Origin of the sequence: Streptomyces sp. NPDC005811, from assembly GCF_040630405.1 — a bacterium.
GTDB lineage: Bacteria > Actinomycetota > Actinomycetes > Streptomycetales > Streptomycetaceae > Streptomyces.
Window position 1 is genome coordinate 1 of sequence record NZ_JBEXXK010000061.1, and the last position, 57,386, is coordinate 57,386.

General features: G+C 72.8%; 50 protein-coding genes and 1 rRNA gene (1 of these 51 running past the window's edge). 34 read left to right on the forward strand and 17 right to left on the reverse strand.

Annotation, left to right across the window (positions count from 1 at the left end; genetic code table 11):
• Both rrf and ABZ490_RS43015 read left to right on the forward strand, forming a co-directional pair.
• Positions 1 to 91: ribosomal RNA gene (gene rrf, locus ABZ490_RS43010) — 5S ribosomal RNA — on the forward strand; the annotation flags it as partial.
• Between the two features lie 1,283 nt (positions 92 to 1,374).
• The gene (locus ABZ490_RS43015; protein WP_359003357.1) at positions 1,375 to 2,211 is read left to right on the forward strand and encodes a hypothetical protein; all 837 of its coding nucleotides are present in this window, start codon (positions 1,375 to 1,377) and stop codon (positions 2,209 to 2,211) included.
• A gap of 69 nt (positions 2,212 to 2,280) precedes the next feature.
• Here the strand turns inward: ABZ490_RS43015 and ABZ490_RS43020 are convergent, their stop codons facing one another.
• The 3 genes from ABZ490_RS43020 to ABZ490_RS43030 form a co-directional block, all read right to left on the reverse strand.
• Entirely contained in the window at positions 2,281 to 3,426 is a 1,146-nt protein-coding gene (locus ABZ490_RS43020; protein ID WP_359003244.1) for a DUF6596 domain-containing protein, read from the reverse strand.
• On the reverse strand, positions 3,426 to 3,839 hold the full coding sequence (locus ABZ490_RS43025; protein WP_359003246.1) for a YciI family protein: 414 nt from the start codon (positions 3,837 to 3,839) through the stop codon (positions 3,426 to 3,428). The genes ABZ490_RS43020 and ABZ490_RS43025 overlap by 1 nt, the downstream gene beginning before the upstream one ends.
• A 127-nt stretch (positions 3,840 to 3,966) precedes the next feature.
• Positions 3,967 to 5,250: a DUF1015 domain-containing protein gene (locus ABZ490_RS43030; protein ID WP_359003248.1), complete on the reverse strand. Its 1,284-nt coding sequence runs from the start codon at positions 5,248 to 5,250 to the stop codon at positions 3,967 to 3,969.
• A 73-nt stretch (positions 5,251 to 5,323) separates the two neighbouring features.
• Here ABZ490_RS43030 and ABZ490_RS43035 point away from each other — a divergent pair, with 73 nt between their 5' ends.
• The 4 genes from ABZ490_RS43035 to ABZ490_RS43050 are packed head-to-tail and all read left to right on the forward strand — an operon-like array spanning position 5,324 to position 9,364.
• Positions 5,324 to 6,352 (forward strand): HAD hydrolase-like protein, encoded by a 1,029-nt coding sequence (locus ABZ490_RS43035; protein WP_359003250.1) that lies wholly within the window; start codon positions 5,324 to 5,326, stop codon positions 6,350 to 6,352.
• Between the two features lie 56 nt (positions 6,353 to 6,408).
• The gene (locus ABZ490_RS43040) at positions 6,409 to 7,452 is read left to right on the forward strand and encodes an iron chelate uptake ABC transporter family permease subunit (protein WP_359003252.1); all 1,044 of its coding nucleotides are present in this window, start codon (positions 6,409 to 6,411) and stop codon (positions 7,450 to 7,452) included.
• Positions 7,453 to 7,463: 11 nt separating this feature from the next.
• A complete protein-coding gene (locus ABZ490_RS43045) occupies positions 7,464 to 8,525 on the forward strand; it encodes an iron chelate uptake ABC transporter family permease subunit (RefSeq protein WP_359003253.1) in 1,062 nt (353 codons plus the stop codon).
• A complete protein-coding gene (locus ABZ490_RS43050) occupies positions 8,522 to 9,364 on the forward strand; it encodes an ABC transporter ATP-binding protein (protein ID WP_359003256.1) in 843 nt (280 codons plus the stop codon). Before ABZ490_RS43045 ends, ABZ490_RS43050 begins: the two co-directional genes overlap by 4 nt.
• Here ABZ490_RS43050 and ABZ490_RS43055 read toward each other — a convergent pair.
• Entirely contained in the window at positions 9,348 to 9,695 is a 348-nt protein-coding gene (locus tag ABZ490_RS43055) for an SCP2 sterol-binding domain-containing protein (protein ID WP_359003258.1), read from the reverse strand. The genes ABZ490_RS43050 and ABZ490_RS43055 overlap by 17 nt on opposite strands.
• Before the next feature lie 42 nt (positions 9,696 to 9,737).
• On the opposite strand from ABZ490_RS43055, the gene ABZ490_RS43060 reads away from it, so the two are divergent.
• From ABZ490_RS43060 to ABZ490_RS43080, 5 genes are all read left to right on the forward strand, one after another.
• Complete coding sequence (locus ABZ490_RS43060) at positions 9,738 to 10,022, forward strand: hypothetical protein (protein WP_359003260.1); 285 nt, start codon at positions 9,738 to 9,740, stop codon at positions 10,020 to 10,022.
• 7 nt (positions 10,023 to 10,029) lie between these two features.
• A complete protein-coding gene (locus ABZ490_RS43065) occupies positions 10,030 to 10,845 on the forward strand; it encodes a TlyA family RNA methyltransferase (protein WP_359003262.1) in 816 nt (271 codons plus the stop codon).
• Positions 10,842 to 11,747 (forward strand): NAD kinase, encoded by a 906-nt coding sequence (locus ABZ490_RS43070; protein WP_359003264.1) that lies wholly within the window; start codon positions 10,842 to 10,844, stop codon positions 11,745 to 11,747. The genes ABZ490_RS43065 and ABZ490_RS43070 overlap by 4 nt, the downstream gene beginning before the upstream one ends.
• Positions 11,748 to 11,901: 154 nt before the next feature.
• Positions 11,902 to 13,632, forward strand: coding sequence for a DNA repair protein RecN (recN, locus tag ABZ490_RS43075; protein WP_359003266.1), 1,731 nt, complete (start codon positions 11,902 to 11,904; stop codon positions 13,630 to 13,632).
• A gap of 206 nt (positions 13,633 to 13,838) precedes the next feature.
• On the forward strand, positions 13,839 to 14,966 hold the full coding sequence (locus ABZ490_RS43080) for a glycosyltransferase family 4 protein (protein WP_359003268.1): 1,128 nt from the start codon (positions 13,839 to 13,841) through the stop codon (positions 14,964 to 14,966).
• 168 nt (positions 14,967 to 15,134) lie between these two features.
• On the opposite strand, the gene ABZ490_RS43085 is transcribed toward ABZ490_RS43080, so the two are convergent.
• The 3 genes from ABZ490_RS43085 to ABZ490_RS43095 all read right to left on the reverse strand — a co-directional run bounded on the left by ABZ490_RS43085 (position 15,135) and on the right by ABZ490_RS43095 (position 20,101).
• Positions 15,135 to 16,781, reverse strand: a complete 1,647-nt coding sequence (locus ABZ490_RS43085) for a PucR family transcriptional regulator (protein ID WP_359003270.1) — start codon at positions 16,779 to 16,781, stop codon at positions 15,135 to 15,137.
• Between the two features lie 50 nt (positions 16,782 to 16,831).
• Positions 16,832 to 18,214 carry an FAD-binding oxidoreductase gene (locus tag ABZ490_RS43090; RefSeq protein ID WP_359003272.1) on the reverse strand — a complete coding sequence of 461 codons (1,383 nt, stop codon included), beginning with the start codon at positions 18,212 to 18,214 and terminating at the stop codon, positions 16,832 to 16,834.
• Positions 18,215 to 18,298: 84 nt separating this feature from the next.
• Positions 18,299 to 20,101 (reverse strand): glycoside hydrolase family 15 protein, encoded by a 1,803-nt coding sequence (locus ABZ490_RS43095; RefSeq protein ID WP_359003359.1) that lies wholly within the window; start codon positions 20,099 to 20,101, stop codon positions 18,299 to 18,301.
• 494 nt (positions 20,102 to 20,595) lie between these two features.
• On the opposite strand from ABZ490_RS43095, the gene ABZ490_RS43100 reads away from it, so the two are divergent.
• From ABZ490_RS43100 to ABZ490_RS43150, 11 genes are all read left to right on the forward strand, one after another.
• The gene (locus ABZ490_RS43100; protein WP_359003274.1) at positions 20,596 to 22,245 is read left to right on the forward strand and encodes a CTP synthase; all 1,650 of its coding nucleotides are present in this window, start codon (positions 20,596 to 20,598) and stop codon (positions 22,243 to 22,245) included.
• 87 nt (positions 22,246 to 22,332) lie between these two features.
• The gene (locus ABZ490_RS43105; RefSeq protein ID WP_359003276.1) at positions 22,333 to 22,959 is read left to right on the forward strand and encodes an NUDIX hydrolase; all 627 of its coding nucleotides are present in this window, start codon (positions 22,333 to 22,335) and stop codon (positions 22,957 to 22,959) included.
• A gap of 940 nt (positions 22,960 to 23,899) precedes the next feature.
• Entirely contained in the window at positions 23,900 to 25,942 is a 2,043-nt protein-coding gene (locus ABZ490_RS43110) for a tetratricopeptide repeat protein (protein WP_359003278.1), read from the forward strand.
• A gap of 170 nt (positions 25,943 to 26,112) precedes the next feature.
• Positions 26,113 to 27,237 (forward strand): alanine dehydrogenase, encoded by a 1,125-nt coding sequence (gene ald / locus ABZ490_RS43115; RefSeq protein WP_359003280.1) that lies wholly within the window; start codon positions 26,113 to 26,115, stop codon positions 27,235 to 27,237.
• Between the two features lie 413 nt (positions 27,238 to 27,650).
• Entirely contained in the window at positions 27,651 to 28,787 is a 1,137-nt protein-coding gene (locus ABZ490_RS43120; protein WP_359003282.1) for a ParA family protein, read from the forward strand.
• A complete protein-coding gene (locus ABZ490_RS43125; protein WP_359003284.1) occupies positions 28,772 to 29,329 on the forward strand; it encodes a hypothetical protein in 558 nt (185 codons plus the stop codon). Before ABZ490_RS43120 ends, ABZ490_RS43125 begins: the two co-directional genes overlap by 16 nt.
• A gap of 18 nt (positions 29,330 to 29,347) precedes the next feature.
• A complete protein-coding gene (locus ABZ490_RS43130; RefSeq protein WP_359003286.1) occupies positions 29,348 to 30,583 on the forward strand; it encodes a segregation/condensation protein A in 1,236 nt (411 codons plus the stop codon).
• Positions 30,580 to 31,227, forward strand: coding sequence for an SMC-Scp complex subunit ScpB (gene scpB / locus ABZ490_RS43135; protein ID WP_359003288.1), 648 nt, complete (start codon positions 30,580 to 30,582; stop codon positions 31,225 to 31,227). Before ABZ490_RS43130 ends, scpB begins: the two co-directional genes overlap by 4 nt.
• The gene (locus ABZ490_RS43140; RefSeq protein WP_359003290.1) at positions 31,227 to 32,324 is read left to right on the forward strand and encodes a pseudouridine synthase; all 1,098 of its coding nucleotides are present in this window, start codon (positions 31,227 to 31,229) and stop codon (positions 32,322 to 32,324) included. The genes scpB and ABZ490_RS43140 overlap by 1 nt, the downstream gene beginning before the upstream one ends.
• Positions 32,325 to 32,504: 180 nt before the next feature.
• Positions 32,505 to 33,233 (forward strand): NUDIX domain-containing protein, encoded by a 729-nt coding sequence (locus ABZ490_RS43145; RefSeq protein WP_359003292.1) that lies wholly within the window; start codon positions 32,505 to 32,507, stop codon positions 33,231 to 33,233.
• Complete coding sequence (locus tag ABZ490_RS43150) at positions 33,230 to 34,252, forward strand: ADP-ribosylglycohydrolase family protein (protein ID WP_359003294.1); 1,023 nt, start codon at positions 33,230 to 33,232, stop codon at positions 34,250 to 34,252. The genes ABZ490_RS43145 and ABZ490_RS43150 overlap by 4 nt, the downstream gene beginning before the upstream one ends.
• A gap of 16 nt (positions 34,253 to 34,268) precedes the next feature.
• On the opposite strand, the gene ABZ490_RS43155 is transcribed toward ABZ490_RS43150, so the two are convergent.
• Entirely contained in the window at positions 34,269 to 34,691 is a 423-nt protein-coding gene (locus tag ABZ490_RS43155; RefSeq protein ID WP_359003297.1) for a Rieske (2Fe-2S) protein, read from the reverse strand.
• Between the two features lie 172 nt (positions 34,692 to 34,863).
• On the opposite strand from ABZ490_RS43155, the gene aroH reads away from it, so the two are divergent.
• From aroH to der, 5 genes are all read left to right on the forward strand, one after another.
• Positions 34,864 to 35,226, forward strand: coding sequence for a chorismate mutase (gene aroH / locus ABZ490_RS43160; protein WP_359003299.1), 363 nt, complete (start codon positions 34,864 to 34,866; stop codon positions 35,224 to 35,226).
• Positions 35,223 to 36,308, forward strand: a complete 1,086-nt coding sequence (locus ABZ490_RS43165; RefSeq protein WP_359003301.1) for a prephenate dehydrogenase — start codon at positions 35,223 to 35,225, stop codon at positions 36,306 to 36,308. The genes aroH and ABZ490_RS43165 overlap by 4 nt, the downstream gene beginning before the upstream one ends.
• A 116-nt stretch (positions 36,309 to 36,424) precedes the next feature.
• Positions 36,425 to 37,111, forward strand: a complete 687-nt coding sequence (gene cmk, locus ABZ490_RS43170; RefSeq protein WP_359003303.1) for a (d)CMP kinase — start codon at positions 36,425 to 36,427, stop codon at positions 37,109 to 37,111.
• Positions 37,069 to 37,779: a lysophospholipid acyltransferase family protein gene (locus tag ABZ490_RS43175; protein ID WP_359003306.1), complete on the forward strand. Its 711-nt coding sequence runs from the start codon at positions 37,069 to 37,071 to the stop codon at positions 37,777 to 37,779. Before cmk ends, ABZ490_RS43175 begins: the two co-directional genes overlap by 43 nt.
• 108 nt (positions 37,780 to 37,887) lie before the next feature.
• The gene (gene der, locus ABZ490_RS43180; RefSeq protein ID WP_359003308.1) at positions 37,888 to 39,369 is read left to right on the forward strand and encodes a ribosome biogenesis GTPase Der; all 1,482 of its coding nucleotides are present in this window, start codon (positions 37,888 to 37,890) and stop codon (positions 39,367 to 39,369) included.
• Positions 39,370 to 39,415: 46 nt separating this feature from the next.
• Here the strand turns inward: der and ABZ490_RS43185 are convergent, their stop codons facing one another.
• A complete protein-coding gene (locus ABZ490_RS43185) occupies positions 39,416 to 39,817 on the reverse strand; it encodes a hypothetical protein (RefSeq protein WP_359003310.1) in 402 nt (133 codons plus the stop codon).
• A gap of 73 nt (positions 39,818 to 39,890) precedes the next feature.
• Entirely contained in the window at positions 39,891 to 40,673 is a 783-nt protein-coding gene (locus ABZ490_RS43190) for a hypothetical protein (RefSeq protein WP_359003312.1), read from the reverse strand.
• 517 nt (positions 40,674 to 41,190) lie between these two features.
• On the opposite strand from ABZ490_RS43190, the gene ABZ490_RS43195 reads away from it, so the two are divergent.
• Positions 41,191 to 41,910, forward strand: a complete 720-nt coding sequence (locus tag ABZ490_RS43195) for a transglycosylase family protein (RefSeq protein ID WP_359003314.1) — start codon at positions 41,191 to 41,193, stop codon at positions 41,908 to 41,910.
• Between the two features lie 67 nt (positions 41,911 to 41,977).
• Here ABZ490_RS43195 and ABZ490_RS43200 read toward each other — a convergent pair whose 3' ends face one another.
• The 3 genes from ABZ490_RS43200 to ABZ490_RS43210 are packed head-to-tail and all read right to left on the reverse strand — an operon-like array spanning position 41,978 to position 45,770.
• A complete protein-coding gene (locus ABZ490_RS43200) occupies positions 41,978 to 42,613 on the reverse strand; it encodes an ATP-binding cassette domain-containing protein (RefSeq protein WP_359003361.1) in 636 nt (211 codons plus the stop codon).
• Positions 42,607 to 45,297 (reverse strand): ATP-binding cassette domain-containing protein, encoded by a 2,691-nt coding sequence (locus tag ABZ490_RS43205; protein ID WP_359003316.1) that lies wholly within the window; start codon positions 45,295 to 45,297, stop codon positions 42,607 to 42,609. Before ABZ490_RS43205 ends, ABZ490_RS43200 begins: the two co-directional genes overlap by 7 nt.
• Entirely contained in the window at positions 45,297 to 45,770 is a 474-nt protein-coding gene (locus ABZ490_RS43210) for a hypothetical protein (protein ID WP_359003318.1), read from the reverse strand. The genes ABZ490_RS43205 and ABZ490_RS43210 overlap by 1 nt, the downstream gene beginning before the upstream one ends.
• A 107-nt stretch (positions 45,771 to 45,877) precedes the next feature.
• Here ABZ490_RS43210 and ABZ490_RS43215 point away from each other — a divergent pair, with 107 nt between their 5' ends.
• The gene (locus tag ABZ490_RS43215; RefSeq protein ID WP_359003320.1) at positions 45,878 to 46,408 is read left to right on the forward strand and encodes a hypothetical protein; all 531 of its coding nucleotides are present in this window, start codon (positions 45,878 to 45,880) and stop codon (positions 46,406 to 46,408) included.
• On the forward strand, positions 46,377 to 47,663 hold the full coding sequence (locus tag ABZ490_RS43220; protein ID WP_359003322.1) for an ABC transporter substrate-binding protein: 1,287 nt from the start codon (positions 46,377 to 46,379) through the stop codon (positions 47,661 to 47,663). Before ABZ490_RS43215 ends, ABZ490_RS43220 begins: the two co-directional genes overlap by 32 nt.
• On the opposite strand, the gene ctaD is transcribed toward ABZ490_RS43220, so the two are convergent.
• Positions 47,651 to 49,315: a cytochrome c oxidase subunit I gene (gene ctaD / locus ABZ490_RS43225; protein WP_359003324.1), complete on the reverse strand. Its 1,665-nt coding sequence runs from the start codon at positions 49,313 to 49,315 to the stop codon at positions 47,651 to 47,653. The two genes, ABZ490_RS43220 and ctaD, sit on opposite strands and share 13 nt — an antisense overlap.
• A 323-nt stretch (positions 49,316 to 49,638) precedes the next feature.
• Here ctaD and ABZ490_RS43230 point away from each other — a divergent pair, with 323 nt between their 5' ends.
• Positions 49,639 to 49,839, forward strand: a complete 201-nt coding sequence (locus tag ABZ490_RS43230; RefSeq protein WP_359003325.1) for an I78 family peptidase inhibitor — start codon at positions 49,639 to 49,641, stop codon at positions 49,837 to 49,839.
• 129 nt (positions 49,840 to 49,968) lie between these two features.
• On the opposite strand, the gene ABZ490_RS43235 is transcribed toward ABZ490_RS43230, so the two are convergent.
• Together ABZ490_RS43235 and ABZ490_RS43240 are read right to left on the reverse strand one after the other, a co-directional pair.
• On the reverse strand, positions 49,969 to 50,997 hold the full coding sequence (locus ABZ490_RS43235; protein WP_359003328.1) for a phosphatase PAP2 family protein: 1,029 nt from the start codon (positions 50,995 to 50,997) through the stop codon (positions 49,969 to 49,971).
• Between the two features lie 195 nt (positions 50,998 to 51,192).
• Positions 51,193 to 52,470 (reverse strand): mannosyltransferase family protein, encoded by a 1,278-nt coding sequence (locus ABZ490_RS43240; protein ID WP_359003330.1) that lies wholly within the window; start codon positions 52,468 to 52,470, stop codon positions 51,193 to 51,195.
• A gap of 249 nt (positions 52,471 to 52,719) precedes the next feature.
• Between ABZ490_RS43240 and ABZ490_RS43245 the strand changes: the two genes are divergently transcribed.
• Entirely contained in the window at positions 52,720 to 54,333 is a 1,614-nt protein-coding gene (locus tag ABZ490_RS43245; RefSeq protein ID WP_359003332.1) for an MFS transporter, read from the forward strand.
• Positions 54,334 to 54,458: 125 nt separating this feature from the next.
• The gene (locus ABZ490_RS43250; RefSeq protein WP_359003335.1) at positions 54,459 to 55,649 is read left to right on the forward strand and encodes an acyl-CoA dehydrogenase family protein; all 1,191 of its coding nucleotides are present in this window, start codon (positions 54,459 to 54,461) and stop codon (positions 55,647 to 55,649) included.
• Between the two features lie 42 nt (positions 55,650 to 55,691).
• Here the strand turns inward: ABZ490_RS43250 and ABZ490_RS43255 are convergent, their stop codons facing one another.
• A complete protein-coding gene (locus tag ABZ490_RS43255) occupies positions 55,692 to 56,129 on the reverse strand; it encodes a cell division protein SepF (protein ID WP_055634925.1) in 438 nt (145 codons plus the stop codon).
• Positions 56,130 to 56,437: 308 nt separating this feature from the next.
• On the opposite strand from ABZ490_RS43255, the gene ABZ490_RS43260 reads away from it, so the two are divergent.
• A protein-coding gene (locus ABZ490_RS43260; RefSeq protein ID WP_359003337.1) for a DUF5685 family protein crosses the window boundary here: on the forward strand, positions 56,438 to 57,386 show its 5' portion. It continues 215 nt past the right edge of the window; the window shows 949 of its 1,164 coding nt (coding positions 1-949); its start codon is at positions 56,438 to 56,440; its stop codon lies beyond the right edge, outside the window.

Consider the following 57,386-nt stretch of genomic DNA (forward strand, 5'->3'; position numbering starts at 1 on the left):
GCCCGGTTACATTCCGAACCCGGAAGCTAAGCCTCACAGCGCCGATGGTACTGCAGGGGGGACCCTGTGGGAGAGTAGGACACCGCCGAACAATCTTTGGGAAGGACCCCTGGTCCCCAGCGTTCAGCTGGGACCAGGGGTCCTTTCGTTTTTACAATGCTTGTGTACCGAAGACAGGAGTCACCGATGTCCACCAACTCTCCCGACGACCGACCGGAGCGCGAGCAGCGGCGACGGGACGGTGGGGATCGCGGCGATCGTGGCGGCTACCGAGGAGACCGTGACCGTGGCGATCGCGGGGGTTTCCGCCGCGACGACCGTGGTGAGCGCGGTAGTCACGGCCGGCGTGACGACAACCGCGGTGGTGGACACGACCGTCGGGACGACCGCGGCGACCGCGGCGACCGTGGCGGGTTCCGCCGCGACGACCGACGTGACGACCGGCGCGACGACAACCGGGGTGGTGGGTACGGCCGTCGGGACGACCGGCGTGACGACCGCCGCGAGGGCGATCGTGGCCCCCGTCCCGCGTTCCAGCGCGACGACCGCGGCCCGCGTCGGGACGACCGGGACCGCGGGTTCCGGCGTGACGACCGGCGTGACGACCGTGGTGACCGTCCGGCCTTCCGGCGCGACGACAACCGCGGTGGGTTCGGCGACCGGGACCGGGACCGTGACCGGGGTGGCTACGGGCGCCGTGACGACCGTCGGGACGACCGGCGCGGCGACGACCGCGGTGAGCGCGGGGGCTTCCGGCGCGATGACCGGCGTGACGACCGTGGTGACCGTCCGGCCTTCCGCCGCGACGACAACCGCGGTGGGTTCCGTCGGGACGACCGGCGCGATGACCGCCGTGACGAGCGGCGTGACGATCGCGGCGGCGATCGCGGGGGCTACCGCGGTGACCGCCCGGCCTTCCGGCGTGACGACCGTCGGGACGACCGCGGTGACCGGGGTGGGTTCCGCCGCGATGACCGCCGCGATGACCGCCGGGACGACCGGCGCGATGACCGGCGCGATGACCGCCGGGACGACCGGCGCGATGACCGCCGTGGTGACGACCGTGGCGGCTTCCGGCGTGACGACCGTGGTGACCGTCCGGCCTTCCGCCGCGACGACCGCCGCGACGACCGCCGCGACGACCGCCGTGACGATCGTCGTGACGACCGCCGCGACGACCGTGGCGGCTACCGAGGTGACCGAGGTGACCGCGGCGACCGTCCGGCCTTCCGGCGTGACGACCGAGGTGGGCGGCCCGGTGGCTTCCGGGGCCGTGACGACCGTCGGGACGACCGGCGCGGCGACGACCGGCGCGGTGGCGGTCGGTTCCGTGACGAGCGCGACCGGGACCGGGACCGTGAGCCGATCAAGCGGCTGCCCATCCCGGCGGACGTCACCGGCGAGGAGATCGACAAGGACGTACGGCAGGAGCTCCAGAGCCTGCCCAAGACGCTCGCCGACGACGTCGCCCGCAACCTGGTGATGGTCGCTCGGCTGATCGACGAGGACCCCGAGGGTGCCTACGGGTACTCCAAGGTGGCGCTGCGGCTCGCGTCGCGGGTCGCCGCCGTGCGGGAGGCGGCCGGGTTCGCGGCGTACGCGAACCAGAAGTACAGCGAGGCGCTCGCCGAGTTCCGGGCGGCGCGGCGGATGACCGGGTCGGTGGAGCTGTGGCCCGTCATGGCCGACTGCGAGCGTGGGCTCGGGCGGCCGGAGAAGGCGCTGGACATGGCCGGTGCCCCCGAGGTGCACAAGCTCGACAAGGCCGGCCAGGTCGAGATGCGGCTCGTGGCGGCCGGTGCCCGGCGTGACATGGGGCAGCTGGACGCGGCCATCGTGACGCTCCAGAGCCCCGAGCTCGCCTCCCACTCCGTACAGCCGTGGACCGCGCGGCTGCGGTACGCCTACGCCGACGCGCTGCTGGCCGTCGGCCGTGAGGGCGAGGCGCGGGAGTGGTTCGCGAAGGCCGTCGAGGCGGACCGGGACGGCAGCACGGACGCCTCCGACCGGCTCGCCGAGCTCGACGGGGTGGACTTCGTCGACGCCCTCGACGAGGGCGAGGGCGAGTCCGAGGAGACCGAGGAGGTCGAGACCGGTGCCGAGGCATCGGCCGAGGTGTCGAGTGACGACCTGGTCGACGACCTCGACGAGGACAGCGGCAACGACAAGGACGACGACAAGGACGACGACAAGGACGACGACAAGGGCTGAGTCCGTCGTGTGAGTGCGCGAGCGGAAGGGGCAGGTTCCACCAGGAACCAGCCCCTTCCGCGTTTCGGATCAGTTGTTCTCGCGAGTGTTGAGCCGGGCGGCCTGGCGGTTCAGGTGGTCGCGTTCGGCGAGGTTGGGCGCCTTGTGGGCGGCCTCGGCGTACAGGCGGGCCGCCGTCGTCAGGTCGCCGTCGCGCTCGTGGAGGTGGGCCGCGACGGCGGTGTGGCGGGGCAGCGAGTCGTCCAGGGCCGCGAGGGCCGCCAGGCCGGCGCGGGGGCCGTCGGCCTCGCCGACCGCGACCGCCCGGTTGAGACGGACGACCGGGCTGTCGGTCAGCCGGGTGAGTTCGTCGTACCACTCGACGATCTGGACCCAGTCGGTCTCCTCGGCGGTGGGCGCGTCGGCGTGCAGCGCAGCGATGGCGGCCTGGGCCTGGAACTCGCCCAGCAGGTCGCGGGAGAGGGCTGTCTGCAGGATCCGGACGCCCTCGGCGATCGACCGGGTGTCCCAGCGGCCGCGGTCCTGCTCGGCGAGCGGGACGAGGCTGCCGTCGGGTGCGGTCCGGGTGGCGCGCCGGGCGTGGTGGATCAGCATGAGGGCGAGCAGCCCGGACACCTCGGGGTGGTCGATCGCGGCCGCGAGCTGCCGGGTGAGGCGGATGGCCTCGGTGGCGAGGTCGACGTCGCCGGAGTAGCCCTCGTTGAACACCAGGTAGAGGACGCGCAGCACGGTGGCGACATCGCCGGGCCGGTCGAGGCGGACGCCCGAGACGGTGCGTTTGGCGCGGCTGATCCGCTGGGCCATGGTCGCCTCGGGCACGAGGTAGGCCTGGGCGATCTGGCGGGTGGTGAGGCCGCCGACGGCGCGCAGGGTGAGGGCGACGGCGGACGACGGGGTGAGTGACGGGTGCGCGCAGAGAAAGTACAGCTGGAGCGTGTCGTCCGCCGAGGGCGCGGGGCCGGGCGCCGGCTCCTCGTCGACGCGGTCCTCGCGGCGGCGCCGGGAGGCGTCCGCGCGGGTGGCGTCGAGGAAGCGGCGCCAGGCGACGGTGACGAGCCAGCCCTTGGGGTCGCGGGGCGGGTCCGCGGGCCAGACGCGGACTGCCTCGACCAGCGCGTCCTGGACGGCGTCCTCGGCTGCCGCGAAGTCGGCTCCGCGGCGGACGAGGACGGCGAGGACGTTCGGGGTGAGGCTCCTCAGGAGGGCCTCGTCCATCAATGGCATTCCGTGATGGTGGGCGCCGCGGTGAGGAAGGGGCGCACCTCGAGCCACTCGTGGATCGGCTTGCCGCCCGCGCCGGGGGCGGCGGACAGTTCCCCGGCCAGTTCGACGGCGCGCTCGGGGCTGTCGACGTCGATGATCATCCAGCCGGCGATGAGGTCCTTGGTCTCGGGGAACGGGCCGTCGGTGACCGGCGGGCGGCCCTCGCCGTCGTAGCGGACCCACTGCCCCTCGGGGGCGAGCGCCTGGCCGTCGACGAACTCGCCGGTCTTCTCGAGGCCGGCCGCGAAGTCGTTCATGTACTGGATGTGCGCCGAGATCTCCTCCGGGGTCCACCGGTCCATCGGCACGTTGTTCACCGGGTCCGGGGCGCCTCGGTAGTGCTTCAGCAGCAGGTACTTGGCCATGGTGTGTCTCCTCGGTGCTGTGCGACCCATTCTTGTCGCGTTCACAGCGGGGACGGAGCCCGACGCGGGTTCTCGACATCGTCCGCGACGTTTTTCCGGAGTTTTTTGTGGTCCGTTCCCGGGGGCCTCAGACGTCCAGGGCCCGCAGGACGAGACCGGAGGCCGGTTTGGGGCCGAACGACGTCGATTTGCGGGGCATGGTGACGCCCTGGCGGGCGAGGTCGCGGACGACCTCCTCGCGTACGGGGTGGAGGAGGACCGCCGTGGCACCGGCGCGTTCCGCCTTGCGGACGGTGGCGGCGGTGTCGTGGATGTAGGCGATGCGTGCCGGGTCGTCCTCGGGGATGTGCCAGACGTGGGCGAGGAGCGCGGCGTGCAGGACGGTCGCGTCCAGGGTGCGCCAGGCCTGCGGGCGGTCCTGGGGGACCGTGCGGGCGAGGAGGGCGGGGTCCGGGCGGTCCAGGAGGTGGAAGGTGCCGTCGCCGGCCAGCAGGAACGCGTTTCCGGCGCAGGCCGCGTCCGCCAGCGCTTCGAGGGCCTCGGGGAGCGGGACCCGCAGATGCCGGACCCGGAACAGGTCCTGTACGGCGGTGAGGGCGTCGGTGACCGGCAGGCCGTGCAGGAGGCGGTGGATGGCGCGGACGCGCAGGGGGTAGCGGGCGGTGTCGACCAGGAGGACCAGGCCGTGGTCCCAGGGGCTGGGGGAGGAGTGGGCGGCGCGCAGCCTGCGGTAGGTGGCCCAGCGGTGGTGGCCGTCGGCGATCAGGGCCTGGTGGTGGGCGAGATCGGCCCGGACGAGGGCCTGGTCGGCGGGGTCGGTGATCGCCCAGAGGCGGTGGTGGTAGCCGTCCTCGGTGGTGGTGGAGAGGAGCGGGGGGCGCTCGGCGGTGCGGTCCACGATCTCGGCCGCCGTGCCGTTGCCGCGGTAGGTGAGGAGCAGGGGCTCCAGGTTGGCGTAGGTGGCGCGCATGAGGGCCGCGCGCTCCGCCACGACGGGCTCTATGACGTCCTCGTGGGGGAGGACGATTCCCTCCGCCGGGTCGGAGACGCGCAGGGTGCCGATGAGACCGCGCTGGAGCATGCCGTCGGTGTGCCGCTGCTCGTAGACGTACAGGGCGGGTTCGGGGTCGGCGGTCAGGACGCCCTCGGCGAGCCAGCGGCGCAGGGCGTCGGCGGCCTGTTCGTTGCGGGCGCTGGGCGTGGTCGCCTGGGGGAGGATCAGCCGGACGATGTTGTAGGGGTCGGCGTCCTGGAGTTGGTGCAGGCCGTCGGGGCGGACGACGACGTCGTACGGCGGGGAGGTGACGGCGGCGAGGCTGCCGACCCGGTCGGGGTCGTAGCGCAGGCCTCGGAACGGGGTGAGTTCCAGGCCTCGGGGCGCCGTTGCTTCCGAGTGACCTGCAGTGTTCATCCCGGCATCGTACGTGTGTCGGTGGCGTGCGGGATGATCGAGGGAAAGCGGATCGAACGAGGAGCGATGCGGAATGAGCCGGAGCGTCAGGACGAGGCCCGAGGGCAGTGGGCAGGCCCTGAGCGAGGCGTACGACACGGCGCTGCTCGATCTGGACGGGGTGGTGTACGCGGGCGGGGCGGCGATCGTGCACGCCGTCGAGTCGCTGGCCGCCGCCCAGGCGGGCGGGATGCGGCTCGCGTACGTCACCAACAACGCGCTGCGGACGCCGGACACGGTGGCCGGGCATCTGACCGAGCTGGGGATCCCGACGGGGGCCGAGGAGGTCATCACCTCGGCCCAGGCGGTGGCGCGGCTGATCAGTGAGCAGGTGCCGGCGGGGGCGCGGGTGCTGGTGATCGGCGGGGAGGGGCTGCGGGTCGCGCTGCGGGAGCGGGGGCTGGTGCCGGTGGAGTCCGCGGACGACGATCCGGTGGCCGTGGTGCAGGGGTACGGCGGGCCGGATCTGCCGTGGGGCCGGTTCGCGGAGGCGTCGTACGCCGTGGCGCGCGGGGTGCCGTGGTTCGCGTCGAACACCGATCTGACGATTCCGAGCGGGCGGGGGATCGCGCCGGGGAACGGGGCGGCGGTGCAGGTGGTGCGGATAGCGACCGGTGCCGAACCGCAGGTCGCGGGCAAGCCGCTGCCCCCGATGCACCGGGAGACGATTCTGCGGACGGGTGCCGAGCGGCCGTTGGTGGTCGGGGACCGGCTGGACACCGACATCGAGGGGGCGTTCAACGGGGAGGTGGACTCGCTGCTCGTCCTGACCGGGGTCACCGACGGGGCGCAGCTGCTGGCGGCGCCGCCGCAGCACCGGCCGACGTTCGTGGACGCCGATCTGCGCGGGCTGCTCACCGGGCAGCCGGAGGTCACCCCGGCCGGGGACGGCTTCCGGTGCGGCGGGTGGACGGCGACCGCGGGGGAGGAGCGGCTGGAGCTGGACGGGGACGGCGCGGCGCTGGACGGGCTGCGGGCGCTGTGCGCGGCGGCCTGGACGGCCGCGGGGGAGGGGAGTTGTGCGCTGGACGGGGGGAAGGCGCTGGCGCGGCTGGGGTGGTGACCAGCCCTCCGGGCCGCTGAGGCGGGAGCTTTGGCAGGGTAGGCTAACCTAACCGCGTGTTGGTCGACAGTGTTCCCGAACAGCGCGCGGAGACCGCCCCCGCGCCCCCGACCCGCCGGGCGGTCCGTTCCGTCGGGCTGTTGCTCGCCGTGGCGGTCCTCGCCCTGGTGGCGGTGGCGAGCATCGCCGTCGGGGCGAAGGAGTTGTCCGTCGCCCAGGTGTGGCACGGACTGTTCGCGGACTCCGGGACGTACGCGGACGTCGTCGTCGACGAGCGGCTGTCGCGGACCGTGCTCGGGCTGCTGGTCGGTGCCGCGCTGGGGCTGTCCGGAGCGGTGCTCCAGGCCCTGACGCGCAATCCGCTGGCCGACCCCGGGCTGCTCGGGATCAATGCGGGAGCCTCGGCCGCCGTCGTCACCGCCATCACCTTCCTCGGGGTGACGAGCCTGACCGGCTATGTGTGGTTCGCGTTCCTCGGGGCGGCCGCGGTCGGGGCGCTGGTCTGGTTCCTCGGCGGGAGCCGGGGGGCCACACCCGTGCGGCTCGCGCTCGCCGGCACCGCGATCAGTGCCGCGCTGTACGGCTATCTCCAGGCCGTGATGATCATGGATGAGGCGGCGCTGGCCAGGATGCGGTTCTGGACGGTCGGTTCGCTGTCCTCGGCGACCGACGGGACGATCCGGCAGGTGCTGCCCTTCCTGGTGGCCGGCACGGTGCTCGCGCTGGCCCTGGCCCGGCCGCTGAACGCGGTGGAGATGGGCGACGACACCGCCCAGGCGCTCGGCGCGAACCTCAACCGCACCCGGGCGCTGGCCATGCTCGCCGCGACCGTGCTGTGCGGGGCCGCGACCGCGGCCTGCGGGCCGATCGTGTTCGTGGGGCTGATGGTCCCGCACATCGTCCGCTCCTTCACCGGCCCCGACCTGCGCTGGATCATGCCGTACGCGGCGATCCTGTCGCCGGTGCTGCTGCTCGGCTCCGATGTGATCGGCCGCGTCGTGGCCCGCCCCTCGGAGGTCCAGGTCGGCATCATCACCGCGATCATCGGCGGGCCGGTCTTCATCTTTCTCGTACGACGGCGGAGGACGGCCCAGCTGTGAGGACCGCGGAGATGACCGGGAAGACGGCGGACAGGACCAGGGGGACGCGTGCGCTGCGCACCCCGGGCGGGCTGTCGGTGCGGCTGGACGCGCGGGCCCTGGTGGTCGTGGTGCTGCTGCTGGCCGCCGCGTTCGCCGCGAGCGTGGTGCTGATCGGCACCGGAGACTTCCCCATCTCGTCCGGGGACGTCGTCAGGACGCTGTTCGGCGAGGGGAACCCGGGCCAGGAGCTCGTCGTCAACGAGCTGCGGCTGCCCCGCGTGCTGGTCGGACTGCTGGTCGGGGCCTCGCTGGGGCTCGGCGGGGCGCTGTTCCAGGCCGTGTCGCGCAATCCGCTGGGCAGCCCCGATGTGCTCGGCCTCGGGCAGGGGGCGACGGCCGGCGCGCTCGTGATGATCGTGCTGTTCTCCGGGACCACCACCCAGGTCACCGTCGGCGCGCTGGCCGGCGGGCTGGTGACCGGGGCCGCGATCTATCTGCTGGCGTGGAAGCGGGGTGTGCACGGCTACCGGCTGGTGCTCGTCGGCATCGGCGTGTCGGCCGTGGCGGCCGCGGTCAACGGCTATCTGATCACCAAGGCCGACTTCGTGGACGCGGCACGGGCCGTCGTCTGGATGACCGGGACCCTGGACGGGCGGGACTGGAAGCAGGTCTGGCCGCTGCTCGTCCTGGTCGGTGTGCTCGTCCCGCTCGTCCTCACCCACGCGCGCGGGCTGCGGATGATGGAGATGGGCGACGACGTCTCGCACGCGCTCGGGGTGCGGGTCGAACGTGTCCGGCTGGTGCTGATGGTGTCGGCCGTGCTGCTCACCGCCGCCGCCACCGCCGCCGCGGGACCGGTCGGCTTCGTCGCGCTCACCGCGCCGCAGCTCGCCCGGCGCCTCACCCGCTCGCCCGGCCCCAACCTCGTGGCCTCGCTGTGCATGGGCGCCGCCCTGCTGGTCACCGCCGACTGGGCCTCGCAGCGGCTGTTCGGCGACGGACAGCTGCCCGTGGGCGTGGTCACCGGGGTCCTCGGCGGTGTCTATCTGCTGTGGCTCCTCGTCACCGAGCGCAAGGCGGGCCGGATATGAACCAGAACAACCCAGGGAGCAGCGTGAACCGCCTGTCCGCCGAGAACGTCACCCTCGCCTACGACCAGCGGGTGATCGCCGAGGAGCTGTCGGTGGAGATCCCCGACCACTCCTTCACGGTGATCGTCGGCCCCAACGCGTGCGGCAAGTCCACCCTGCTGCGGGCCCTGTCGCGGATGCTCAAGCCGTCCCGGGGGCGGGTGCTGCTCGACGGGCAGGTCATCCAGTCGATGCCGGCGAAGAAGGTCGCGCGCACGCTGGGCCTGCTGCCGCAGTCGTCGATCGCGCCGGACGGGATCACCGTCGCCGACCTCGTCGGCCGCGGCCGCTACCCGCACCAGGGCATCCTGCGGCAGTGGTCGGCCGAGGACGAGCGGGTCGTCCAGGAGTCGATGACCCGGACCGGTGTGGCGGGACTCGCCGACCGGTACGTCGACGAGCTGTCCGGCGGCCAGCGCCAGCGCGTGTGGATCGCGATGGCCCTCGCCCAGCAGACCCCCCTGCTGCTGCTCGACGAGCCGACCACCTACCTCGACATCCAGCACCAGATCGACGTCCTCGACCTGTGCGCCGAACTCCACGAGGAACACGGCCGCACCCTCGTCGCCGTGCTGCACGACCTGAACCACGCGGCCCGGTACGCCACCCATCTGATCGCGCTGAAGGACGGCGAGGTCATCGCCCAGGGCGCGCCGGACGAGATCGTCACGGCCGCTCTGGTCGAGGAGGTCTTCGGGCTGCGCTGCCAGGTCATCGACGACCCGGAGACCGGCACGCCGCTGGTGGTGCCGGCGGCGCGGAAGGCCCGCACGCGCGTGGTGGCTACAGAAGCTTCCTGAGGACGAGCAGGTCGCGCACGCCCGCGTGCAGCTTCACCCGGCCCGAGCCCCAGGCCTTGGCGAAGTTCAGCCCGCCATCGACCAGGGCGACCAGGTCGTCCCCGGTCATGCTCAGCCGGATCTGGGCCTTCTCCCGCGGCGGGCCCTGCAGCGTGTCCTGGACCACGATCCGGCCGTCGGTCATACGGCCCACGAACGTGACGTCCAGGTCGGTGATCCAGCAGCTGACCGAACGGTCCAGCTCCGCGGCGGCGCGGGCGTCCCCTTCGGCGCGTTGCATGCTGTCCGAGAGCTTCTCGAGTGCGGCGCGGCACTCCTCGATCGTGGCCATCGCGATCGACGGTACCCCAGGGGTTCGGGGTAGCGTCTGGGCATGAGCGACACAGTGCCGGAGAACGAGGCCGAGGACGACCCCGCCGCGCCCGCCCCGCTGGCCGTCCCCCGCACTCCCACCGGCAACGCCGAGGTCGACGCCCAGCTGGACCGGCTGTCCGACGCCGACCACCTCGCCACCGACGGACACCTCGAGGTGTACGAGGATGTACACCGGGGGCTGCGCGACGCGCTCACCGCGCTCGACGCCCGCCCGGGACCTCCGGCGCCCTCACCCTCGTACGCACAGAGGGCGCCCTCACCCTCGTATGGCACTAGGAGCTGAACCGAACGTGGCAGGAGTCGCACGTCGCCGTCTGGACGCGGAGCTGGTCCGCCGCAAGCTCGCGCGCTCGCGGGAGCACGCCGGGCAGCTGATCGCCGCGGGGCGGGTCACCGTCGGCAAGACCGTCGCGACCAAGTCCGCCACCCAGGTGGAGACGGCCGCCGCGATCGTCGTCGCGGTGGCCGACGACGACCCCGACTACGTCTCCCGGGGCGGGCACAAGCTCGCCGGGGCGCTGGAGGTCTTCGTCCCGCAGGGGCTCGTCGTCGAGGGACGGCGGGCGCTGGACGCCGGGGCGTCCACCGGCGGGTTCACCGATGTGCTGCTGCGGGCCGGTGCCGCGCACGTCGTCGCCGTCGACGTCGGATACGGACAACTCGCCTGGTCTCTGCAGAGCGATGAACGCGTCACCGTCAAGGACCGTACGAACGTACGCGAGTTGACGCTTGAAGCGATCGATGGGAAGCCAGTGGATCTTGTCGTGGGGGACTTGTCCTTCATCCCGCTCGGGCTGGTGCTGCCGGCCCTGGAGCGGTGCACCGAGCCGGACGCGGATCTGGTGATGATGGTCAAGCCGCAGTTCGAGGTGGGGAAGGAACGGCTCGGCAGCGGGGGCGTCGTGCGCAGCCCGCAGCTGCGGGCCGAGGCGGTGCGCGGGGTCGCCGGCAAGGCGTGGGACCTCGGGCTCGGGGTGAAGGGTGTCACCGCCAGTCCACTGCCCGGGCCGTCGGGCAATGTCGAGTACTTTCTGTGGCTCCGGGCCGGGGCGCCTGCCCTGGACCCGGCCGACGTTGACCGTGCAGTTGCGGAGGGGCCGCGTTGACCGAGAACCGAACCCGTACTGTTTTCCTCCTCGCCCACACGGGCCGGCCCGCCGCCATCCGCAGCGCGGAACTGGTAGTGAAGGGGCTGCTGCGCGAGGGCATCGGGGTGCGCGTCCTGGAGTACGAGGCCTCCGACCTGCATGTGCCGGACGAGGTGGAACTGGTCGCCGAGGCCACTCCGGACTGCCTGGAGGGCTGCGAGCTCCTCATCGTCCTGGGCGGTGACGGGACGCTGCTGCGCGGCGCCGAGTTCGCGCGGGCGTCCGGGGTGCCGATGCTCGGCGTCAACCTCGGCAGTGTCGGGTTCCTCGCCGAGGCCGAGCGGGACGATCTCGACAAGGTCGTCGACCGGGTGGTCAGCAAGGCGTACGAGGTCGAGGAGCGGATGACCGTCGATGTCGTCGTGCACCGCAACGGGGACATCGTGCACACGGACTGGGCGCTGAACGAGGCGGCGGTGCAGAAGGCGGGCGCCGAGAAGCTGCTGGAAGTGGTGCTGGAGATCGACGGGCGGCCGGTGACGGGGTTCGGGTGCGACGGCATCGTGCTGTCCACGCCGACCGGGTCGACCGCGTACGCGTTCTCCGCGGGCGGGCCCGTGGTGTGGCCCGAGGTCGAGGCGCTGCTGATGGTGCCGATCAGCGCGCACGCGCTGTTCGCCAAGCCGCTGGTGACCTCGCCGAACTCCGTGCTGGCCGTGGAGCTGCTGCCGCACATTCCGCCGGGGGTGCTGTGGTGTGACGGGCGGCGGACGTTCGACCTGCCGCCGGGGGCTCGGGTGGAGGTGCGGCGGGGGGCTGTGCCGGTGCGGTTGGCGCGACTGCATCACGCTTCGTTCACGGATCGGCTGGTGGCGAAGTTCGCTCTGCCCGTTTCCGGGTGGCGGGGAGCTCGGCATTAGCGGTCTGTAGGGGGTGGCGGGGGCTCGTCGGCGGCTGCGGGTTCGTCGTGGCTTGTCGCGCAGTTCCCCGCGCCCCCAAAAAAACCAACCTCCACTCGCTCGGGTGACCAGGGTGCCTCGCACTCTTCGGGTCGGACCTCGTAAGGTCTTCTCCGTGTTGGAGGAGATGCGGATACGGTCGCTCGGAGTCATCGACGACGCGGTCGTCGAGTTGTCGCCCGGGTTCACCGCCGTCACCGGTGAGACGGGTGCGGGCAAGACCATGGTGGTCACCAGCCTCGGGCTGCTGCTGGGCGGGCGCGCCGATGCCGCGCTCGTGCGGATCGGCGCCGAGCGGGCGGTGGTCGAGGGGCGCATCGCCGTGCCCTCGGGCGCCCCGGTGGTCGTACGGGCCGAGGAGGCCGGGGCCGAGCTCGACGACGGTGCGCTGCTCATCAGCCGTACCGTTTCCGCCGAGGGGCGGTCGCGGGCGCACGTCGGCGGGCGCAGTGTGCCGGTGGGCGTGCTGGCCGAGCTGGCCGACGAGCTGGTGGCCGTGCACGGGCAGACCGACCAGCAGGGGCTGCTGAAGCTGTCCCGGCAGCGGCAGGCGCTCGACCGGTACGCCGGGGACGCCGTCGCCGTGCCGCTCGCCAAGTACACCGAGGCCTATCGGCGGCTGCGGTCCGTCGCCGTCGAGCTGGACGAGATCGTCACCCGGGCGCGTGAGCGGGCCCAGGAGGCCGACATGCTGCGCTACGGCCTCGACGAGGTGTCCGGTGTCGAACCGCGCGCCGGCGAGGACGTGGAGCTCGCCGAGGAGGCCGAGCGGCTGGGGCACGCCGAGGCGCTGTCCTCGGCCGCCACGGCCGCGCACGCCGCGGTCGCGGGCAATCCGGAGGATCCCGAGGGCATCGACGCCGCGACCCTGGTCGCGGGCGCCCAGCGGGCCCTGGAGGCCGTGCGGTCCTACGACCCGAGGCTCGCCGCGCTCGCCGACCGGATCGGGGAGATCGGCATCCTGCTCGGTGACGTGGCCGGGGAGCTCGCGGGATACGCCGACGACCTCGACGCCGACCCGCTGCGCCTCGCGGCCGTCGAGGAGCGGCGGGCCGCGCTCACCGCGCTGACCCGCAAGTACGGGCCGGACGTGAACGCGGTGCTGGCGTGGGCCGAGCAGAGCGCCTCCCGGCTGACCGAGCTGGACGGCGACGACGAGCGGATCGACGAGCTGACCGCCGAGCGGGACGCCCTGCGGGCCGAACTGGGCGGCCTGGCGCAGGCGCTCACCGATGCGCGGACCGAGGCCGCCGAGACGTTCGCGGCGGCCGTGACGGCGGAGCTGGCGTCGCTCGCGATGCCGCACGCGCGCGTGTCGTTCGCGATCCGGCAGACCGAGGACCCGGAGGGCGTCGAGGTCGGCGGGCGGGCGGTCGCCTACGGGCCGTCCGGTGCCGACGAGGTCGAGCTGCTGCTCGCCCCGCACCCGGGCGCCCCGCCCCGGCCCATCGCCAAGGGCGCCTCGGGCGGTGAGCTGTCACGCGTGATGCTCGCCGTGGAGGTCGTGTTCGCGGGGACCGACCCCGTGCCGACGTACCTCTTCGACGAGGTCGACGCGGGCGTCGGCGGCAAGGCGGCGGTCGAGATCGGGCGGCGGCTCGCCAAGCTCGCGAAGTCCGCCCAGGTGGTCGTCGTGACCCACCTTCCGCAGGTCGCCGCGTTCGCCGACCGGCAGCTGCTGGTCGAGAAGACCAACGACGGGACGGTCACCCGGTCCGGTGTGAAGGTCCTGGAGGGCGAGGAGCGGATCCGGGAGCTGTCCCGGATGCTCGCCGGGCAGGAGGACTCGGAGACGGCCCGGGCGCACGCGGAGGAACTGCTCGCGACGGCCCGCGCGGACGGGTAGGGAGGCGACCCGGGGGGCGTCATCGACGTAATCGAACGCATCCCTGGGTTTCTTCGCTCGTGTGGGTGACTTGTGCGGCCGTGTCGCCGGGGGTCCCGCGGCCGGGCGGCACGGAACACCCGTACGTGCTGGCATCCTTGGGCTCGGTACGTGGAGGAAGCCGTTCCTTCGTGACCGTCCTACGCCGAACCAGGAGCCCCGGCCACGTGAGCAGCCACTCACCGCACGGCCAGTCGCCGCTGCGCACCGTGCAGGTGCTGGGCGGCGGCAACGCCGGCAGCAGCGCACATGTGCGCTCCCTGGCCGCGGGGCTCGTCGCGCGGGGCGTGCGGGTGACGGTGTGCGCCCCGTCCGAGGCCGAGCGCCTCTACGACTTCACGGGCGCCGGCGCCGCACACGTGCAGGTGCCGCGCAGCAGCGACCCGGCATCCGTGGCGGCGCTGCGGGCGGCCTGCGCGGACGCCGACGTGGTCCACGCGCACGGGCTGCACGCCTCCTTCCGCGCCGTCCTGGCACTCGGCGGGCGCCCCACCCCGCTCGTCGTCACCTGGCACAGCCGGGCCCGCGCCGAGGGAGCCCGCGCGCATCTGCTGCGGCTGCTGGAACGACGGGTCGCGAGAGCGGCCGCCGTGGTCCTGGGCACCACCTCCGACCTGGTCGACCGGGCCCGCCGCACCGGCGCCAGGGACGCCCGGCTCGCCGCTGTGGCGCTGCCCGGGCCCGGCGCGGCCGAGGTGCCCGGGGACTACGAGGAACCGCACTCCAAGGTGCGGGCCGAACTCGGCGCGATCGGCCGCCCGTTGCTGATGGCCGTCGGCTCGCTGGACCGGCACCGGGGCTACGACCTGCTGCTGGACGCCACGCACGCGTGGTGCCGGCTGGATCCCGTGCCGCTGGTCGTCATCGCCGGGGAGGGCCCGCTGCGGCCGGAGCTCCAGCAGCGGATCGAGACCGAGGAACTGCCGGTCAGGCTGCTCGGGCGGCGGGAGGACGTCGGCGCGCTGCTCGCCGCCGCCGACCTCGCGCTGCTGCCGGGCGGCGAGGAGGCCCGCTCGGTCCTGGCCCAGGAGGCCCTCCACGCGCGGGTGCCGCTCGTCGCCGCGCGGGCCGGCGGGATCCGCGAACTCGTCGGCGAGGCCGCCGTACTCGTCCCGCCCGATGACGCACCGGCCTTCGCCGAGGCTGTCGCCCGGCTGCTCGACGACCCCGACCGGTACGAGCGGCTGCGGGACCTCGGGACCCGTCAGGCGGCCACCTGGCCCACCGAGGACGAGACCGTCGCACAGGTCCTGAGCGTCTACGACGAGCTGACGCAGCCTCTGCCGATGATCTGACGCTAGGCCGTGTCCGCAAAGTCCCGTCGTCCGCCCGGAGGGCGGGCCCTGCGGAGTCGTGGGGCCCCGCCCGCGCGAGCGCAGCCGAGCGTGGTGGAGCGTGCCGGGCGTCGCGGGGCTGGGGGTACCCCGGTACCCCCTCGGGGGGAGGGACTTTGCGGACACGGCCTAGGGCAGATGCCGGCGGGCGCGCAGGGCCAGGCTGAGGGCCAGGACCGTCTGCGGGTCGTCCAGGTCGGTGCCCAGCAGCTCGCCGATGCGGGCGAGGCGGTTGTAGAGCGTCTGGCGGTTGAGGTGCAGCTCGCGGGCGGTCTCCGCCTTGCGGCCCGCGTGGGCCAGATACGTCTCCAGCGTGGGCAGCAGCGGCGGCCTGGACCGCACGTCGTGGTCGCGGACCGGGCCGATCGCGCGGTCCACGAAGGCCGCCAGGTCCGGGTGCTCCCGCAGCCGCCACAGCAGCAGGTCGATGTCGAGGCGGCGGGCGTCGTACCAGGGCCGGTCCGACAGTCCCTGGGCGGCGGTCGCCGTCTCCGCCGCGTGCCTGAGGCCCGCCGAGGCCGCCGCCCAGCCGCCCGCGACCCCGACCACCACGATCGGCGGCGGGGCGCCCGGCCGCTGCATCCCGGCCCGTTCCACCCCGGCCCGCAGCGCCGCCGCGACCCGGTCCGCGACCGCCGACCGCTCGGACTCCGACCGCAGCCCCACCAGCAGCGGCACCCGGCCCTCCACCGGCCGCACGCCCAGCAGCACCGGCACGCCCACCGACGCCAGCTCCTCGGCGACCGCCCGGGCCAGCACCGCCCAGCCCCCGCCGGGGGAGAGCGCGTCGCCCAGCCGCATCACGACCGGCAGCAGCGGCCCCGCGCCGGGCTTGAAGCCCAGCACCCGGGCCTGCGCCGGAGCGTCCTCCGCCGTGATCCGGCCCTCGGCGAGATCGGTCAGGAAGTCGCCCCGGCCCCGCGCCGCCAGTTCCTCCTCCTGGCGGGCCTGCATCAGCACCACGGCCAGGATCCCCGCCGCCCGCTCCGCCGCCATCCGGTGCACCGGGGCGAGCGGGCCGCGCACGGGCAGCAGCACGAGCCGGGCGCGCACCGAACCCGCCCCCGGCCCGCCCCCGGGCACATCCACGAGCACCGACCCGGCGGGCGGCGGCGCGTCCTTGCGCGGGCCGCGCAGCCCCTCCCACACCTGGAGCGGATCCGCCCCCTCCGGTCCCTCCCCGGCGGCGTACAGCAGCTGCCCGTCCGTCGTCTCCAGGAACACCGGGTTGCCGCCGAAGTCGGCCAGAATGCCGAGCACCTGCGGGATCCCGCCGCCGCCCAGCAGCGCCTCGGTACAGCGGCGGTGCACCTCCTCCGCGCGCTGGAGCAGGGCGTAGTGACCGTTGACGATCTCGGTGTGGATCTCCTCCGTCACCGTCACGAACGGCACCTCGCGGTGCAGCTGCACCAGGGGCAGGCCGTTCGCCCGCGCCGTCTCCACCAGGGTCGCGGGCAGCCGGGTGAAGCGCGGGCCCAGCTCGATCACCAGGGCCGCGATGCCCCGCTCGGCCAGGGTGCGCACGAACGCCCGCTGCTCGGCCGGCCGGGTGCCGAGGCCGTATCCCGTGGTCAGCAGCAGCTCGCCGCCCTTGAGCAGCGAGGCGATGTGCGGGACCTCGCCGGCGTGCACCCAGCGCACGGTCCGCCCCAGCCGGTCCGCGCCCGCGAGGATCTCGGGCAGCCCGCTGCGCAGGCCGGGCAGTTCCAGCGCCCGCCGCACGGTGATGCCGGCGTCCTGGCTGTCGGGTCGGTGGTGGTCGGTACGGCTGTCCATGTAGCGGACGCTACCTGCGCACACGCCCCGACAGACAGCCGAGCGGCCGGTCAGGCGGGCTTGATGTTGTGGTTGAAGCGGAAGACGTTGTCGGGGTCGTAGTGCCGTTTGACGTCCGCGAGGCGCCGCGCGTTCTCCGCGCCGAGTCCGGCGACGACCCGGTCGGCGCCCTCGTCGCCGATGAAGTTGAGGTAGACGTCCCCGGTGCTCCAGGGGCGGACACGGGCGCGTACGTCGCGCACCCACTGGACACTGCGCTCGTCGTCGGCCGCGTCCTCCCAGATCCCGAACGGGTGCACGGCCCAGGGCGCGTCCCGGTACGGCACCGGGTACTCGTGCGGCCCGGCCGCGATGGCGCCGCCCTGCGGCCACAGCAGATGCTGGGTGCCCGTCGGGACGGGCATGGCCTCGGCGAGAGCGCAGTAGGCGTCCACGAAGTCGTCGGGCGCCCCGGTCAGATACTCCGCCGACCAGTAGTTCCGCATCCCGGGCGGATCGTCGATCATGCACTGGACGTCCGCGTACGGCATCGGCCCGACGATCTCCGTCTCGTGCGGCAGCGCCAGCAGCGGCTGGGCCAGCTTGCGCATGCCCTCCTCGGCGCCGGCGTACGTCAGCAGCAGCCCGCACACGCGCGTGCCGACCAGATGGGGCGGTACGAACTCCTCGGGCGGGCCGGTGAAGAAGAGGACCGCGCCGCTCGCCTCGTCGGGGGCCGTCTCGATCACGTCGCGGTAGGTGCGGACGACCTCGGGGCCGTACTCCGGGAGGTACAGCACCAGCGCGATGGAGAACTCGGGCAGCTCGTACAGCTTGAGCGTGAGCGCGGTGGCGACGCCGAAGTTGCCGCCGCCGCCGTGCAGGGCCCAGAACAGGTCCGGGTGCTCGTCGGCGTCGGCGTGGACCCGCTCGCCGTCGGCGGTGACCAGGTCCACGCCGAGCAGGTTGTCGACCGCGAGGCCGCAGCAGCGGTCCAGCCAGCCGGTGCCGCCGCCGAGGACATAGCCGCCGACGCCGGTGGTGGAGGCCCGGCCGCCGGTCGTGGCGAGGTCGAAGGGCTGGCAGGCGCGGTCCAGGTCGCTCATGGTGGCGCCGCCCGCGACCCGTACGGCCCGGGCCGCGGGATCGACGGTGACGGCCCGCAGGTGCCGCAGATCCACCACCACGGCGCCGTCGCCCAGCGCCTGGCCCGCGACGCTGTGCCCGCCCCCGCGCACCGCGATCCTCAGGTCCAGGTCACGGGCGAAGCGGACCGTCCGCACGACGTCCGCCTCGTCCACACACTGCGCGATCACCGCCGGACGCCGGTCGACCATCGCGTTGAAGACCGTGCGGGCCTCGTCGTAGCCCACGTCGTCCGGGGCGAACACGTCGCCCGACAGTTCCTCGCGCAGCACGGCCAGCGCCGCGCCCGCCTTCGACGGGGAGGCCATGGGGCGCCCCCTTCCGTGCAGGGGCAGTATGACCTTCCCAGACTAGGCGCGCGCGGCGCGGCCTTCCTGTTCAGCGGTGGGGCGTCAGCCCCCGTAGGCCCCCGAGGCCGTCAGCCTCAGGGCCGTGTCGATCAGCGGGACATGGCTGAAGGCCTGGGGGAAGTTGCCGACCTGGCGCTGGAGACGGGGGTCCCATTCCTCGGCGAGCAGGCCGAGGTCGTTGCGCAGGGAGAGCAGCTTCTCGAAGAGCTTGCGGGCCTCGTCGACGCGCCCGATCATCGCCAGGTCGTCGGCCATCCAGAACGAGCAGGCGAGGAAGGCGCCCTCGTCGCCGGGGAGGCCGTCGACGCCCTCGTCGCCGCCCGAGGTGGGGTAGCGCAGGATGAAGCCGTCCGGGGTGGACAGCTCCCGCTGGATCGCCTCGATGGTGCCGATGACCCGCTTGTCGTCGGGCGGCAGGAAGCCCATCTGGGGGATCAGCAGCAGCGACGCGTCCAGCTCCCTGGAGCCGTACGACTGCGTGAACGTGTTGCGTTCCTTGTCGTAGCCCTTCTCGCACACGTCCCGGTGGATGTCGTCGCGCAGCTCGCGCCACCGCTCCAGCGGGCCGTCGGCGTCGCCGGACTCGATGAGCTTGATGGTGCGGTCCACGGCGACCCAGGCCATGACCTTGGAGTGCACGAAGTGGCGGCGCGGGCCGCGCACCTCCCAGATGCCCTCGTCGGGCGTGTCCCAGTGCTTCTCCAGGTAGCGGATCAGCTTGAGCTGGAGCAGGGAGGCGTAGTCGTTGCGGGCGAGGCCCGTCATGTGGCCGAGGTGCAGGGCCTCGGTGACCTCGCCGTAGACGTCGAGCTGGAGCTGGTGCGCCGCGCCGTTGCCGACCCGGACCGGGGCGGAGTTCTCGTAGCCCGGCAGCCAGTCCAGCTCGGCCTCGCCCAGCTCGCGCTCTCCCGCGATGCCGTACATGATCTGGAGGTTCTCGGGGTCGCCGGCGACCGCGCGCAGCAGCCACTCGCGCCAGGCGCGGGCCTCCTCGCGGTAGCCGGTGCGCAGCAGCGAGGAGAGGGTGATCGCCGCGTCGCGCAGCCAGGTGTAGCGGTAGTCCCAGTTGCGGACGCCGCCGATGTCCTCGGGCAGGGAGGTGGTCGGGGCCGCGACGATGCCGCCGGTGGGGGCGTAGGTGAGGGCCTTGAGGGTGATCAGCGAGCGGATCACCGCCTCGCGGTAGGGGCCGTGGTAGGTGCAGTGCTCCACCCACTCGCGCCAGAACTCCTCCGTCGCCTCCAGCGACTGCTCCGGCTCCGGCAGCGCGGGCGGCTGCTTGTGCGAGGGCTCCCAGGAGATCGTGAACGCGATGCGGTCACCGGGGGCGACGGTGAAGTCCGCGTACGTGGTCAGCGACTTCCCGTAGGTCTCGGCGGTGGTGTCGAACCACACCGAGTCCGGGCCCGCCACGGCGACCGTACGGCCGTCGTGCTTGTGCACCCAGGGGACGACCCGGCCGTAGGAGAAGCGCATGCGCAGGGTGGAGCGCATCGGGACGCGGCCCGTGACGCCCTCGACGATACGGATGAGCTGGGGCGCACCGTCGCGAGGCGGCATGAAGTCGGTGATCCGGACCGTGCCGCGCGGGGTGTCCCACTCGGACTCCAGGATCAGCGAGTCGCCGCGGTAGGTGCGCCGGGCGGCCGTGGGCGGCCGGGTGTCGGAGGCGTGGGCGGGGCCCAGGCGCCAGAATCCGTGTTCCTCCGTGCCGAGCAGACCTGCGAAGATCGCGTGCGAGTCGAAGCGGGGCAGGCACAGCCAGTCCACTGTCCCGTCACGGCAGACCAGGGCAGCGGTCTGCATGTCTCCGATGAGTGCGTAGTCTTCGATGCGCCCGGCCACGTGCAACTCCAGTCGAACGGCCACGTCACCCCCACGCGAACGGGGGCTGTCGCTTATTTGCGGTCAAGGGGTCGTTGTAATGCGTCGTTGAGCGATGAAGCAAAGCAGTCGCTCCGCCGTATGGGCAAAACGCCAATTGTTGCTCAACGAACTGACGAGCTCTCGTTGTTCCGGTGGTTACGGGCTGGGGTGTGCCGTCTTGCCGGCCGGGCTCGGCAGCGAGTGTCCGAGCAGGATACGACGCACGTAGATGATCTGTGTGTCGCTCCGGGCAACGTGCGTACGCCGAACGGGTGAGCCACCGGTGAGAAGCCCGTAAGAAGCAGTCTGCCCGGCTCGCGCGAAGGGCGCGCGGGGTGTCGGCGCGTACGCGGAGCGTGGCCGGAAGCCATCCCGTCGAGGCGCTGATACCCTGGTAGCCCGTGGACCGGAGGGCTCGAAACCCCCGAACCGCAGCGACCCCAGACCGCGACCACGGGAGCCCCCTCTTGGCCATGCCGCCGAAATCCACGACGACCAAGCACATCTTCGTCACCGGGGGTGTCGCCTCCTCTCTCGGCAAGGGCCTGACCGCCTCCAGCCTGGGCATGCTGCTCAAGGCGCGCGGTCTGCGTGTCGTGATGCAGAAGCTCGACCCGTACCTGAACGTCGACCCGGGCACGATGAACCCCTTCCAGCACGGCGAGGTGTTCGTCACCAACGACGGCGCCGAGACCGACCTGGACATCGGCCACTACGAGCGCTTCCTCGACCGCGACCTCGACGGCTCGGCGAACGTCACCACCGGCCAGGTGTACTCCACCGTGATCGCCAAGGAGCGCCGCGGCGAGTACCTGGGCGACACCGTGCAGGTCATCCCGCACATCACCAACGAGATCAAGCACCGCATCCGCCGGATGGCGACCGACGAGGTCGACGTCGTGATCACCGAGGTCGGCGGCACGGTCGGCGACATCGAGTCGCTGCCGTTCCTGGAGACCGTCCGCCAGGTGCGGCACGAGGTCGGCCGGGACAACGTCTTCGTGGTGCACATCTCGCTCCTGCCGTACATCGGCCCGTCCGGCGAGCTGAAGACCAAGCCCACCCAGCACTCCGTGGCCGCCCTGCGCAACATCGGCATCCAGCCCGACGCGATCGTGCTGCGCTGCGACCGCGAGGTGCCGACCGCGATCAAGCGCAAGATCTCGCTGATGTGCGACGTCGACGAGGCGGCCGTCGTCGCCTGCCCCGACGCCCGCTCGATCTACGACATCCCGAAGACCGTGCACGGCGAGGGCCTGGACGCCTATGTCGTCCGCAAGCTGGACCTGCCGTTCCGCGACGTGGACTGGACGACCTGGGACGACCTGCTCGACCGCGTCCACAACCCCGACCACGAGATCACCCTCGCCCTGGTCGGCAAGTACATCGACCTGCCCGACGCCTATCTCTCGGTCACCGAGGCGCTGCGCGCCGGCGGCTTCGCCAACAAGGCCCGCGTGAAGATCAAGTGGGTCACCTCCGACGACTGCAAGACCCCGGCCGGCGCCAAGGCGCAGCTCGCCGACGTGGACGGCATCTGCATCCCCGGCGGCTTCGGCGACCGCGGTGTGCTCGGCAAGGTCGGCGCGATCCGCTACGCCCGCGAGAACAAGATCCCGCTGCTCGGTCTCTGCCTGGGCCTGCAGTGCATCGTGATCGAGGCGGCCCGCCACCTCGCCGACATCGGCGACGCGAACTCCACCGAGTTCGACGCGGCCACCGCGCACCCGGTCATCTCCACCATGGCCGAGCAGCTCGACATCGTGGCGGGCGAGGGCGACATGGGCGGAACGATGCGCCTGGGCATGTACCCGGCCAAGCTGGCCGAGGGCTCCATCGTCCGTGAGGTCTACGACGGCAAGGAGTACGTCGAGGAGCGGCACCGGCACCGCTACGAGGTGAACAACGCCTACCGCGCCGAGCTGGAGAAGAAGGCGGGCATCCTGTTCTCGGGCACCTCGCCGGACGGCAAGCTCGTCGAGTACGTCGAGTACCCGCGCGACGTCCACCCCTATCTGGTCGCCACCCAGGCCCACCCGGAGCTGCGCTCGCGGCCCACGCGCCCGCACCCGCTGTTCGCGGGCCTGGTGAAGGCTTCCGTCGAGCGGAAGAATTCCAAGTAACACACCTGCTTGTACGGTGGCCGGGGTGCTTCCCTTCAACGGAGAGCACCCCGGTTTTCGTTTGTGCACGTCGAAGGAGTACAGGGCATGACGATCAAGGACACCCCCGAGGCGTGGGAGATCCGCTCCACGGAGACTCCGTTCGTGGGCAACAAGACCTCCGTCCGCACGGACGAGGTGGTCATGCCCGACGGCGGTGTGGTCCGCCGCGACTACCAGGTCCACCCCGGTTCCGTGGCCGTCCTCGCCCTGGACCACGAGGACCGGGTGCTGCTGATCAAGCAGTACCGCCACCCCGTACGGCACAAGCTCTGGGAGATCCCGGCCGGCCTGCTCGACGTGCCCGGCGAGAACCCGCTGCACGCCGCGCAGCGGGAGCTGTACGAGGAGGCGCACGTCAAGGCCGAGGACTGGCGGGTGCTGACGGACGTGTACACGACTCCCGGTGGCTGCGACGAGTCCGTACGGATCTTCCTCGCCCGGGGGCTGTCCGAGGCCGAGGGGCAGCGTTTCGCGGTGGAGCACGAGGAGGCCGACATGGAGCACGCGCGCGTGCCGGTCGACGAGCTCGTGCGGGCGGTCCTCGCGGGCGACGTGCACAACAACTGCCTCGTGGTGGGCGTGCTGTCCTTCGTGGCCGCGCGCGGCGGGGACGGCCTCGACGCCCTGCGCCCCGCCGAGGCGCCCTGGCCGGCCCGCCCGTTCGAGGCCTGAACCACCAGACACACGGCGGAAAGCCGTCTCGCCGGCGGCCGGGACGGTCACACACAGGACGATGACCTTCGGCACACGGCCGGGGCTGTCTCGTACGCGGCCGGGGGTTGTCTCGTACGCGGCCGGAGCCGTCTCGCCTGCGGTGGGGGCCTTTTGGCATACGGCCGTGGGCCGCACCGCACGCGGCCGGAGTCGTCTCGCCTGCGGCCGGGGGTTGTCCCGCCCACAGCGGGGGCCTTCGGCGTACGGCCGTGAGCCGCACCGCACGCGGCCGTGGGTTGTCCCGCCCACGGCGAGAGCTATGGCGTACGGCCGGGGGTTGTCTCGTGCGTGGCCGGAGGCGTCCCGCACGTGGCCGGGAGCTGTTCTTGCAGGCGGCCGGGGTTGTTCTCGCCTGTGGCTGGGGGTTGTCTTGACTACGGCGGGGGGCTTTTGGCGTACGGCCGGGGGTTGTCTCGTGCGTGGCCGGAGGCGTCCCGCACGTGGCCGGGAGCCGCACCGCACGCGGCCGGAGTCGTCTCACCTGCGGCCGTGGGTTGTCCCGCCCACGGCGAGAGCTATGGCGCACGGCCGGGAGTTGTCTCGTGCGTGGCCGGGAGCTGTTCTTGCAGGCGGCCGGAGTCGTCTCGCCTGTGGCTGGGGGTTGTCTCGCCTACGGCGGGGGGCTCTGGGTGTACGGCCGGGAGTTCTCTCGTGCGTGGCCGGAGGCGTTCCGTGCGAGGCCGGAGGTGTTCCGCACGTGGCCGGGAATTGTCTTGTGCGTGGCCGGAGGTGCTTCGTGCACGGATGTGGTGTGACGATCGGCTGATCCGATCGGGGGAGCTCGGGGCGCTGCTCGCACTCCTGCGCCCGGAACGTCGCAGAGCGTGAACTAGGCTCTGGAATCGTCCGATCCGGAGTCCCGGCGGGCAGGTGTGTGCGTGGGACGGGAGTGTGGCCCGTGACGGATCAGGCAGTGGACACAGGCGGCGTGCAGCTGTCCGGACACGCTGCGACACGGGATCAATTCCTAGGCAGGACCCGGGAGTTGAAAGAACTGCGCGCCGACATCGAACGCACCGGGCTGGACACCCTCACCGGGCGGAAGGCCCCCCGCGCGCGCGTGCTCCTCATCGCGGGCCGGCCCGGCTCCGGCCGCACCGCGCTCGCCGAGGAACTCGTACGGCAGGTCGCCCGCCGCTACCCCGACGGCGTCCTGCGCACCCGGCTCGCCGAACCCGACGGCACCCCCGTCCCCGTCGAGCGCGCCGCCCGTGACCTGCTCGCCGCCCTGGACCTGCCGGCCCCGGCCGGCGCCGACGAGGACGAGCTCGCGGCCACCCTGCGCGAGGCGCTCGCCGACCGGCGCGCACTGATCCTGCTGGACGACGCGACCGGCGCGGACCAGGTCGACGCACTGCTGCCGGACACCCCGGAATGCCTGCTCGTCGCCGTGTCCGCGGGCCCCCTCACCGGCATCGCGGACGTCCGCCCCTGCACCCTCGGCGGCCTGGACACCAAGTCCGCCCTCGACCTCCTCACCCGCTCCACCGGCTCGGTCCGCATCACCGTCGACCCGCGCGCGGCCGAGGGCCTGGTCGAGATCTGCCAGGGCCAGCCCGCCGCGCTGATCCTGGCCGGCGGCTGGCTCGCCGCCCGTCCCCAGGCGGCCGTCTCCGACCTCGCCAAACAGCTGCACGCCGAGGGCGACGAGGGAACCCCGCTCAGCCGGGTCTTCGGCCTCGTCCACGCCACCCTGCCCACCCCCGCCGCCCGCACCCTGCGCCTGCTCTCGCTGGCCCCGGCCGGACTGGCCGACCCGCACACCGCGGCCGCCCTCGCCGGCTGCTCGCTGAGCGCCGCCCGGACCGCCCTGGACGACCTCACCGCCCTCGGCCTGCTGCGGGCCGTGGACTCCCCGCTGCCCCAGTACGAGGTCCCGGCCGCCCTGCACCCCCTGCTGCGCGCCGCCGCCGAGGCCCAGGAACGCCCCGCCGAGCTCCAGCTGGCCCGCGCCCGGATGTTCGAGCGGACGGTACGGCTGCTGCAGTCCTGCCGGGCCGTCACCGAGCCGGACAACCCCCAGGCCCGCGAGAAACTCCAGGGCACCCCCCGCGGTCTGCGCTTCCCCACCCGGGCCGCCGCCGCCGAGTGGCTGACCGTACGCCGCCCCGCCCTGCTCGCCGCGGCCCGCGCGGCCGTCGCGGACGGCGAGCTGGACACCCTGGCCCGCCGGCTGATGTCCCAGCTGGTGCGGGCGATGGTCGCGCACTTCGGCACCCAGGAGGCAGCGCCCGACCTGTACGGCGTCCACCGGCTCGTCCTCGACGTGGCCGAGCGCCGCGACCTGCCCCGGGAGAAGGCCGCCGCCCTGCTGAACCTGGCCGACGTCGACGCCAGGACCGGACGCACGGCCGAGGCCCTGGTGCGCTACCGGGCGGCGCTGGACGCCGGACGGGCGGCGCAGGACCCGTATGCGACCGGCCGCGCGATGGAATCCGTAGGCGGCGCGCATCTGGAGCTCGGGGACTACGAACGGGCCGCCGACTGGTACGGCCGGGCCCTCGCCCAGCGCCTGGCCCGCGACGAGCGCGCGGACGCCGCCCGGCTGTACGGCCGGATCGCCACCGCGCACACCTACGCGGGCCGCTACGGCGAGGCGCAGCGGGCCTGGCGGGCCGCGGCGGCCGGGCACCGCAAGAACGGTGATGTGGCCGCCCACGCACGGGCGTTGAGCGAGCTGGCGCGGGTCCAGGAGTACGCGGGGCGGCCCGAGGAGTCGCTGCACACCTGCGAGGAGGCGCTGGAGTGGGCACGGCGCGCCGAGGACACCCGGCTCCAGGCCGCCGTACGGCTGCGCCTGGCCGACACCCTGGACCATCTCGGCGACCCGACGGCCGCGCGGCTGCACCGCGGCGAGGCCGGCCGGCTGCTGGAGGAGGCCGCCCAGGAGGACCCCCTGGCCGGGGAGCCGGGCCCACAATCGGCTGGAACACAGCCCTAACACCTGCGAAATCCGTAGTGCATCTACTAAAGATTGATGCATTGAAAGGCTAGACAGCGGGAACACCTTCATTAGACTGGCTCTGCCGCACCTTCTCCCGCGGTGTATCCCGGTGTACCCCTTGTATCCGGGTATGTACTTCTATGCCCCCACCCTCTGAGCCAAGGACCGTGATCGACGTGAAGGTCGGCATCCCCCGCGAGGTCAAGAACAACGAGTTCCGGGTGGCCATCACCCCCGCCGGTGTGCACGAGCTGGTGCGCCACGGCCACCAGGTGGTCATCGAGCGCAACGCCGGCGTCGGCTCCTCGATCACCGACGAGGAGTACGTGGCCGCCGGTGCCGCGATCCTGGAGACGGCCGACGAGGTGTGGGCCACGGCCGACCTGCTGCTGAAGGTCAAGGAGCCCGTCGCCGAGGAGTACCACCGCCTCCGCAAGGACCAGACGCTCTTCACCTACCTGCACCTGGCCGCGTCCAAGGAGTGCACGGACGCCCTGCTGGAGTCCGGCACCACCGCCATCGCCTACGAGACCGTCGAGCTCCCGAACCGCGCCCTGCCGCTGCTCGCGCCCATGTCCGAGGTCGCCGGGCGCCTCGCCCCGCAGGTCGGCGCCTACCACCTGATGCGGGCGGGCGGCGGCCGCGGTGTGCTGCCCGGCGGCGTCCCCGGCGTCCCGGCCGGCAAGGCCGTCGTCATCGGCGGCGGCGTCTCCGGCTGGAACGCGGCGCAGATCGCCATCGGCATGGGCTTCCACGTCACCCTGCTCGACAAGGACATCAACAAGCTCAAGGAAGCCGACAAGGTCTTCGGCACGAAGATCCAGACCGTCGTCTCCAACGCCTTCGAGCTGGAGAAGGCCTGCCTGGAGGCCGACCTCGTCATCGGCGCGGTCCTCGTCCCCGGCGCCAAGGCCCCCAAGCTCGTCACCAACGAGCTGGTGTCCCGCATGAAGCCCGGGAGTGTCCTTGTCGACATCGCGATCGACCAGGGCGGCTGCTTCGAGGACTCCCGCCCCACCACCCACGCCGAGCCGACCTTCCCGGTCCACGAGTCGGTCTTCTACTGCGTCGCCAACATGCCCGGCGCCGTCCCCAACACCTCCACCTACGCGCTGACCAACGCCACGCTGCCCTACATCGTCGAGCTCGCGAACCGGGGCTGGGCGGAGGCGCTGCGCCGGGACGCCGCGCTGGCCCGGGGTCTCAACACCCATGACGGCAAGGTCGTTTACCGCGAGGTGGCGGAGGCGCACGGCCTGGAGCACGTGGAGCTCGACCAGCTCCTCGGCTGAGCCCTCGTGTGAGTGCCTCGATTAAGTCACCTTTTCGCAAAGGCGATACGTCAACAAGGCGCGTCAACGGCACACGCCCGGCCGGACCTTGCCCCACAAGGTCCGGCCGGATGTGTGTATGGTCACTTTGCGGCTCTCGGTCAACTCGCCTCGAACGTAACCCTTCGACCGATTCGCGCACCGGTCGAACCTGCCGTGCGACGGCCGTACGCCCTTGACAGCGACATGTTTCATTGCCGACACATCGGGCCGGGTCCGGCGGATTGTGTTGCTGCGGACGCCCGACACGCCATAGAGTCGCCAACCGTCGGCATGGTGCCACGCTGACCTTGTCTAGAAGTTTCCTGGTCACCAAGGAGGTAAGACGACTTGTGAATGAGTCGACATTTGCTCCCGGGGGTGGTCAACCAGGAATGCCTACGCGGGACCAGGATTCCGCGGGGCTCGAGGCTGTCGGCTCCGTCGCTGTCCGAACCTTCGCAGCCCACCAGAGCCGGCTCGGCCCCCGCACGGCTCTGTCAGCACACCAGAGCATGGACGGTCATCACGTGAACGCCATGGCCGGCGACGGAAGTGGCGCGCCCCACAACCACTTCGCCGACTACGACGAACTGCCCGACGGGCACTTCTACGACCCCGACGCCGAGTACGAGCCGGACCCGGAGTACGCGGCCACCCTCGCGCCCGACGCGGCACGGCAACGCCGTGAGCGCATCGGCCCGACCGGACGCCCGCTGCCGTACTTCCCGATCCCGGGCCCGCTGACCCAGCACGGCCCCGCGACGATCATCGCGATGTGCAACCAGAAGGGCGGCGTCGGCAAGACGACGTCGACCATCAACCTGGGTGCCGCGCTCGCGGAGTACGGACGCCGGGTGCTGCTCGTCGACTTCGACCCGCAGGGCGCGCTGTCGGTCGGCCTCGGCGTCAATCCGATGGAGCTCGACCTCACGGTCTACAACCTGCTCATGGAGCGGGGCATGGCGGCCGACGAGGTGCTCCTGAAGACCGCGGTCCCCAACATGGACCTGCTGCCCTCCAACATCGACCTGTCGGCCGCCGAGGTCCAGCTGGTCTCCGAGGTCGCGCGCGAGTCGACCCTCCAGCGGGCGCTCAAGCCGCTGATGGACGACTACGACTACATCGTCATCGACTGCCAGCCCTCGCTCGGTCTGCTGACCGTGAACGCGCTGACGGCCGCGCACAAGGTGATCGTGCCGCTGGAGTGCGAGTTCTTCGCGCTGCGCGGTGTGGCCCTGCTGACCGAGACCATCGAGAAGGTCCAGGAGCGGCTCAACCCCGAGCTGGAGCTCGACGGCATCCTCGCCACGATGTACGACTCGCGCACGGTCCACAGCCGTGAGGTCCTGGCCCGTGTGGTCGAGGCCTTCGACGACCACGTCTACCACACGGTCATCGGACGCACGGTCCGCTTCCCGGAGACCACGGTCGCCGGTGAGCCGATCACCACGTACGCCTCCAACTCCGTCGGTGCCGCCGCCTACCGCCAGCTCGCCAGGGAGGTGCTCGCCCGGTGTCACGCCGAGTGAGTCTGCCGGGGGCCGACGAACTCTTCCGTACGACAGGGGGAATGGCGCTTCAGCCGTCCGCACCCCGACGCCAGGCCGGTGGCGAGGCCCGGGTGCCCGCCCCGGCCGGCGAGAGCGACGGGGTCGCCGCGGGCGAGGACGCGCCGCAGGCCGTCCCCGCCCGGGGCGGGGACGGCGAGGGCGCCGAACACGTGGCGGCCGAGGCCGACCAGACCCTCACCGGGGAGCGCCCGGCACGGCGGCCCGCCGCACCGGCGCAGGAAGGTTCTGCCTCCGCCGCCGCCGACGCCCAGGCGCGCAAGCGGGGCCGGCAGGCCGCCCGCCGGCCCAGTGGGCGCGAGCGGCACGACGAGAAGATCACCGTGTATGTGTCCGCCGAGGAACTCATGGACCTGGAGCACGCCCGGCTGGTGCTCCGCGGCGAGCACGGGCTGGCCGTGGACCGGGGACGGATCGTGCGGGAGGCGGTCGCCGTGGTGCTGGCCGACCTGGAGAGCCGCGGCGACGCCAGCATTCTCGTACGACGGCTGCGAGGCCGGTAGGGGTAGCCTGCGGGGGCCATGACCTCCGCGAACCCCTCGAACGACGCTCCCGGACCCGGCAGAGCCGGCGGCCGCCGCCGCCCGCTGGGCCGGGGACCGGGGTCGCCACCGGCCACACCGGAACCGGAGGCCGTGCCCCAGGAGCCGGAGGGCGGCGCCGCACGGGAGGCGGTCGGGCCGGAGCCCGAAGCCGCCGTACCGCAGCCCGGGGTGGTTGATCCGGAGCCGGAGGCGGTCGGGCCGGAATCCGAAGCCGCGCCCGAGCCCGAAGCCGCCGTACCGCAGCCCGGGGTGGTTGATCCGGAGCCGGAGGTGGTCGAGCGGGAGCCCGAGGCCGCAGCGGAGCCCGAAGCCTTCGCGCCGGAGCCGGAGCCGGAGGCCTCCGCACCTCGGCGCGCGGCCGTCGTGCCGGAGCCCGTGGCGGATGCGCCCGACGGGGTCTTCAAGGTGCGGCTCGCCAACTTCGAGGGGCCGTTCGATCTGCTGCTCCAGCTGATCTCCAAGCACAAGCTGGACGTCACCGAGGTCGCGCTGTCGAAGGTGACCGACGAGTTCATGGCGCACATCCGGGCCATGGGGCCGGACTGGGATCTCGATCAGACCACCGAGTTCCTCGTCGTCGCCGCCACCCTGCTCGACCTCAAGGCCGCCCGGCTGCTGCCCGCCGCAGAGGTCGAGGACGAGGCCGACCTCGCGCTGCTGGAGGCCCGCGACCTGCTGTTCGCCCGGCTGCTCCAGTACCGCGCGTACAAACAGGTCGCCGACATCTTCACGTACCGGCTCGACGTCGAGGCCCGCCGCTACCCCCGTACCGTGGGCCTCGAACCGCACCATGCCGAGCTGCTGCCCGAGGTGGTCATCAGCATCGGGGCGGAGGGGTTCGCCCGGCTCGCGGTGAAGGCGATGCAGCCCCGGCCGAAGCCGCAGGTGTACATCGACCACATCCACGCCCCGCTGGTGAGCGTGCAGGAGCAGGCCGGGATCGTCGTCGCCCGGCTGCGCGAGCTGGGCGAGGCCAGCTTCCGCACGCTCGTCGAGGACACCGACGACACCCTGACCGTCGTGGCCCGCTTCCTGGCGCTGCTGGAGCTGTACCGGGAGAAGGCGGTCGCGCTCGACCAGGAGACCGCCCTCGGCGAGCTGCTGGTGCGCTGGACCGCCGGGGACGGTGACGCCGCCCAGCCGACCGTCACCGACGAGTTCGACCGGCCGCCGGAGTTGCCCGAGGAGCCCGGGAAGGAGAAGAAGCAGTGACCGAGAGCACCGTCGCCGCGCTCGATCTCAAGGGCGCCCTGGAGGCCGTCCTGATGGTCGTGGACGAGCCCGCCACCGAGGAACACCTCGCGAAGATCGTGGAGCGCCCCCGCCGCCAGGTCGCCGACGCGCTGCGGGAACTGGCCGACGAATACACCGTGCAGGGCCGCGGCTTCGAGCTGCGGTTCGTCGCGGGCGGCTGGCGGTTCTACACGCGCGCGGAGTACGCGCCGGCGGTGGAGCGGTTCGTGCTGGACGGGCAGCAGGCCCGGCTCACCCAGGCCGCGCTGGAGACGCTCGCCGTGGTCGCCTACCGGCAGCCGGTCAGCCGCAGCCGGGTCTCCGCGGTGCGCGGAGTGAACTGCGACGGTGTGATGCGCACCCTGTTGCAGCGCGGTCTGGTCGAGGAGGCGGGCACGGAACCCGAAACAGGTGCGATCCTGTATGCGACGACGAACTACTTCCTGGAGCGGATGGGCCTGCGCGGTCTGGACGAGCTCCCGGAGCTCGCGCCCTTCCTCCCGGAGGCGGAGGCGATCGAGGCCGAGACCCAGGAAGCCGTGCCGTCGTTCGACCCGGACGCCCCGGACACGGACGACGGGCCCACGACGAAGACGACTGACACGACGACGACGGAACTTTGATGCGAAGCAGCGGTAGCGGTAGCGGTAGCGGCAAGAGCGGCGGGCGCGGTAACTACCGCGGGGCCGGCAACGGCAGGGACCAGAAGCAGGGCGGTCAGGGCGGCCAGGGCGGTTCGGGCCGCCCGCGCAGGCCCCGTCCCGAGGAGCGCCGCTACGACGTCGGCCCCTCCGCCTCCCCGGACGGCCCGAAGTCCGGGCGCGGCGGTTCCGCGCGCGGCGGCGCCAAGGGCGGCCCCAAGAAGCCCCAGCCCCAGCGCGGGCGTACGGCCCCGGGCACCTCGCGCGAGTACGAGGCACGGGCCGAGGAGCGCAACCGCGACCGGTACGCGGGCAAGCAGGACATCAAGCCGCCCAAGACCTTCCCGGGCGCCGAGCAGGAGGGCGAGCGGCTCCAGAAGGTCCTCGCGCGCGCGGGCTACGGCTCCCGCCGGGCCTGCGAGGAGCTGATCGAGCAGGCGCGGGTCGAGGTCAACGGCGAGGTCGTGCTCGAGCAGGGCAAGCGGGTCGACCCGGAGAAGGACGAGGTCAAGGTCGACGGCCTGACGGTCGCGACGCAGTCGTACCAGTTCTTCTCGTTGAACAAGCCCGCCGGTGTCGTCTCCACGATGGAGGACCCGGAGGGGCGGCAGTGCCTCGGGGACTACGTCACCAACCGCGAGACGCGGCTCTTCCACGTCGGCCGGCTCGACACCGAGACCGAGGGCGTCATCCTGCTCACCAACCACGGTGAGCTGGCGCACCGGCTGACCCACCCGAAGTACGGCGTGAAGAAGACCTACCTCGCCGCCATCGTGGGCCCGATCCCGCGCGACCTGGGCAAGAAGCTCAAGGACGGCATCCAGCTGGAGGACGGGTACGCGCGCGCGGACCACTTCCGGGTCGTCGAGCAGACCGGCAAGAACTACCTCGTCGAGGTCACCCTGCACGAGGGCCGCAAGCACATCGTGCGCCGGATGCTGGCCGAGGCGGGCTTCCCGGTCGAGAAGCTGGTGCGCACCTCCTTCGGGCCGATCACCCTGGGCGACCAGAAGTCGGGCTGGCTGCGACGGCTGTCCAACACCGAGGTCGGCATGCTGCTGAACGAGGTCGACCTCTAGAGGCGCTCTGCACGGCTGTGTGGCGGCCGGTACCGGGTTCTCCGGTACCGGCCGCTTCCGTTTGTGCGGAAGGCGGTCAGAGCGGCGCTGAGGGGTTGTGGCCCGGCGGCTCATTCTTTATAGTCGTCATGACTATTAGTCACACTGACCGTAAAGGCGACCGCGAAGGGGGCGGCGAGGGTGCAGGGCTACGACAAATACGCGCACGAACCCTTCGCCGTCACCGTCGACCTCGCCGTCCTCACCCTCCGCGAGGGCGCCCTGCACGTGCTGCTCGTCGAGCGCGGACAGGAGCCGTACGCCGGGAAGTGGGCGCTGCCGGGCGGGTTCGTACGGCCGGACGAGTCCGCCGAGACGGCCGCCCGGCGCGAACTGGCCGAGGAGACCGGCCTGGACGACGTCTCCGCGGCCTCCGGACTGCACCTGGAGCAGCTGCGCACCTACAGCGAACCCGGCCGCGACCCCCGGATGCGGGTCGTGTCCGTCGCCTTCGCCGCGCTGCTGCCCGACGCCCCCGAACCGCACGGCGGCGGCGACGCGGCCGAGGCCCGCTGGCTGCCGTACGACGACACCGGGCCGCTCGCCTTCGACCACGACCGGATCCTCGCCGACGCCCACGACCGGGTCGGCGCCAAGCTCGAGTACACCTGCCTCGCGACCTCCTTCTGCCCGCCCGAGTTCACCCTCGGCGAGCTCCAGCAGGTCTACGAGACGGTCTGGGGGACGGGGCTCGACCGTCCCAACTTCCGCCGCAAGGTGCTGGCCACACCGGGGTTCGTCGAACCGGTGCCCGGCGCCGCGCGGCTCACCGGCGGCCGGGGCAAACCGGCCGCCCTCTACCGCGCGGGCACCGCCACCGCGCTCCACCCGCCCCTGCTGCGACCGCCCCGGGAAGGACGTTCCGCATGACCACGACCACCGTGAGGAAGCGCGCCGCCACCGGCGCCCTGCTGGGCCTCGCCCTCGGGGACGCCCTCGGCTTCCCCACCGAGTTCAACGACGTCCCGTCGATCCTCGCCAAGTGCGGGCCCTGGCGGGGGATGGAACTGCCCGGGCGGGCCTTCGTCTCCGACGACACCCAGATGACCCTCGCCGTGGCCCGCGCCCTGCGCACCGCGATGGACCGCGGACTGCTGGTGCCCACCCGGCTGGAGCGGCCCCTGCGCGAGGAGTTCGTCGACTGGTACCAGTCACCCGAGAACAACCGCGCCCCCGGCCGCACCTGCCTGACCGCCTGCGAGCTGCTCAAGGACGAGAGGCGGCTGTGGCAGGACGCCAGCCAGATCGGCTCCAAGGGCTGTGGCGCCAACATGCGCGTGGCCCCCGTCGGCCTCGCCCCCGGCCTCAGCGAGGAGCAGCGCGCGGGGGCCGCCCAGTTCCAGTCGGCGCTCACCCACGGACACCCCACCGCGCTCGCCGCGTCCGACCTCACCGCCCACGCCGTACGCCTCCTCGCCCAGGGCGCCCCGCCGGCCGGCCTGGTCGGACAGCTGCGCGCGTACGCCGTCGCGAACCGCACCCGCTACCACCAGCGCTGGCTCGGCGATCTGTGGACCCGCAGCCAGGACCCGTCCGCCGAGCACTTCATGGCGCGCGGCTGGGACGAGTGCCTGGGCGTCCTGGACCGGCTGGCCGAGGCCCTGCGCGACCCGGCGCCCGAGGCCGACCCGTGCCTGGCCACGGGGGCGGGCTGGATCGCCGAGGAGGCCATGGCCACCGGGCTGCTGTGCTTCCTGCTCTTCCCCGACGAGCCGGTCACCGCGCTGCGCCGGGCCGCCTGCTCCTCCGGCGACTCCGACTCCATCGCCTGTCTGACGGGCGCCTTCGCGGGCGCGTACGCCGGCGCGGACGCCTGGCCCACGCCCTGGGCGGACCGGATCGAGTACCAGGGGGAGCTGGTGACGCTCGGCGCGCTGTGGGACCTGTGATCGGGGCGGCGGGTGATCAGGTCAGCGTGATGGAGTCGCCCTGCACCGTGATCTGCTTCTCGGGCAGCGGCTCCGTCGCCGGACCGGCCGCCACCGAACCGTCGGCGATGCGGAACTCGCTCTTGTGACACGGGCAGTTGATCGTGCCGTTCGCGACGGAGCCGACCGTGCAGCCCTGGTGGGTGCAGACCGCCGAGAAGGCCTTGAAGTCGCCCTTCGTGGGCTGGGTGACGACGACCTTCTCGGCCGTGAAGATCTTGCCGCCGCCCTCGGGGATGTCGGTGGTCTGCGCCAGCGCGCCACCGGCGGCCCCGGACTTCGTCGAGTCGGCCGCGTCCGACGACGTACCGTCGCCGCCGTTGCCGCAGCCCGTGGCCAGGGCGGCTGCCGCGCCGCCCGTCACGACGAGCACCGTGCGCCGGGAGGGGGAGAGGGTCATGTCGTCACTCCGGGGGTGCGGAAGCACGTACAGGTGCCAGCCAAGCGCGTACCGGTGCCGCCCCGCAACAGGACGCGCCGCGTCTCAGGGGGCGGGCGGAGCGCACCCGGCCCGGCGCGGGCTGACTAGGCTGGGACGCCTCACCAGCCGTACATCAGCAAGGAGCAGCGCCGTGGCGGTACGAGCGGTCCGGGGAGCCGTCCAACTGGAACGCGACGAGGCCGGACACATGGACGAGCAGGTCGGGGCCCTGCTCACCGCCGTCCTGGAACGGAACTCCCTCAGCACGGACGACCTGATCAGCATCTGGTTCACGGCCACACCCGATCTGCACAGCGACTTCCCGGCCGCCGCCGCCCGCAAGCTGGGCATCGTCGACGTACCGCTGATCTGCGCCCAGGAGCTCGCCGTCGAGGGCGCCATGCCGCGGGTCGTACGGCTCCTCGCGCATGTCGAGTCCGACCGGCCGCGCGCCGAGATCAGCCATGTCTACCTCGGCGCCGCCGCCGCCCTGCGCAAGGACATCGCCCAGTGAGGACCGCGCTCGTCATCGGAACCGGGCTGATCGGCACCTCCGCGGCCCTCGCCCTCGCCCAGCGGGGCGTCGTCGTCCACCTGGAGGACCACGACCCCGGACAGGCCCGCACCGCCGCCGCGCTCGGCGCCGGCACCGACGAGGCGCCCGACGGGCCCGTCGACCTCGCCGTGGTCGCCGCCCCGCCCGCCCATGTGGCCGCCGTGCTCGCCGACGCGATGCGCCGCGGTGTGGCCCGCGGCTACCTGGACGTGGCCAGCGTCAAGGGCGGCCCGCGCCGCGAGCTGGAGGCCCTCGGACTGGACCTGTCGGCCTACATCGGCAGCCACCCCATGTCCGGCCGTGAGAAGTCCGGCCCGCTCGCCGCCACCGGTGACCTCTTCGAGGGCCGGCCCTGGGTGCTGACCCCGACCCGGGACACCGACACCGAGGTCCTCAACCTCGCCCTGGAACTCGTCTCGCACTGCCGGGCCGTCCCCGTGGTGATGGACGCCGACGCGCACGACCGCGCCGTCGCCCTCGTCTCCCACATGCCCCACCTGGTCTCCAGCCTGGTCGCCGCCCGGCTGGAGAACGCCGAGGAGGCCGCCGTGCGGCTGTGCGGGCAGGGCATCCGGGACGTCACCCGGATCGCCGCCTCCGACCCCCGGATGTGGATCGACATCCTCTCCGCGAACCCGGGGCCGGTCGCCGACCTGCTCACCGACGTCTCCGCCGACCTGGAGGAGACCGTGCGGGCCCTGCGCGCGCTCCAGTCCTCCGACGAGGCCAAGCGCCGCGACGGCGTCGACGGCATCGAGGACGTCCTGCGCCGCGGCAACGCCGGACAGGTCCGCGTCCCCGGCAAGCACGGCGCGGCCCCGCGCGTGTACGAGGTCGTCGCGGTGCTCATCGACGACCAGCCGGGACAGCTGGCCCGGATCTTCGCGGACGCCGGGCGGGCGGGCGTCAACATCGAGGACGTACGGATCGAACACGCGACCGGACAGCAGGCGGGCCTGGTGCAGCTCATGGTCGAACCGAAGTCGGCGGCCGTTCTCGCGGCGGCGCTGAAGGAGCGGGGCTGGGCGATCCGGCAGTAGGCGGCACGGACCCCGCGGCGGCCTCGGCCGGAAGGGTGAGCCGTGCCCGGTAACCTTGTGCGGGGCGCGGTCGCGCCCCGCACACCCACCGCCTCGCACCAGGAAGGTGTCCCCCCGTGGAAAACGGCGCCGCCCAGCCCGTGATTGTCGCCATCGACGGTCCCTCCGGCACGGGCAAGTCGAGCACGTCCAAGGCCGTCGCCGCCCAGCTCGGGCTGAGCTACCTGGACACCGGCGCCCAGTACCGGGCGATCACCTGGTGGATGGTGACCAACGGGATCGACATCGAGGACCCCACGGCCATCGCCGCCGTCGCGGGCAAGGCGGAGATCGTCTCCGGCACCGACCCGGCCGACCCGACGATCACCGTCGACGGCGTGGACGTCGCCGGCCCGATCCGCACCCAGGAGGTCACCTCCCGGGTCAGCGCGGTCAGCGCGGTGCCCGAGGTGCGGGCCCGGATCACCGAGCTCCAGCGGTCGCTGGCCGCCGACGCCGAGCGCGGGATCGTCGTCGAGGGCCGGGACATCGGCACGACCGTGCTGCCCGACGCCGACCTGAAGATCTTCCTCACCGCCTCGGCGGAGGCGCGGGCCGCCCGCCGCAGCGGAGAGCTCAAGGGCGCCGACGTGGCCAGCACCCGCGAGGCGCTGATCAAGCGGGACGCGGCCGACTCCTCCCGCAAGACCTCCCCGCTCGCCAAGGCGGACGACGCCGTCGAGGTGGACACCACCGCGCTGACCCTCGCCCAGGTCATCGAGTGTGTCGTCACCCTCGTCGAGGAGAAGCGGGCCGGAAAGTGAGCGAGCCGATCCAGCTGCCCTCGGAGCGGGGCGCCGAGATCGGCCGACGCATCGGCGTCGGCCTGATGTACGGCCTGTGGCGGCCGCGCGTGCTGGGTGCCTGGAAGGTGCCCGTCAGCGGTCCCGTGATCTTCGCGCCCAACCACTCCCACAACCTCGACGGCCCGATGGTCATCGGCGTGGCGCCCCGGGCCTCGCACTTCCTCGTGAAGAAAGAGGCCTTCGTCGGCCCGGTCGGCAGCTTCATGGTCCACACCGGCCAGATCGCGGTCGACCGGGCGAGCACCGACCGCACGGCGATCGCCCGCGCCCTCGGCGTCCTGGAGAACGGCGGGGTCCTCGGCATCTTCCCCGAGGGCACCCGGGGCGAGGGCGACTTCGCCTCCCTGCGCGCCGGTCTCGCCTACTTCGCCGTACGCAGCGGGGCGCCGATCGTGCCCGTCGCGGTGCTGGGAAGTTCCGAGCGGCGCGGACGGTTGATCAAGGGGCTGCCCCCGCTGCGCTCCCGTGTCGACGTGGTCTTCGGCGACCCCTTCGAGGCGGGCGACGGCAGCGGACGGCGGACCCGCAAGGCGCTGGACGAGGCGACCGAGCGCATCCAGAAGAACCTGGCCGCCCACCTGGACCACGCACGGCGGCTCACCGGCCGCCCGCCCACGGGCGCATAAAACGCCGGGCGCCCGACCGGGTGCCGGGCGACACTGAGTAGTGGATCACACCGGAACACACGGCGTGGTCCACCGACCACCACGATGGAACGACGAGGTACGCACTTCATGAACGACCACATCCAGCCCGGCGGCCCGGACGGCGTCGCGCACGATCACGGGGCGCTCGGCGACGCCGAGTACGCGGAGTTCATGGAGCTCGCCGCGGAGGAGGGCTTCGACGTCGAGGACGTCGAGGGCGCCATCGAGGAGGCCGGACACGGCCCGCTCCCGGTGCTCGCGGTCGTCGGCCGGCCGAACGTCGGCAAGTCGACCCTCGTCAACCGGATCATCGGGCGCCGCGAGGCCGTCGTCGAGGACAAGCCCGGTGTCACCCGGGACCGCGTGACCTACGAGGCCGAGTGGGCGGGCCGCCGCTTCAAGGTCGTCGACACCGGCGGCTGGGAGCAGGACGTCCTCGGCATCGACGCCTCCGTGGCCGCCCAGGCCGAGTACGCGATCGAGGCCGCCGACGCGGTCGTCTTCGTGGTGGACGCCAAGGTCGGCGCCACCGACACCGACGAGGCCGTCGTACGGCTGCTGCGCAAGGCCGGAAAGCCCGTCGTGCTGTGCGCCAACAAGGTCGACGGGCCGAGCGGGGAGGCGGATGCCGCGTATCTGTGGTCCCTGGGCCTCGGCGAGCCGCACCCCGTCTCCGCGCTGCACGGCCGCGGCACCGGCGACATGCTGGACGCCGTCCTGGACGTGCTGCCGGACGCCCCCGAGCAGCTCTTCGGCGGCGCCGGGATCGGCGGCCCCCGCCGGATCGCCCTCATCGGCCGCCCGAACGTCGGCAAGTCCTCGCTGCTGAACAAGGTGGCGGGCGAGGAGCGCGTCGTCGTCAACGAGGTCGCCGGCACCACCCGTGACCCGGTCGACGAGCTGATCGACCTCGGCGGCGTGACCTGGAAGTTCGTCGACACCGCCGGTATCCGCAAGCGGGTCCACCTCCAGCAGGGCGCCGACTACTACGCCTCCCTGCGCACCGCCGCCGCGGTCGAGAAGGCGGAGGTGGCGGTCATCCTGATCGACGCCTCCGAGTCCATCTCGGTCCAGGACCAGCGGATCGTGACGATGGCCGTCGAGGCCGGCCGCGCGATGGTCATCGCCTACAACAAGTGGGACACCCTCGACGAGGAGCGCCGCTACTACCTGGAGCGGGAGATCGAGACCGAGTTCGGCCAGGTCGCCTGGGCGCCCCGGGTCAATGTCTCGGCGCGCACCGGACGGCACATGGAGAAGCTGGTCCCGGCGATCGAGACCGCCCTGGCCGGCTGGGAGACCCGTGTCCCCACGGGCCGCCTCAACGCCTTCCTCGGCGAGCTGGTCGCCGCCCACCCCCACCCGATCCGGGGCGGCAAGCAGCCGCGCATCCTCTTCGGCACCCAGGCGGGCACCAAGCCGCCGCGGTTCGTCCTCTTCGCCTCGGGCTTCATCGAGGCGGGCTACCGCCGCTTCATCGAGCGCCGGCTGCGCGAGGAGTTCGGCTTCGAGGGCACCCCGATCCATATCTCGGTGCGGGTGCGCGAGAAGCGCAGCAAGAAGAAGTAGGAGGCAGGAGTGAGGGGGTTCGTGACACGGTCACGAACCCCCTCACTCAGAAGCCCCGCCGGGACATCGGCGGAAGCGCCACCGGCACGGGCACCATCGCCGTGTGCTGCCGCTCCGGCTGCTGGCCGATCTGCCCGACCCGCTGCCACTGCGACTGCTGCCGGGCGCTCTGCGCGCCCGCGCTGTAGGCACTGTAGGAGTGGCTGAACGAGCCGGGACGGTACGCCGTCGGCGCCTCCGTACTGTGCGGGATGTTCCCGAAGGCGGTGAACCCCAGATCGTCCTCGCCGCTGCGGTCACCCGGCAGCGAGCGGAACGTCTTGACGTACTCGGCGTAGAGCGCGTCGTAGATCGGCGTGGCCGACGGGCCGCCCTGGGAGTCCTGGGCCGGTCGCGCGGAGGGGACCGACGGATACACGGGGCGGCGGGGAACCTCGTAGCTGTGCACGTAAGTGCAAACGACCCGTGACCTAAAGAGATGCGGTAACCGTCAGGGGCGCGGGGCCGTACCCATCTGCGGCTCAGGTCCCGGCCAACGGCATCGCCGCCCCCACCAGCTTCCCGTTCGCCGCGGCCTTGTCCAGCGCGTCCCGCAGCAGGTCCTCCCGCGGCTGCCGCCCGATCGACCCCACCGGCGCCGCGAACATCAGCACCTGCTGGTGCTTGTTGGCGGCGGCCCGCCATCCCTCCGTCACCTGGAGCGGCTGGTGCGCCTGCCACCAGGCGACCGGCTGACCGCCGTGCGCCGACGGCTGGAGCACGGCGTGCAGCTGACCCATCGCCAGCAGCACCGACCAGCCGTGCTGCACCGGCGGCACCTCGGACAGCTCGGACAGCGGCATGAAGCCCTGCTCGATCAGGAGCGGCAGGAAGTCGTCGCCGGCGCCGGTGGTGCCCGGGCGCACGATGGGCGCGGTGGGCTCGACGACCAGCGCGGGGTGCAGCTCCCCGGCGAGCAGGACGAGCCCGCTGGTCACGCCGAGCACGGCCTGCTCGGGGACGACCTTCTGCGGGTCCAGGTCGACGCTGTCGCCGCTGATGGAGCGGACGGCGCCCTGGAGCTGCTCCTCGGTGACCTGGACGACCTGCGAGGGCAGACAGGTCGCGTGGGCGAAGGCGAGGACGGCGGTCTCGTCCCCGATGAACAGGACGGTGCTGGTGCGCTCGTGCGCGGAGTCGCCCGGGGTGCGGCAGGAGGTGCAGTCGTAACTGCCCGGGGCGTTGTCTCCGGCGAGCAGCCGGTCGGCTTCTTCGTCGCCGATCTCGGCGCGTACCTCGTCGCTGACATCGAGCATGCGCGGCACGGGTGACTCCCTCGGAAGGCGGTGCGTCGGTGGGCCGGGTGGGTTCCCGGCTCATGAGATGACAACGGGGGAGCTGTGGTGGGGGTCACGCTGGCCGACTGAGTCGTTCAGAACGCCGAACACGGATGGTCACGTTCCGTGGGGAATCCGACACTCCTTGTCAAGTAACGGGATGGTCACGGGGGTTGATCCCGTGAACTGACTCACAGCGCGCCTCGACAGCTGTCCGACAAAACCCGAAATCAAGGGATGTAGTGGGTGGCCGAAATTGACTGCTACTTACGGTAACCCTCAACTGGCCTGCGGGAACAGGGATCTGGTTGATAACGGCTCGTCAGGCTCCCTAGATTGCTCCGCCGTGTGCAGCGAGCACCGCTCGGGTACGTCCACCGGCCGCGCCAAGCAGGACCAGAGGCGCAGCGACACCGCCGGCGGACGGGGCGGAGCGTGACCCCCACGTCGACACGTGGAAAGCGCCCCGCCCGGGGGAGACCCGGGTTTGCAGAGAGGGAACTTCATGTCCGAGTGTGCCGATCACTACACCCGCAAGACGCGCAAGACGGCGGTCCTCGCCGGGGCGGCACTGCTCGCCCCCCTGGGACTGCTGGCCGCGACCGGCAACGCCGCGGCGGCGGACAGCGGGGTGTGGGACCGCATCGCCCAGTGCGAGAGCGGCGGCAACTGGCACATCAACACCGGCAACGGCTACTACGGCGGACTCCAGTTCTCCGCCTCCACCTGGCGCGCCTACGGCGGCTCGGCCTACGCGGCCACCGCCGACGGGGCCAGCCGGGAGCAGCAGATCGCCGTCGCCACCAAGGTCCAGAAGTCCCAGGGCTGGGGCGCCTGGCCGGTCTGCTCGGCCCGCGCCGGAGCCACCGGCGGCGCCCCGTCGACCTCCGGCTCCTCCAGCACCAAGTCGAGCTCCAGCAAGTCCAGTTCGAGCAAGTCCAGTTCGAGCAAGTCGAGCTCCGGCACGTCGAACCGGTCCAGCACGCCGACGAACACGACGAAGTCCGGCTCGTCGCGGAGCAGTTCGTCCCAGGCGCCCGAGCGCACCACGACCGGCACCTCGCGCGGCAGCAGCCGCGGCGACTACACGGTCCGGGTCGGCGACACCCTCAGCACCATCGCCGCCGCGCACAACACCACCTGGCAGCGGCTCTACGCCGCCAACAGGACCGTCATAGGCAACGACCCGGACCTGATCCTGCCGGGCCAGCGCCTCGCGTACTGAGCGGAACGCTCCGGCCCCGCCGGACCCACGGCCCCGTCCGGACCACCCACCGGGCGGGGCCGCCGTGTCAGCGGGCGCGCCGAGCCCCTGCGCCCGCCTCCCCGGCGAACACCACGGCCCCGCGCCGCAGTTCGTACACGAAGACCCGCCGGCCGCGCAGCGCGGGCGGCAGCCGCTGCTCGGCGAGCACCACGCACGCGTCGAGCGAGGCGAGCAGGGCGTACGTCCGGGCGGCGACCGCCGGGGACATCCCCTGGGCCGGCTCGTCGACGAGGACCACGCGCGCGTGCGCCGACAGGGCGCGGCACAGGGCCACCATCCGCTGCTCACCCCCCGACAGGGTCCCGGCGCGGCGGGCGAGCAGCGGCACCAGCGGCGGGTAGAGCGCGGGGTCGGCCCCGGTCAGCTCCAGGTTCTCCCGGACCGTCAGCGAGCCGAACACCGCCCGCCGCTCCGGCACCAGGCACAGCCCCCGCCGCGCCCGCTCGAACGCGGGCATCCGGGTCACGTCCGTCCCGTCCCACACCACGGCCCCGCCCACCAGCGGTACGACCCCGGCCAGCGCCCGCAGCACCGTCGTACGGCCCGAGCCGTTGCGGCCCAGCAGGACGGTGAGGCCCGGGGCGGGGGCGGTGAGGGTGACGCCGTGCAGGGCCTCCAGCGGGCCGTACCGCACGCGCGCGTGCCGCAGCGCGATCACCAGGCCGCCCCTTCCAGGGAGTCCAGGACACGGTCGGGCGGGCCCGTGGCGACGATCCGGCCGGCCGCCATGACGTGCACGACGTCCGCGAGCCCGGCGACCAGATCGAGGTCGTGCTCGACGACGAGCAGGGCGGTGCCCTCGGCGGCCAGGGCGCGCAGGATCACGGCCAGCGCGCTCACCTCGGCCGTGTCCAGCCCGGCGGCCGGCTCGTCCAGCAGCAGCACGCGCGGGCCTCCCGCGTACGCCCGGGCCAGCTCGACCCGGCGCAGCGTGCCGGTGGGCAGCCCCGCGGCGGGCCGGGCGCGGACCGGCCCGTCCAGCCCGAACAGCGCCAGCGCCCGCTCCACCGCCTCCGGCCCGCCGAGCCGCCCCTGCTCGGCGCCCACCCGCACGTTCTCCGCCACCGTCAGCGACGGGAACACGGCGAGCTGCTGGAAGGTCCGCGCGACACCGAGCCGGGTCCGGGAGTGCGCGGGCAGCCGGGTGATGTCCCGCCCGGCGAACCGCACCTGCCCGCGGACCGGCCGCAGGGTGCCGGCCAGACAGTGGAACAGCGTGCTCTTCCCGGCGCCGTTGGGCCCGACGACGGCGGTGACCCGCCCGCCGGGAACCTCCAGCCCGACCCCGCCGAGAGCGGTGAACCCGCCGTAGCGGGCCTCCAGACCACGCGCGGTGAGGAGCGGCGGGCCCGCCGCGCGAGCGGTCCCACGGGCCCGGGACGGGGCGCTGGCCGGTGGGGCCGGTGCTGGGGTCGAGTGCGGTTCTGTGGCCGCCGGGGCCGCCGGGGTGGGGCGCGGGGCGGTGGGCGGCGAGGTCGGTGCGTGGACGGGATGCGGCGCGAGTCGGTCTCGTACCCGCGCCCCCAGAGGGGTCAGCACCGGCCTCCGACCGGCACGTGCACGCGCCCACGCCGCCCGCAGCGCCTCGTACGGCCCGTCCGGGAAGCGTCCCGTCAGGGCCGCGAGGACGCCGATCAGAGCCGCCGCCACCCCACCACGCGCGCCCGCGTCCAGACCCACCAGCAGGGCCGCCGCCGCGAGCGCGCCCAGGGTGTTGTCGGCGCCCAGGACCACCACGGCCGCGAACCAGAGCAGGCCGCGGACGGGGTCGTAGGCAGTGGCGTCGAAGGCGCGCAGGCCCATGCCGAGCAGGGCCCCGCCGAGCGCGGCCAGTGCCGCCCCCGCGACGAAGGCGAGCAGTTTCAGGGACGGCACGCGCACGCCCGCCGCCGAGGCACCCGGCTCGTGGTCCCGCATCGCCGCCAGGGCCCGCCCGGTGCGGCCCGCCCGCAGCGCCCACGTGGCCAGCAGGGCGAGGGCGAGCAGGGCCAGTTCCAGGACGTAGTAGGCGCGGTCCCCGTCGAATCCCGCGGGGCGGTCCAGGGTCAGGTCCGCGGTGGCGTACGGCTGGGCGAAGACGAAACGGCTCACGCCGACGCCGACCGCGAAGGTCGTGAGGGCCAGGGCGAGACCGTGGCGGCGGATCGCGGGCCGGCCGGTGAGCAGGCCGAGCGGGGCCACCAGGAGGACCGCCACGGCCAGGGCCGCCGGCTCGGGAAGGCGGGGGAGCCCGGGGAAGCGGCCCGCGGCCAGCAGCGCGGTGAACAGGGCGCCCAGCCCCGCGTACGCCGCCTGCCCGAGGGAGAGCTGGCCGCCGCGGCCGGTGACCACCACCAGCGACAGCAGGATCACCGCGAGGGCCGGCACCTGGACCGCGGTGTGCAGATCGGACCCCGCGAAGCCGAGCGGCAGCAGGAACAGCACCGCGGCCACCGCCCACGCTCCCGGCGGGGTCCGCACCCGGGTGCCCACCGGGGCCGGCGGCGCGTCCCGCGCGCCCCCACCCGGCAGGACGAGCGCGGCGACGAGGAGGGCGACCACGAACAGGTTCGCGCCGACCGCCTGCACCAGCGGCGCCGCCCAGCCCGACGGGTGCAGCCGGGTCAGCTGGCTCTGCGCGATCCCGATGCCCAGCGCCACCGCCACCGCGACCGGCAGACTGCGCATCCGGGCCGCCACCGCGACCGCGAGCACCTCCATCACCAGCAGCGGCAGTCCGTACGGGTCGAGCCGTACGTACGGCGCCAGCAGCACGCCCGTCACCCCGGCCGTGAAGGCGCCGAACGCCCAGCCCGCGGCCGCCACCCGGTCCGCGTCGACCCCGCCGAGCACGGCCAGCTCCCGGTCGTCGACCACCGCCCGCAGCTCCCGCCCGAAGCGCGTCCACCGGATCACCGCGCCGACCCCGGCCGCCAGCACCAGCACCACGGCGAGCTGCCCCCAGGGATCCGCCGGGACCAGCTCGGGCGCGTCGTCGCGCGCCCCCGGCCCCCACACCAGCGCCGCCCCGCCCACCAGCAGCACGAACACACCGATCGACGCCACCAGGGTGCGCGCCGGGTCGTTGCCCAGGACGGCGAGCGGACGGAAGACGAACCGTTCCAGCAGCACCCCGATCGCGGGCGCGAGGAACACCAGGGTCGCCACGGCCCCCAGCCACAGCGGCCACCCCCACTCCACGACGCACTGCCGCAGCGCGTAGGCGCAGACCATCGCGATCGCCCCGTGCGCGAAGTTGAGGACCCCGGTCGCCCGGTGGGTGACGATCAGACCGATGCCCGTGAGGGCGGCCGCGCTGCCGACCGCGAGGCCGGCGAGCGTGAGGTCGTAGGTCAGCGACGACATCAGGAGTCCGCCGCGTCCGGTTCGCAGATCGGGCACGGGTCGAGGTCGCCGCCGGCCAGCAGCCTGCCGTCCACCGGCACCGCCTCCGGCTTCCCGGCGACCAGCGGACAGTCCGCCCGGTGCCACAGCGTGCCCCCGGGCACCATCCGCAGCTCACCGCTGACCGCTACGGGCGCGGACACCGCCTCCTCCGGCGCCCCGGGCTCCTCGCCGGCGGCGACCAGGAGGCCGTAGAGCTCCTCCACGCGCGCGCCGGCGGCGGGCGCCCGGCCGGACGCCAGCAGGACGGCCCCGGCGACGATCAGCGCCGCGCCCGGCACCGTGCAGGAGGCGAGATAGGGGAGCTGCCGTGCGGTGAAGCGCTCGCCGGAGACGCCGTACCAGCCCGCGACGCACAGCACCGCGCCGGCGGCCAGCGCGACCCAGCCGGCCCACAGGACGGGGGGCACGGTCCGCAGTCGTCCTGTCCGCATCCCACGCTCCCGCCGCAGTCCGCCGATGGCTTGCACTATGCCTTCTGCAAGCTGACCCTGAAAGGACCGGGCGCGCACGCCCGGACCGACACCCGGTGGTGAGCGTGATGCTTCTCGGGAGCGACCTCGGACGGACGCGGGGCACGGCACTGGCGGCGGCGGCAGTCCTCGTGCTGGCCCCGGCCCTCGCGGCATGCGGCGACGACGGGGGCGGGGGCGGCAAGGCGACCGTCACGGCCACCGCGACCGTGGGCGGGGCGGCCACCGCGCCCGGCGACGCGGCGGCGGCCGAGCAGCAGGTCCGGCGGAACTGGCAGAAGTTCTTCGACCCGGCCACCTCCACCGCCGACAAGCAGGCCCTGCTGGAGAACGGCCGGACGATGGGCCCCATGCTCCGGGCCTTCGCCGGGGACCAGCGCGGCGGACAGGTGGCCGCCGAGGTCCAGAAGGTCGAGTTCACCTCCCCGACCGAGGCGACCGTGACGTACACCCTCACCCTGAACGGCGCGACCGCGCTGCCGAACGCCACCGGGAAGGCCGTTCACCAGGACGGCACCTGGAAGGTCTCCGTCACCACCCTGTGCGCCCTGGTCGGACTGAGCGGTGATGCGTCGGCGTCGGCGGTCCCGGGCTGCTGAGGGCGCTGCCGCCACGCTGCTGCTTCTGCTGAGCGCGGCCTGCGGCAGCCGGCTCCCGGAGAGCGACTTCGAGCACGCCACCACGACCCCGCGGGCCGCCGCCCCGATCCGCGTCGGCGTGATCACCAGCACGACCAGCCCCGTCGGCGGCGCCGCCTTCACCGGGCCGCGCGACGGGGCCGTGGCCTACTTCGACACGCTCGACGCGCGCGGCGGCATCGCGGGCCACCGCGTCGAGGTGCGGCTCTGCGACGACGGCGGCAGCGGCGTCGGCAACAACACCTGTGTGCACCGGCTGCTCGACGAGGACAAGGTCGTCGCCCTCGTCGCCACCACCTCCCTCGACTACGCGGGCGCCCCCCGGGTCTCCCACGCGCGCGTGCCCGACATCGGCGGACAGCCCATCGGCCCCGCCTACGACACCTGGCCGCACCTCTACGGCATCTACGGCAGTCTCGCGCCCCGCGACGGCACCCCGGGCTGGGACGGCGAGCTGTACGGCGGAACCGAGGTCTACCGCTACTTCAAGCGCGAGCACGGCGCCCGTACCGCCGCCGTCGTCTCCTACAACCAGCCGGCGTCCGCGTCCTACGCCCGGCTCGTCGAGCGGGGGCTGAAGGCCGAGGGCTACCGGGTGGTGAGCGAACAGGTCGACTTCGCGCTGCCCAACTTCCGCGCTGCGGCCGCCGACCTGAAGGCGCGGGGCGCCGACCTCGTCCTCGACGCCCTCGACACCCATGGCAACGCGCAGCTGTGCGAGGCGATGGACCAGGTCGGGGCCCGGGTCACCGCCAAGGTCACCAATGTGCAGAACTGGACGTCCACCGTTCCCGAGGACTACAAGAACTCCCCGGCCTGCCGCAACGCCCTGTGGGTGACCGGGTCCAGCCGGAACTTCGACGACACCTCCGACCCGGCCGTACGGGAGTTCCGGGAGGCGACGAAGGGCCTGCCGACGCACTCCCAGTGGCAGCTGGAGGGCTGGGCGGCGGCCGAGTGGTTCACCGAGGCCGCGAGGTCGTGCGCGGCGAGCGGCATCACGCGCGCGTGCGTCGACGCCTTCATGGACCGCAGCGAGGGCTTCGACGCCGGCGGCCTGCTGATCCCGGTCCGCTTCGAACGGCTCGCCGCACCGCCGAAGACCCGGCGGACGTGTCTGTCCGTCGCCCGCTGGCGGGACGGCAGGGGCTGGATCACCCAGGGGGACATGGACCGCACCTGCTTCGACGTCCCCCAGCTCGCCTACACGCCCTGATCGGCCGCCTCCAGGGCCGCGTACTCGGGGTGGTGGAGGTCGAACGCCGGGGACTCCGAGCGGATCTTCGGCAGGGTCGTGAAGTTGTGCCGCGGCGGCGGGCAGGAGGTCGCCCACTCCAGGGAGCGGCCGTAGCCCCAGGGGTCGTCGACCTCGACCTTCGCGCCGTACTTGGTGGTCTTCCAGACGTTGTAGAGGAACGGCAGCGTGGACAGGCCGAGCAGGAAGGCGCCGATCGAGGAGACGGTGTTCAGGGCGGTGAACCCGTCGGCGGCGAGGTAGTCGGCGTACCGGCGGGGCATGCCCTCGGCGCCCAGCCAGTGCTGCACCAGGAACGTCAGGTGGAAGCCGACGAACAGCGTCCAGAAGTGCATCTTCCCGAGCCGCTCGTCCAGCATCTTCCCGGTGAACTTCGGCCACCAGAAGGCGAACCCGGCGAACACCGCGAAGACGACCGTGCCGAAGACGACGTAGTGGAAGTGCGCGACGACGAAGTACGAGTCGCTGACGTGGAAGTCCATCGGCGGCGAGGCCAGGATCACCCCGGTCAGCCCGCCGAACAGGAACGTCACCAGGAAGCCCGTCGCCCACAGCATCGGCGTCTCGAACGACAGGGAGCCCTTGAGCATGGTCCCGGTCCAGTTGAAGAACTTCACGCCGGTCGGGACGGCGATCAGGAAGCTCATGAAGGAGAAGAACGGCAGCAGCACCGCGCCCGTGACGAACATGTGGTGCGCCCAGACGACGATCGACAGACCGGTGATCGTCATGGTCGCGCCGACCAGGGTGAGATAGCCGAAGATCGGCTTGCGGCTGAAGACCGGGATGATCTCGGTGATGATCCCGAAGAACGGCAGCGCGATGATGTAGACCTCGGGATGCCCGAAGAACCAGAACAGGTGCTGCCACAGCAGCGCGCCGCCGTTGGCCGCGTCGAAGACCCGGGCGCCGAACCGCCGGTCCGCCTCCAGCACCAGCAGGGAGGCCGCCAGCACCGGGAACGCCAGCAGGATCAGGATCGACGTGAACAGCGTGTTCCAGACGAAGACCGGCATCCGGAACATTGTCATGCCGGGGGCGCGCATGCAGATGATCGTCGTGATGAAGTTGACCGCGCCGAGGATCGTGCCGAACCCGGCCAGCGCCAGCCCCATGATCCACAGGTCGGGGCCGATGCCGGGGGAGAAGCGGCCGCTGTTGAGGGGCGCGTAGGCGAACCAGCCGAAGGCGGCGGCCCCGTCCGGGGTGAGCAGGGAACCGAGCACGATCAGCCCGCCGAACAGGAACAGCCAGTACGAGAACATGTTCAGCCGGGGGAAGGCGACGTCCGGGGAGCCGATCTGGAGCGGCATCAGCTCGTTGGCGAAGCCCGCGAAGGACGGGGTCGCGAAGAGCAGCAGCATGATCGTGCCGTGCATCGTGAACAACTGGTTGAACTGGTCGTTGTCCACGATCTGGAGTCCGGGCCGGGCGAGCTCGGCCCGCATCACCAGGGCCATGGCCCCGCCGACGAGGAAGAACACGAACGACGTGATCAGGTACAGGTGACCGATCTTCTTGTGGTCGGTGGTGGTGAGCCAGTCGACGACCACGCGGCCCCTGCGCCTGCGCGGCGCGGGCGGTGCCGTCGCCGGTACGGTCTGTGTCCCCATCGCTCGCCCCTGCGGAGGTTGTGTGGCGGAGTGGTGCATTTCCTACGAGGTGTCAGCTCCCGCGAACCCGAGCGAAAAGGCCGGGGAAAGGGGCTCGGGGGAGGATTCTCCGGGAACATTCCGCCGGTTTTTCCGAGCAGCGGCGACGACACGCGGGAATTACGTTCGAATGCGTACGGAAGGCCGCGGGAACCGCTCGTACGTGTGACCAAGTTCGACCGGAACACCCGTCGTGATCCTGTGACAGAAGTGTGACCGGAGTGATCCGCATCCGCGTTCCGGGGGGTTTCCCCGGTAGTCCCGCGCGGCCTAGCGTGGGCCGTATGTCAGTGAACGAACCCCAGGACAATCCGGACGGATACGTCGGCCTCGACGCCGCTCACGCCGAGCGGCTGGCCCGGGAACGGGGGTGGTCGACCGTCCGCGCGCTGGCGCCCGGGACGATCATCACCATGGAGTACCGCTTCGGGCGGATGAACTTCGAGGTGCGCGACGGGCGGGTGGTGCGGGCCTGGAAGGGCTGAGCGCCACGGGCGACGGGCCGTGACACGGCGAAGGCCCCGGTTCCCGTCAGGAGGGGAACCGGGGCCTTCGGTCGCGGGACCGGTTGTGCGTACCGGTGGTCCCGCTGCTCGGAGGGTCGGCCGCCGCGGTCAGCCGCCGGTCAGCGGCCGGGCCGCGGAGGCGGTCGCCCCGCGCGGCAGACGCTCGGTGTGCGGGGGTCTTCGGCTGCCGGCGGGGGTGACCGGGGTGCGCTCGGAGCGCGGCGTGTGCGGGCCGGGGGTCAGGTAGACCGGCGCCCGGGTCGCACGGGCGGCCGCGACCGTCTCGCGGGCCGCCGCGGCCTCCTCCTGGGCCGTGGGCCGCGGCGCGAACGGCACGGGTACGGCGACGGGGGCGGCCGGCACCGGGAGGGTGCCGGTGCGGCGCTCGCGCCAGCGGTCGCGCAGATCGAGGAGGGCGACCTCGGCGCGGGCGATCAGCGGCTCGCACCAGGGCAGGGCCAGCAGGATCAGCAGCCCCGCGGCCCAGCCGAGCACGACATCGCTCAGCCAGTGCGTACCGAGGTAGACGGTGGTCAGGCCGACGCCCAGCGAGACCACGGCGGAGACCGCGGACAGCCAGCGGCGGGCTCGTGGAGTGGAGGCCAGATAGGCCAGGATTCCCCAGGTCACGACCGCGTTGGCGGTGTGGCCGCTGGGAAATATATCGCCGCCCAGACCCATCTCGTTGGAGCCGATGGTGGTCGCGTAGTGCGGGCCGAGCCGACCCATGCCGAGCTTGGCGGCGCCGACGGTGATGTTCAGCAGCAGCAGCGAGGCGCCCAGGGTGAGCAGCGGGCGCAGGGTGTGCTGCCGCCAGGATCTCCAGCCGAGCCAGGCCGCGACCATGACGGCGGTCGGGCCGCGCTGGCCGAGGACGACGTAGTAGTCCAGGAACGCGTGGATCTCGGGCCACTGCTGGTACGGCCGGAAGAACATGACCTGCCAGTCGAGGCGGACCAGCCACGAGGTGACCACCACGAGCCACACGATCGCCAGATAGAAGGCCAGGGTCGCCGTGAACAGCGCGATCCGGTGCCTGCTCATCCTCGGCACATCGATGTGGGCCGGTCGTTCCGGCTCACGGTCGAGCCTGGCGAACACCCGGTCCAGACGGGTGAGGTTTCGTTCGGTACGCACCTAAACGACGTTACAGCGAGTGAGCTCGGCGCCCGACCGAATCCTCTGGTTTGTGATGACCATGTGATGTGGGATTGCTCTCAGGAGGGACTTAATTCCTGCGGATTCGCTAATCCTCGAACGTCGGTTCCTTCAATTCCTTTGATCATTGTGGGAGACAGTTTTAAGGAACTTATGAATGAGTTCACCGGAAACTCACGGAGGACCGGAACCGTTCAGCCACCACGCCCCGTACACGGCCGACGCCACCGCGACACCGCCCACGACCAGCACCGCCCTCGGCGTCCGCGACCGGGCCAGCGCCAGGGCGAGCGGGAACAGCAGCGGGAAGGCGGGCAGCAGCAGGCGCGGCTTCGAGCCGAAGTAGCTCGACGCGCACAGGGCGAGGACGAGCACCGCGCCGCCGTAGACCAGCAGCGGAAGCGGCTGGCGCTGCCGTACGCAGACGACGTACAGCCGGATCAGCGCGGCGACGCCGACGACCAGGCCCAGCCCGGCCAGGGCGGACGGGAAGGACGTGAACTTGTCGGCGACGAACCGGGCGAAGGCGTAACCGCCGTCGAAGCCGTTGCGCCAGCCCGCCTGGACGTCGAGATAGCCGAGCGGGCCGCGGCCGGTGCGGTGGCCGACCCACAGCACATAGCCCGCGGCGCCCAGCGGCGCGAGGAGCATGCCGAGGGCGCGTACGGCGGGCCGGGCGCCCTCCGGCGCCGGTGCGCGCCGGAGAGAGCCGTCGGCGGACGGACCGGGGGCGTGTTCGCCGGTACGCGCGCCGGGCTCGGGCGCCGCGCTGCCGCTCCGCCCGAACGGGGACCCCGCGTCCTCCGCGCCCCGGTCCCGTCGGAAGGACGCGAGACCGGCCGCCCAGACCGCCGCGACCACCGCGAGCCCCACCGGGCGGGTCAGCCCCGACAGCGCCGCGAGCACTCCCGCGGTCACCCACCGACCGGTCAGCACCGCGTACAGCGACCAGGCGGCGAGCGCGGTGAACAGCGACTCGCTGTACGCCATCGACTGCACGATCCCGACCGGCAGCAGCGCCCACACGAGCACCGCGCACACGCCCGCCCGAGGGCCGTACACCTGGTCGGCGACCGCGAAGATCCCCCAGGCCGCGGCGAGCGAGGAGAGCAGCGCGACCGCGAACCCGGCGTCGGCGTAGGACAGCGGGCTCACCGCGTGCAGCAGCCTTTCCAGCCACGGCAGCAACGGGAAGAAGGCGAGGTTCGAGTGGACGTCCCCGTTGGGCAGCCGGACCTCGTAGCCGTACCCCAGCTCGGCCACCCTCGTGTACCAGAGGGCGTCCCAGCGGGCCGTCAGCAGGGTGTGCGCGCTCTTGCCGCGGGCGGCGCTCCACAGGGCCAGGACGAGCAGGCCGAGGCCCCGTACGGCCACATAGCCCAGCAGGGCGGGAGCCGCCCGGCGCAGGGCCGTACCGCCGGGCGGCACCACACGCGTTCCAAGATCCGTCACGGCCCCGATTATCGACCGGGCGGTACGGCGACCGGGAAAACGGCTGCTCGGGAAGTGGTGTACGCCACATGGCTTCGCCGTGAAGTGTGAGAGGTCCGCCACGTGGCCCTGGCGCGAACTCGCGTACGCTGCGAGTCACTCGTGTTCGTTTGCGCGGGCCGGAGACCACCGCTCCTCTCCGGCCGAGTCGCGGGAAGTCCCCGTCCCGCGAGCCCGCCGGACCGAGGGGATCACCTGGGAGGTACGTACATGTCCGGGACGACCACGGCCGCCGTCGGGCTGCGCCGTCGGGCGGCCGGGGCCGGTGCCGGTGCCAACCGCTGGGTCGTGCTCGTGGTGCTCTGCGTCAGCCTGCTCCTGGTCGCGGTCGACGCGACCGTGCTGCACGTCGCGGTGCCCGCGGTCACCGAGGACCTCAGGCCCGGCGCGATCGAGCTGCTCTGGATCGTCGACACCTATCCACTGGTCTGCGCCTCGCTGCTGATCCTGTTCGGCACGCTCGGCGACAAGGTGGGCCGCCGCCGGATCCTGCTGCTCGGGTACGCCCTGTTCGGCGTCGCCTCCGCACTGGCGGCCTTCGCCGGAAGCGCCGAGGTGCTGATCATGGCGCGGGCCCTGCTCGGCGTCGGCGGCGCGATGATCATGCCGGCCACGCTGTCGATCCTGCGGCAGGTCTTCCCCGACCGCCGGGAACGGGCGCTCGCCATCGGCATCTGGAGCGCGGTCGCCGCGGTCGGCGCGGCCGTCGGACCGCTGCTCGGCGGCTTCCTGCTGGAGCACTTCTGGTGGGGGTCGGTCTTCCTCGTCAACATCCCGCTGATGCTGGTCAGCCTTCCGGTGGGGCGGCTGCTGCTGCCGGAGTCGCGGGGCACCGGCGAGGGGCCCTGGGACGTGGTCGGCGCGCTGATGGCGGCGGCCGGGCTGTTCGCCCTGGTCCTCGGCGTCAAGCGGCTGGGCGGGGCGGAGTTCGGCCCGTTCACCGTGGTGCCGCTGCTGGTCGGCGCGGTGCTGATGGCTCTCTTCGTACGGCGTCAGCGGCGGCGGGAGCATCCGCTGGTGGACCTCGGGATGTTCGCGCGCCCGGCGTTCAGCACCTCCGTCGGCTGCATCGTGCTGGCCATGCTGGCGCTGGTGGGCCTGGAGCTGATCGCCGCGCAGTACCTCCAGCTGGTGCTCGGTCTCTCCCCGCTCGAGACGGGTCTCCGGCTCCTGCCGCTGACCTTCGCCGCGATGGCGGCGGGGCTGGCCGGGGCGCGGCTGCTGCGCGGCTTCGGGCCGCGGCGGATGGTGTGCGGGGGGTTCCTGCTGACCGCGCTCGCCGTGCTGCTGCTCACCGCGATGGGCAAGGCGGACAACGCGGGACTGCTGCTGTCCGGGTTCGTGCTGCTCGGGTTCGGGCTGGAGACGACGCTGTTCGCGGCGTACGAGTCGATGCTGAGCGAGGCCCCGCCGGAACGGGCGGGCGGCGCCGCGGCCATCGGCGAGACCTCCTACCAGCTCGGGGCGGGCATCGGGATCGCGCTGCTCGGCAGCGTGATGAACGCGGCGTACACGCCCGGACTGTCCTCCGTGCCCGGGGTGCCGGCGTCCGCGTCGGCGGCCGCGGGGCACTCGCTGGGCGAGGCCTACGAGGTGGCCGGACAGCTCGGCGGGCCGACCGGGGCGGCGCTGCGGCGGGCCGCGAGGGAGAGCTTCGTGCACGGGCTGCATGTCACGCTCCTGGTCAGCGCGGGGTTGCTGCTGCTGGGGGCGGTGATGGCGCTGAGGCTGCCGCGGGTGATGCAGTGCGAGTCGGTCGCGGTGGAGCTGCCCGCTCCTCGCGAGGTGTCTCCCACCCACGCACCGCCCGTTACGGTGCGTTGAGGGGTTGACCTCTCCTGTGGGGCCTGTTCGTCGTCGGCGGCTGCCCGTGGTGCCTCGGGTGGTACCTTCGGACCGACATCGTAACTAGCGCTGCTAGTTTTCGGCCCGCTCCGGAGGATCTCTTCATGGTCGCGTCCTCGAAGTTGCCCCCCTTCGATCCCGCCGATCCGCTCGGGATCGACGATCTGCTCGAACCGGAGGATCTCGCGATCCGCGACACGGTGCGGAGCTGGGCCGCGGAGCGGGTGGAGCCGTTCGTCGCCGAGTGGTACGAGCGCGGGGAGCTGCCGGTGATCCGGGAGCTCGCCCGGGAACTCGGGACGATCGGGGCGCTCGGGATGTCGCTCGACGGATACGGGTGCGCCGGGGCGAGCGCCGTGCAGTACGGGCTCGCCTGTCTGGAGCTGGAGGCCGCCGACTCCGGGATCCGGTCCCTGGTGTCCGTGCAGGGCTCCCTCGCCATGTACGCGATCCACCGGTTCGGCTCCGAGGAGCAGAAGCGGACGTGGCTGCCCCGGATGGCCTCCGGCGAGGTCATCGGCTGCTTCGGGCTCACCGAGCCCGACCACGGGTCCGATCCGGCGGGCATGCGGACGTACGCCAAGCGCGACGGCTCGGACTGGGTGCTGAGCGGGCGGAAGATGTGGATCACCAACGGGTCGGTGGCCGGGGTCGCCGTCGTCTGGGCGCAGACCGACGCAGGCGTCCGCGGATTCGTCGTGCCCACCGACAGCCCCGGCTTCTCCGCGCCGGAGATCAAGCACAAGTGGTCGCTGCGCGCCAGCGTGACCAGTGAGCTGGTGCTGGACGAGGTGCGGCTGCCCGAGGACGCCGTGCTGCCGGAGGTCGTCGGACTGCGCGGGCCGCTGAGCTGTCTGTCGCACGCACGCTACGGGATCGTCTGGGGCGCGATGGGCGCGGCCCGCACCTGTTTCGAGGCCGCCGTCGACTACGCCCGCACCCGCGAGCAGTTCGGGCGGCCCATCGGAGGGTTCCAGCTGACCCAGGCCAAGCTCGCCGACATGGCGGTCGAGCTGCACAAGGGGATTCTGCTCGCCCACCATCTGGGGCGGCGCATGGACGCCGGCCGCCTGCGTCCCGAGCAGGTCAGCTTCGGCAAGCTCAACAACGTGCGGGAGGCCATCGAGATCTGCCGCACCGCGCGGACGATCCTCGGGGCCAACGGGATCTCGCTGGAGTACCCCGTCATGCGGCACGCGACGAACCTGGAGTCGGTGCTCACCTACGAGGGCACCGTCGAGATGCACCAGCTCGTGCTGGGCAAGGCGCTCACCGGACTCGACGCCTTCCGCTGACCCGGCCCGGGGGCCGAGGCGGGGCCGGCGAGCGGCCCTGCCTCAGCTCTGGTTGAAGAAGCCGTCCGTGCGGTGCCCGGCCGGGTCGCCGTTCACGATCTCCGTGTTGGACGGGGTCAGCAGGAACACCCGGGTCGAGACCCGCTCGATCGAACCGCGCAGTCCGAAGATCAGCCCGGCCGCGAAGTCGACGACGCGCTTGGCGTCCCCGGCCTCCATGGCCGTGAGGTTCACGATGACCGGCACGCCCTCGCGGAACAGCTCACCGATCAGCCGCGCGTCCCGGAAGCTGTCCGGGGTGACCGTGCCGATCCGGCGGCCCTTCTCCTCGGCCGTGTCCGAGGCGACCTTGACGCGCGGGTCGGTGACCCAGGCGTCTTGCGAGTCGGTTCCCTCGGAGTAGTCGTCGTCGTAGTAACGCTCGTCATCGTTGTCGTCGACGAGGCCAAGCCAGGCACTCGCCTTGCGCACCGATCCCATGGACGCCTCCTCTCACAGCGGTCTTTCTTCCTTTCCGCATCCCATGGTCGTCCATGATGCGGATGTCGCGCCAAGTGGATAGACGCCGCGCGGGGGGTTTGTGACGGTACTGGTGCACAGAGAATCCGTCGAGAGCCCGCGTCTCCCAAGGGTCCTGCTGTGTACGGCTGCTGACTGAGAGTGAAATATGACTGTTCGTGGCGTACGGGTGATACGTGGTGCGTACGGGTGAACAGGGCGGAGCGTTCAACGCCGATTATCGGCCGATAGCATGCGGCAGCTCAATGTCCTGAGAGCGGGGGGTCGTCATGTTCGGAATCGTCAGACCGTGCAGTCACCGGCTCGGCGAGCGGCTCAAGAGCCAGTGGATGGCGCATCTGTGCGGACTGTGTCTCGCGCTGCGCGGCGACCACGGCCAGTTCGCGCGGGTGGTCACCAACTACGACGGGCTGCTCATCTCGGTTCTGACGGAGGCTCAGGCCGAATCGGCCGGGGGATGGCGGCGTACGGCGGGGCCGTGCCCGTTGCGCGGGATGCGCACCGCCTCCGTCGCCCAGGGTGAGGGGGCGCGGCTCGCGGCGGCCGTCTCGCTGGTGCTGGCCTCGGCCAAGGTGCGCGACCATGTCGCCGACGGGGACGGGCTGCTGGCCCGGCGTCCGGTGGCCGTCGCCGCCCGCAGGGTGGCCAGGAGCTGGGGGCGGGCCGGGGAGCGCGGCGGGGCCGCGGTCGGCTTCGACACGGCGGTCCTGGTGGACGCGGTGGACCGGCAGATCGGGCTGGAGGCGCAGGCCGGGCCGGGTACGTCGCTGCTGACCGTCACCGAACCGACCGAGACCGCCACGGCCGCCGCCTTCGCGCACACCGCGGTCCTCGCGGGCCGGCCGGGCAACGCCGTCCCGCTCGCCGAGGCCGGGCGGCTCTTCGGGCGGCTCGCGCATCTGCTGGACGCCGTCGAGGACCGGGCCGCCGACGCCGAGGCGGGCGCCTGGAACCCGCTCACGGCCACCGGGACCCCGCTCACCGAGGCCCGGCGGCTCGCGGACGACGCCCTGCACGGGATACGGCTCGCGCTGAAGGACGTCGAGTTCGTCGAGGGGCGGCTGGCGCATCTGCTGCTCGCGCACGAGCTGGAGCGGTCGGTGGACCGGGCGTTCGGGACGGCTTCCTGCGGGCATGCGCATCCCGGGGCCGCCCATGAGGGGCGTGCCGCGTTCGGGCCGCCGCCGCAGATGCCGCCCGCGCCGCCCCAGCAGCCGC

Bases quoted from the DNA above. Each gene is read 5' to 3' on its own strand.
- ABZ490_RS43020 (WP_359003244.1), bottom strand. From the start codon at position 3,426: ATGGACGAGGCCCTCCTGAGGAGCCTCACCCCGAACGTCCTCGCCGTC.
- ABZ490_RS43025 (WP_359003246.1), bottom strand. From the start codon at position 3,839: ATGGCCAAGTACCTGCTGCTGAAGCACTACCGAGGCGCCCCGGACCCG.
- ABZ490_RS43030 (WP_359003248.1), bottom strand. From the start codon at position 5,250: ATGAACACTGCAGGTCACTCGGAAGCAACGGCGCCCCGAGGCCTGGAA.
- ABZ490_RS43035 (WP_359003250.1), top strand. From the start codon at position 5,324: ATGAGCCGGAGCGTCAGGACGAGGCCCGAGGGCAGTGGGCAGGCCCTG.
- ABZ490_RS43045 (WP_359003253.1), top strand. From the start codon at position 7,464: ATGACCGGGAAGACGGCGGACAGGACCAGGGGGACGCGTGCGCTGCGC.
- ABZ490_RS43050 (WP_359003256.1), top strand. From the start codon at position 8,522: ATGAACCAGAACAACCCAGGGAGCAGCGTGAACCGCCTGTCCGCCGAG.
- ABZ490_RS43055 (WP_359003258.1), bottom strand. From the start codon at position 9,695: ATGGCCACGATCGAGGAGTGCCGCGCCGCACTCGAGAAGCTCTCGGAC.
- ABZ490_RS43060 (WP_359003260.1), top strand. From the start codon at position 9,738: ATGAGCGACACAGTGCCGGAGAACGAGGCCGAGGACGACCCCGCCGCG.
- ABZ490_RS43085 (WP_359003270.1), bottom strand. From the start codon at position 16,781: ATGGACAGCCGTACCGACCACCACCGACCCGACAGCCAGGACGCCGGC.
- ABZ490_RS43090 (WP_359003272.1), bottom strand. From the start codon at position 18,214: ATGGCCTCCCCGTCGAAGGCGGGCGCGGCGCTGGCCGTGCTGCGCGAG.
- ABZ490_RS43100 (WP_359003274.1), top strand. From the start codon at position 20,596: ATGCCGCCGAAATCCACGACGACCAAGCACATCTTCGTCACCGGGGGT.
- ABZ490_RS43105 (WP_359003276.1), top strand. From the start codon at position 22,333: ATGACGATCAAGGACACCCCCGAGGCGTGGGAGATCCGCTCCACGGAG.
- ABZ490_RS43120 (WP_359003282.1), top strand. From the start codon at position 27,651: ATGCCTACGCGGGACCAGGATTCCGCGGGGCTCGAGGCTGTCGGCTCC.
- ABZ490_RS43130 (WP_359003286.1), top strand. From the start codon at position 29,348: ATGACCTCCGCGAACCCCTCGAACGACGCTCCCGGACCCGGCAGAGCC.
- ABZ490_RS43140 (WP_359003290.1), top strand. From the start codon at position 31,227: ATGCGAAGCAGCGGTAGCGGTAGCGGTAGCGGCAAGAGCGGCGGGCGC.
- ABZ490_RS43150 (WP_359003294.1), top strand. From the start codon at position 33,230: ATGACCACGACCACCGTGAGGAAGCGCGCCGCCACCGGCGCCCTGCTG.
- ABZ490_RS43155 (WP_359003297.1), bottom strand. From the start codon at position 34,691: ATGACCCTCTCCCCCTCCCGGCGCACGGTGCTCGTCGTGACGGGCGGC.
- der (WP_359003308.1), top strand. From the start codon at position 37,888: ATGAACGACCACATCCAGCCCGGCGGCCCGGACGGCGTCGCGCACGAT.
- ABZ490_RS43195 (WP_359003314.1), top strand. From the start codon at position 41,191: ATGTCCGAGTGTGCCGATCACTACACCCGCAAGACGCGCAAGACGGCG.
- ABZ490_RS43205 (WP_359003316.1), bottom strand. From the start codon at position 45,297: ATGTCGTCGCTGACCTACGACCTCACGCTCGCCGGCCTCGCGGTCGGC.
- ABZ490_RS43210 (WP_359003318.1), bottom strand. From the start codon at position 45,770: ATGCGGACAGGACGACTGCGGACCGTGCCCCCCGTCCTGTGGGCCGGC.
- ABZ490_RS43215 (WP_359003320.1), top strand. From the start codon at position 45,878: ATGCTTCTCGGGAGCGACCTCGGACGGACGCGGGGCACGGCACTGGCG.
- ABZ490_RS43220 (WP_359003322.1), top strand. From the start codon at position 46,377: ATGCGTCGGCGTCGGCGGTCCCGGGCTGCTGAGGGCGCTGCCGCCACG.
- ctaD (WP_359003324.1), bottom strand. From the start codon at position 49,315: ATGGGGACACAGACCGTACCGGCGACGGCACCGCCCGCGCCGCGCAGG.
- ABZ490_RS43230 (WP_359003325.1), top strand. From the start codon at position 49,639: ATGTCAGTGAACGAACCCCAGGACAATCCGGACGGATACGTCGGCCTC.
- ABZ490_RS43245 (WP_359003332.1), top strand. From the start codon at position 52,720: ATGTCCGGGACGACCACGGCCGCCGTCGGGCTGCGCCGTCGGGCGGCC.
- ABZ490_RS43250 (WP_359003335.1), top strand. From the start codon at position 54,459: ATGGTCGCGTCCTCGAAGTTGCCCCCCTTCGATCCCGCCGATCCGCTC.
- ABZ490_RS43255 (WP_055634925.1), bottom strand. From the start codon at position 56,129: ATGGGATCGGTGCGCAAGGCGAGTGCCTGGCTTGGCCTCGTCGACGAC.